A 57,671-nucleotide genomic window follows, 5' to 3' on the forward strand; every position below is an offset into this window, starting at 1 on the left:
GTGTTTCTTTCACAATACACCAAAGAATTTAAGTATAATTTATCATTGGCGACTCCTGTTATTCTAGGGATGTTGGGGCATACGGTTGTGGCATTGGTCGATAATATTATGGTAGGACAATTGGGTACGGCAGAGTTAGCAGCGGTATCACTTGGTAACAGTTTTATGTTTATTGCCATGTCTTTGGGAATTGGTTTCTCAACGGCGATTACACCGCTTATCGCAGAAGCAGACAGTGAAGGGAATTTTGATAAAGGCAAGTCTTCGTTTAAACACGGACTGTTTTTATGTACTGTTTTAGGAATCGTTTTATTTCTTTCAGTTTTTATAGCGAAACCTTTATTGCATGTAATGAAACAACCGGTTGAGGTGGTTGAAATTGCAATGCCATACCTTACCTGGGTGGCGGTGTCATTGATTCCGCTTATTATCTTTCAGGCGTTTAAGCAGTTTAGTGATGGCTTGTCAATGACGCGTTACCCTATGTACGCTACTATTTTGGCGAATGTGGTCAACGTCGTTCTCAATTATATTTTTATCTTCGGAAAGTTTGGAGCACCAGAATTAGGGGTTGTAGGTGCAGCCATTGGTACACTGGCATCCCGACTGATCATGGTGGCGTATTTATGGTATATATTATCACAAAAGACAAAATCCAGAGAATATGTGCTGCATATTAAGTTGTTTCAGTTGTCTAAAGCAATGCTGAAAAAGCTGATAAGCCTTGGTTTTCCTTCTGCTTTACAAATGTTTTTTGAAGTGGCTATTTTCACCTCTGCGATTTGGCTTTCAGGTATTTTGGGAAAAAACCCACAAGCTGCCAATCAGATAGCATTAAACCTTGCCTCTATGACGTTTATGGTTGCAATGGGTTTTAGTGTGGCTGCGATGATTCGAGTTGGTAATCAGAAAGGATTACAGCGTTTTAGGGAATTAAAGCGCATTGCAAGCTCTATCTTTTTACTCTCCACAATTTTAGCGACAGTCTTTGCTATTTTCTTTTTAATCTTTTATGAGCCTTTGCCAAAGCTATACCTCGATTATGATAATTTAGAAAACTTTCAGGATAATTTTGAAGTAGCTTCTATTGCAGCAAAACTGTTGTTGATAGCAGCTATATTTCAGATTTCAGATACCGTTCAAGTAGTCGCATTGGGCGTTTTACGAGGTATGCAGGATGTAAAAATCCCAACCGTAATTACCTTTATCGCATATTGGTTGGTAGGATTTCCTATCATGTATTATTTAAGTATGTATACCGAATATGAAAGTGCTGGCATCTGGATAGGATTACTGGCTGGACTAACGGTTTCAGGCGTATTGTTGTACATTCGGTTTTTATATCTATCGAATAAGTTGATTGTTTCTTCGGAAGCTTCCAAGGAGTGAAAAATCTTTCCGAAGCCATTTTTTTTCTGAAACTTTTGTAACTTTTTTATAGATTTCCTATCCTATAGATGTTGCTTCTTCTGAAGCTATTAATCAATCATTTAAAATAATCATACAATTATGAATGCACACGAAATAGACTATACCATTTACGGGGAAGAAATGCAATATGTAGAAATTGAATTGGATCCAAATGAAGGCGTTGTTGCCGAAGCAGGTAGCTTTATGATGATGGACAACGGAATTAAGATGGAAACCATTTTTGGCGATGGATCGGCTCAGGATAATAGTATGATGGGGAAGATCTTTGGAGCTGGGAAAAGGCTTCTTACAGGTGAAAGCCTGTTTATGACTGCCTTTTACAATACGGTGCCTGGTAAAAAGAAAGTAAGTTTTGCTTCTCCCTATCCAGGAAAGATTATAGCAATTGATCTACAGAAATTCAAAGGAAAATTTATTTGTCAGAAGGACGCATTTTTATGCGCTGCAAAAGGAGTTTCTATCGGAATTGAATTTTCAAAAAAACTAGGAAGAGGACTTTTCGGTGGCGAAGGCTTTATCATGCAGAAATTGGAAGGCGACGGAATGGCATTTGTGCATGCAGGAGGAACAACTGCTACGAAAGAGCTGGCAGCAGGAGAAACCTTAAAAATTGATACAGGATGTATTATAGGGTTTGATCATACAGTGAATTATGACATAGAATTTATTGGCGGAATTAAAAACACACTCTTTGGAGGCGAAGGGTTATTTTATGCCACCTTAACCGGACCAGGAACTGTGTTTGTGCAATCACTGCCTTTTAGCCGATTAGCAAAACGCGTTTGGAAAGCAGCCCCTCAAGGTGGTGGAAGAGATAAAGGTGAAGGCAGTATTTTAGGTGGTTTGGGAGATTTATTGGATGGGGATAACCGATTTTAACACTAATTTTTTTGACAAATCCCAATTAATTTGATTTTTTTCTGTTATCTTTAAGAAGTTAAACTAACACCTCACGCTATAGAAAAAAACTACGTAACCTAATTTTTATTACTATGCCCAGAGCGATGTATGATTATACGAAAGCTGTACTCAGTAAAGTCAGTTTTGATGTCAATTTGTTCTGTAAAGAGTTGAAAAAGGCGATGACCAGATTACTTCCTTATGAAATTGAGGAATTAAAAGTCTGGGTGGATGCTCTTATAAAACAGAACCCCCAACTCAATCAATGTTTAATTCATTTAAAATCATAAAAAAAGTCCCGTGAAAATGGGACTTTTTTAGTTTTTAGGCGAAATTATTTTTACATCTTGAAACGCAATGGCTCCGCGAACTATACCTGCAATGACATCATATAGGGCATTAATGATGTGTAATTTTAATTCACTTTTGCTGTAAATGACACTTACTTCACGTGCTGGGGAAGGTTCATTAAAATACCGTAGATTTTCTTTTTGCTTTTCGGCCAGATCTAGGGTATGTAAATAGGGTAGGAGCGTCATGCCTAGTCCTTCATTAGAAAGCTTGATGAGAGTTTCAAAACTTCCGCTTTCCAGCTGAAAGGCATCGTCTTTGTGTAGTTTAGAGGCTTTGCAAATATTCAAAACACCATCCCTAAAGCAATGACCATCCTGCAATAAAAGCATATCATCCAAATCAAGATCTTTTCCGTCTATTTTATTTTTTGAAGCGAGTCGATGATTGTTAGGAATGTATCCTACAAAGGGCTCGTAATACAAAGCTCTTTCTTTAATATTGGCATGATCAAGTGGCGTAGCAGCAATGGCAGCATCCAAGTGGCCGTCAATTATTTTTGTGATAATCTCTTCGGTAGTAAGCTCTTCAATCTTTAAATGAACTTTAGGATACCGGTTTGTAAAATTCTTTAAAAACATAGGCAGTAACGTAGGCATAATGGTCGGGATGATGCCTAAGTGAAAATCACCACCTACAAATCCTTTCTCCTGATCCACCACATCTTGCATTCGCTCGCTTTCATTCACAATATTTTTCGCCTGTGTAACTATCTTCTTACCTAAGGTAGTAAGCTCTATAGGCTTCTTACTTCGGTCAAAAATTAGAATGTCCAGCTCGTCCTCTAGTTTTTGTATTTGCATACTTAAGGTTGGCTGGGTGACAAATGTTTTTTCTGCTGCTTTTGTGAAGTTTTGATGCTCTGCTACGGCAAGTACATATTTAAGTTGTGTGATTGTCATCTTCAGTAAAATTTATAGTAAAGATACAAAACTATTGTCAAATTCTATTGTTGAATATGGTCTACTATGAAGTTTGCTTTAACCTTTAAAGAATATCAATCTAAAATACACGAAAAACATTGAAAATATTGTCTGGGGATATCGATGTCTTCAAGTCCGATAAGAGGTTCAGTAGGCCTTGGCTTATCGTTTAAAATAGTTTTAAATTTTATAGCGTAGTCCATCAAATCATCCCTTCTCTTTTTTAATTTTTTTTCAATTGTTTTGGCATCTAAATCATAAATAGGTTTAGGCCATGTACGCAAAGCATTCTCAATTACGTCGTCTGTTAAATTCTGTTGTAGAAATTTTGCTTCTCGTAAAAATGTTTCTTCAGGCGTATCTTTTAAAAAATAAGAATCAAAATCGTACAGAAGTCCTGGCAGGTAATCAATTTCCTCCTCAAATGGGCGTAATTTGGGTTCAATTGTCTTATTGGAAAGTAACGTTGGTAGAATTCCATCCAAAGTAAAAAATGCATTATCGCGGTCTGCCGCGATAGGAATACCAATCAAACTATCTCCTCTTTTTTGCATAGCCCAGCCCCATTGTTTAGCATGTCGATCCCAATCTCCTATATACAAATCTAAAAGTCTAGCTCTAACAAGTGCTGCTTCGTCAATATGAATTAAATTCCTTTTTTTATATTTTAACTCAATTAAGTCTTTAGTATCTATAATCTCTTCCACATTCGTAATTGAGGTCCAGTTTTTTTTACCTTCACTTTCGTATTCTAGAAAATACAGTTTATTCCCAAATTCTTCATTGCGTTCGTTTAGCCAATATTGTTTAGGAAGATATATTAATTTTGGGTGTGTATGCAATACATGAAGTTTTTCTGCAAGATAAGCAGCGGGTAGAGCTCCATAGGGATGTTGTGCTGATATTCCATCAATAATCAAATTTTCGATACCTATAAGTTTGGCATATTGTGGAATTAATGCCTCAGGATTTTTATTTATACTTCTTAAAGTATATACAATTCCATTGGGTGCTTTTAGTTCAAGAGATTTTGTTTGTTTGCCTCCTCCCTCTTCTATAAATGTCATCCCACCAAACAAAGTGTCCAAATACACAATCTTAGCTTTAACTGGCGCTTCCCAAGTTTTTCTATAATGTTCACCTTGCATTAGGTGTTTAATATTATTTCCGTCATATTGTGAACTAGCAGCTACAGTAACCCATTTTTTTGTAGCATACGAAATAGAATCGAAACCATTTTTGTTTATTAATAAAGAATTCTTAGGCGTTTGTGGTTGACTCCAAAAAGATAAATATGCTAAAACGATGAAGCCTACAAGTAGGATTCCAATAACTATAAAAATCTTTTTAACCACGCTGATTGAGTATTGTAGATATTAAAAATAATAAAAAGGTATAGAGTGGAGAACAAATTTTAGGTATTGCTATAAAAGATTTATGTCTTTGTAAACAGTCTATAAATAAAAAAGCCCGTACACATTGACGTTACGAGCTTTTAAAGCGGAGAAAGAGGGATTCGAACCCCCGGAGGTGTGACCCTCAACAGTTTTCAAGACTGCCGCATTCGACCACTCTGCCATTTCTCCTTGAGTGCCTCATCAGCTATTTGCTGAATGCGGGTGCAAATATAACAACCTTTTTAAAACTTCTGAAAGGAAATCTATAAAAAAAGAAAATTATTTTTACTTTAAATCCTTACTTTCTCGCAATACAAAAAGTACTTACACCAAATGGAAAAGAGACCCTCTGCAACAGCTTGTTTTCTGCGTTGATAATTTTAAATAATAAGCCATTTGCTTTTGGAATTCCTCCAAGATCCCCTGTAGTATTTTTCTTATTGCTTAGGTTACGTAGCTTGCGAGCTAAATAAACTGGTGTAAATAATAAAAAATTCCAGTAACTGGCTTTGCTTATTCTAAAACCAGCCTCTTGCATTTTACTTTTCAATTGTGATAAGGTATACCTCCTGTAATGTAGATTTACTTCGTCATGCGGACTCCACAAGCTCATAAATGCCGGGACAAATACCATGATCTGCCCACGAAGCGACACTAAGTTATACCAGTTTTGCAATGCAACTACATCATTTTTAAGATGCTCTAGGCAATCAGAAGCAATCACAACATCAAATTCTACTTCTAACGCAATTTTTTCTGCATCCATCACAAATACATGTACCAATCCGTTTGCTTTTGCATTGGCAATTGCTTTTTCACTTACATCAATTCCGTAAAGATTTTCTTTTTTAAATCCGTCTTCCAATAACTCATTCAGCAAAATTCCCGAAGAACATCCAATATCAAGAATTTTAGCATCTCGCGGTAGGCTATTTAGCAAATCTCGTATATACCTGCGCCTTGATTTAAACCAGAAATGTTCGGTTTCAATTTCATGGTATTTTTTTTCAAAATTTGCTTTCATCTGTTACCTTTTAAGGGATGGCGAATATACTTCAAATTGATTGGTTTCCTCAATCAGGTACCAATTTGCTTTCACTAACTTTAGTAGTTCATAATCCATAAAGTCTTTTTCTGAAAATTCTGTCTTCTCAATAAATACTACACTATTTTTCGCTTTTAATTCTGAAAATAAATCCTTCGCTTTATAATTGATTTCTACATCATGGGGCCAGTCGGTTCCTATTGGATTTACAGTTTTTGTGAGGTAGTGAGCCAAAGTAACAGTTGGTAGTACTGTAAAATTAGAGTATTCTGAAGCTAATTCTTTTAACTCAGTATATTTTTCATATGTTTCCTGATCACTTTTTATAGTTGTCAACTGCGGAAAGATTTCTCCCATTGAATAGGTTAATTGCTCCCTGTCTGAATCTCTATAAATGGTCTGATAGCCAATAAAAAAAGTAACTAAAAAGCCAATAATTGTGAGGCCATATACACTATAAGTGATTTTGTTTTCACTTCGGTCTTTAGTAAAATAGAGGTCATATAACCCAAATACTATAGGCAGTGAAAAAAGGATAGGAGTTTTAAATCCACCACTAATAGAAGCACTCCAGCTTAAAGACAATAATAAAAATAATAACAGGTACTTCGTATTCTTCCGAAGCATAAATAAACCATGTATTACAGCTATTATAAATAGTACTTGTAGCAGCGAACTTTTAACAACCCGAATGCTATCTTCCTGTTGGTACATGCTAATAAAAGCCGTGATAATAATAATATTCAACACGAGATATCCTAGCTTCCTTTTTCCTAAAAACAACCCCATTAACGCCATAAAGATCGCTAATGCTATATATGCGTAATTAAATTTTACAGCCAACCAGTAACTACGTACTCCGGCACTGTAAAGTGATCCTCCTTCAGTTCTTGTAAATGTTTGTTCGAGCAGTGGTGTCAACGAACCAGTTAGGGCTTTAAACCCTATGTAAAGTCCCAGCCACAATACGCCAAACAGGATATAGTATTTTAATCGGTACCAGTCTTTTGTCAGTAATAAATAGAGACCCAAAAAGAAAGGCATAAAATAGAAAGACTGTTTTGAAAAGGTCCCCAAGATCATAAAAAGTACTCCAAAAAACAACGCGAGCTTACTTGTCTTGAGCTTCAGAAAAAGAAAAATCCCAATCATCCAGAAAAAGATCCCATCAATGGTATTCCAGCCCATAGGCGGATAATTATGTATGGAAACGAGCGCACCGATGATCGCTAAATAATAGAGCGTAGTTTTAGACTCTATGCTGAAATGTTCGGTTAATAATTTTGCTCCCAAAAAGGAATAGAAAAATACCTGTATGTAAAAAAAACTACGATCCAAAACGTAGCCATACGTTTCAGAAATAAATAGAAAAATAGTGTGAAAGAACGCCGGAATGGCAGGACGGGTGTAGATAAAGTCTCTATGTGGCAACTCGCCATTATAGATATTCCAGCTGGAACCAAAAATATAGCCTGTATCGGTACCTTCCAGCCCATAGGGCATATAAAAAATGATGTACAATACACACAATCCATAGAAAAGCACCTGAAAGATCCGTGCCGTCAATGTTGTGTTAACTCGCATGTAGTTGTTTTTAAACGGAAGTCTGTACAACTTCAAATATCTGATTTTCGTCGCACTTTAAGGTTTTGGAAGGATACTTTAATAATAAAGCATAGTCGTGGGTTGCCATTAAAATGGTATTCCCGTTTTTATTGATTTGTTGCAATACTTCCATCACTTCGACACTGGTCTGCGGATCCAAATTACCGGTAGGCTCATCAGCAAGAATAAGTTCCGGATCATTTAACAAAGCTCTCGCAATGGCCACACGCTGTTGTTCTCCACCACTTAACTGATAAGGATACTTAAACGCTTTGGTTTTCATTTTTACTTTGTCCAGCACTTCATTGATCTTACTTTCCATCGCAGTCTTGTCTGTCCAACCTGTAGCAGTGAGTACAAACAACAAATTGTTATGTACCGTTCTATCATTTAATAATTTAAAATCCTGAAAAACAACTCCTAGCTTGCGACGTAAAAACGGGATATCGTTCTCTTTTAAAGTAGGCAGATCATAGCCAACAATTTCACCTTCTCCTTTTTGTAGCGGTAGATCGCCATATAAAGTCTTCATAAAACTACTCTTTCCAGTACCCGTTTTTCCAATAAGATAGACAAATTCACCTTTTTCTACAGTAACCGAAACATCACTAAGGACAAGGTTTTCACGCTGAAAAATTGAGGCATCTTTTAAATATAATACGGGTTGAGACATTAGGATTGTAGATTTACGATTGCTGAATTTGGCTTTTAAAATTCAAAAGTATTGCTATTTTTCAAGCTTTTCAATTTTTTCTGAAAGCACTTCAATTTGTTTTTGCTGTTCTATGGTATACAACGTCAATTCTTCAATTTTCTGAAGTAATAACAAAGTAAACTTTTTTAACTCCATTCCCTCGGTGGCTAATGCTTCAGCCGAAGGGATTTTGGGCAAATGATGATTTTCTTTAAGATACGTTTCCAATTCATTAAGGGATAGCATGTTATAGTTGACAGCACGTTCTGAAGTACCTGTATAATAATGCTCAAACACATAATCTGGCGCGACAGCTCCATTGAGATCGACCAATACTTCCTGCGTGTGTATCTTTCCTTTCACCGTTAATAATTCGTCGGGAGTTTTGGTACCAATTCCAACTTTTCCATTACTTTCATTGATCACGCCTACATAATTACGCTGTGCAGAACAACTGCCAAGCAAAACAATACAACATATTAACAATAAATTCTTCATAAGATGCTTCAGATTTAAAAATTGAATGCTCTAAAAATACCTAATTTTATTTTCTAAATACTTTCTGTGGGTATGTAATATAATTAAGATTAAAATTTAGCGTTAACTGTGTAACCCAACGCTTGAACATTCAGCAGTTAAAACAACAAAAAACATGCTTAAAAACCTCATGATGTTTTGCCTTTTTTTAGGTATAACTTTTTCAATTTCAGCACAACAAACAGCCGATTTCACCAATGAATTGGTCGATTATAATAAAGCAATAGAGTTGTATAAAAACAATCAGTTTCTGGCGGCGCAGAGTTTGTTTACTTCGATTAAGAATAAAGTCGATGATCTTTCAATCGAGGGGGACTGTGCGTATTATATCGCCAATTGTGCGGTACGGCTCAATCAGCAGAACGCGGATGCCCTTATGGAAAGCTTTGTAGAAGATTACCCTACAAGTATCAAACGAAATGAAGCCTACATTAACGTGGCGAATTATTATTTTGAAAATGGAAAATACGCCCAAGCGAGAAAATATTATGATAAAATAGATGAAGGCTCTATTCCGAGGTCTGAAAGAGATAAGTTCAATTTTAATAATGGCTATGCATATTTTAAAAGCAAGCAGTTCAACGAAGCAAAAAAATACTTTAATCGTGTCACCACCTCAAAAAACTATGGCTCACAGGCTAAGTATTATCTGGGTTTTATAGCGTATGAAGGTGATGATTATGAAGAAGCCAACGAACTTTTTGAAGAAGTAAAGGAAGAAGATCGCTATTCGGAAGGATTAAGTTATTATCAAGCTGATATGAACTTTAAATTGGGCAAGTTTCAGCAGGCAATCGATATGGGGAAAGAGAAATATGAAAACTCTAACCCACAGGAAAAAAGTGAACTTTCAAAGATTATTGGAGAAAGCTATTTTAATTTAGAGCAATATGCTGAAGCAATTCCTTATCTAAAAGAATACAAGGGCAAGCGTGGTAAGTGGAACAATACCGATTATTACCAATTAGGGTACGCTTACTATAAGCAAGGTAACTATTTCGAAGCTATTGGTGAATTTAATAAGATTGTAGATGGTAAAAATTCGGTTGCACAAAATGCGTATTATCATTTAGCCGAAAGTTATTTAAAGCTGGATCAAAAACAGCAGGCATTAAATGCGTTTAAGAATGCTAGTGAAATGGATTTTAGTCTCGAAATCCAAGAAGATGCGTGGTACAATTATGCAAAGCTTAGCTATGAGATAGGGAATAGTTATAAGCCAGCACCAGAGGTGTTATTGTCATTTATGGAAACCTATCCTAATAATGCCAATAATGAAGCACTAAAGGACCTACTTATTGATAGCTATATTACGTCCAAAAATTACAAGGCTGCGATTGAATTGCTAGAAAATAACAAATCGTTTGAAAATAAACTCGCCTACCAAAAAGTTGCTTTTTACCGCGGAATCGAACTCTATAATGAAGGGGATTATGCAGCTGCAATTAGCATGTTCAATAAATCACTAAAAGAACCCCGTGATGCTCAATTTACGGCTAGAACAACGTACTGGAAAGCTGAAAGTGATTACAATCTCTCCAATTTTGAGGAAGCTCTTGTAGGGTATAAACAATACCTCCAATTGCCTGAAGCTGCTTCAACACCAGAGTATAAAGACAGTAAATACAATTTAGCGTATAATCAGTTTAAATTAAAGAACTATACAGACGCCATCACCAATTTTAAAAGTTATGCGTCTTCCACCAATGCACAGGGTGCTCAAAAAACAGACGCATATTTACGTCTGGGAGATAGTTATTTTGTAACGAGTCAGTACTGGCCTGCTATGGAAAATTACAATCAGGCCATAGAATTAGGAACACCCGATGAGGATTACGCCGCCTTTCAGAAAGCAATAAGCTACGGATTTGTAGACAGAGTTGATAGTAAGATTGAAGGACTAACCAACTTTGCACTTCAGTATCCAAAATCTATCTATCGTGACGATGCATTATACGAATTAGGAAATACCTACGTAGCACAAAATAAGACAGCAGAAGCCATTAGAATGTACGACCGCCTTATTGCAGAGTCGCCTAAGAGTAGTTATGTGGCAAAAACACTGCTGAAAAAAGCACTTATTTTTGACAATTCCAACCGAAGTAACGAAGCACTTTCCATCTTTAAAAAAGTCGCCAATGATTTTCCTTCTACGCCAGAAGCCTTACAAGCAGTAGCTTCAGCAAAATTAATCTATATCGATCAGGGACGTGTGGACGAGTACGCTAACTGGGTAAATACCTTAGATTTTGTAGATGTGGCCGACGAAGAACTGGACGATGCAGCCTACCAAGCGGCAGAGCAACCGTATTTAGAGAATAATAAGAGTCAAGCGATGAAACGTTTTGGCGATTACTTACAACAGTTTCCAAATGGGCAACATGCACTGAAAGCTCATTTTTACTTAGGGCAGTTGCAGTTTGCTGACGGGAAAAAAGAAGCTGCGATTCCGCATTTTGAGTTCGTTTTAAACAAACAACGAAGTGAATTTACAGAACAGGCATTATCACGTATTTCAGAAATTTTTCTCGGAAAGAAAGATTACAGCAACGCACTTAAATACCTAAAGAGACTGGAAGTAGAAGCCGACTTCCCGCAGAATGTCATTTTTGCGCAAACTAATAGTATGAAGGCTAGCTATGAGCTAAAACAGTATGCCGAAGCGGTTGCGTATGCAGAAAAAGTGCTTCAGAATTCTAAAATTGATAACTCCATTAAAAGCGATGCGCAGATCATTATTGCACGATCTGCTATTAAAACAGGAAACGAAACAAAAGCTAAAACAGCCTATGCAGAAGTGGCTAAGATTGCAACGGGAGAACTAGCTGCTGAAGCCCTGTACTTTGATGCATATTTTAAACATACAGATGGACAGTTTGAAGCCTCTAATGTTTCAGTACAAAAACTGGCAAAAGAGTATAGCGGTTATAAATATTTTGGCGCGAAAGGATTGTTGTTGATGGCAAAGAATTTCTATGCTTTAAAAGACGCGTATCAAGCTACCTATATTTTAGAAAGTATTACCAAGAACTTTACCGATTACCCTGATATTGTAGAAGAAGCTAGAACAGAATTAACTCGTATTAAAGCTTCCGAAGCTAAGACAAATGCTTCGGTCGAAACGGGAGAAAATTAGACAACCCTTTCCGAAGAAAAAACTCAAATCACTTAACAAAAGAAACCTCGATCTATGTTCCATAACAGAGCAAATAATAAATATCAAAAAATAGTAAAACAAATTCCCCCTTTGAAGGGGACTAGGGGGATGTTCTCTCTCGTAGTTATATTTTTAACTTCAAACTTTGCATTCGCCCAAGATCCCAAAGAAGACCTGGGAACCGAAGTCGTCAATATTGTAAAACCCTATACGCCTACGATTTCAGATGCATTTAAGGTAAAACAAACGCCTGTCTTGAATGATTCGGTAATAACTAAAAAGCGTCCTGTCGTGTATAGTATCTTTTCGGTGCCTGTAGCTTCAACCTTCACACCTGCTAAGGGAAAAGCGGCTACCGTAGAAAAAGCGAAACGTATTAAACTATATGATAATTATGCCACGCTTGGCTTCGGAAATTACACCTCAATTCTGGGTGAGTTGTACAGTAATTTTGAAATCAGTCGAACAGACAACGCCGGATTTTTCTTCCGTCACAACAGTTCGCAGGGAGATATCGAGGGGGTTCGATTAGAAAATAAATATTATGACACCCGTTTGGATGGACAATATACCAGCAGACAGCGAGATGTAACTTATTATATCAATGGGGGTGTGCAACATCAATTATTTAACTGGTATGGGTTAAGTCCCTATTATAGCAATGCGATGGATGAGGTGATTAGTGGCATTGATCCACAACAAACCTATTTGAGTGGGTATGTTGGTGGAAGTATCGCACTCGAAGATTCGTTTTTTGATAAGATCACAACAGATGTAAAATTCTTAGGTGATAGCTATAATTCTTCCGAATTCAACATCAATGCAGCACCAGAGTTTACGTTTGATTTGGAGCCCATTGACTTTACATTAGATGGTGAAGTTGATTATTTGAGTGGAAGCTTTGACCAAGCCTATTATGGAGGTGAAGGACAATCCTATAGTTTTTTAAATATAGGAATAACACCATCGCTCGTATATGTTAATGATGATCTAACACTTTCCTTAGGTGTAGGCGCTTATCTTAGCTTGGATGGAGAAGAAAGTACTTCCGAACTGTTTTTGTATCCAAAAATAAACGCTTCGTATCGACTTGTAGACGAATATTTAATTGCCTATGGAGGCGTAGATGGAAGTCTCGAACAGAATTCGTACTATAATTTTAAAGAGGAAAATCCGCACGTGTCACCTACGCTAGGTATTCAGCCAACCAGTCATGTGTTTGAGGGATTTGCTGGAATCAAAGGGAAGCTGTCCAATGCGATAGGTTATAATTTAAGAGCCAGCTACGGAAAGGATGAGAACAGGGCTTTATTTTTAAGTAATCCAGCGATTGACGATATGAATATTGAAAATTATGAATACGGAAACTCCTTTGGTGTGGTGTATCACGATATAAACACCTTGGCTATTTTCGGAGAATTGAAAGTGGCGGTCTCTGAAGCTTTTTCATTAGGAATTAGCGGTACGGTGTATAGTTATGATTATATTGATGAGGTACAACCCTGGAATTTGCCAGAGTATGAAGCGACCGTATTTACTAACTTTAGCATTACCGAAAAAGTATATGGAGGTGCTTCGGTATATCTGGTTGGAGAACGTAAAGATTTGCTTAATGCTATTGGTCCATTAATAGATTTTATTCCACGAGAGGTCACCTTAGATAGTTATATAGACGCAAATGTACATTTAGGATATCGAGTAAATGACAGACTAAATATTTTCGCTAAAGGAAGTAATTTGTTGGGTGATAATTACGAGAAATGGTATAGCTATCCGGTGCAGGGTATTCAGGGATTATTAGGCGCTACTTACAAATTTGACTGGTAAACTCAAATAATTTTAATTACTAAAAAGCATTCCCACTTCGGAATGCTTTTTTTATTTTTACTGAAGCTACAATAGAGATAATCTTTTTTTTGCGGCTATCAGCTATGAAAAACCCTCTTATATCATTATTATTTATTTTTACAATTAGCATTGTGAATGCCCAAATAGTAAATATTCCAGATCCTATTTTTAAAAATGTTCTTGCCAATACTTTGTGTGTAGATTTTGATAATGATGGTGTTGCAGATCTTTCTGTAGATCTTAATGGAGATGATGAAATTCAAGTTTCAGAAGCAGAATTTGTAAATCATCTTATTCTAGATAATCAAAATATTAATAGCATTGAAGGTATTGAAGCATTTACAAACCTTCAAAACCTTAGATGTTCAAACAATAACTTGGTAGATGCCAATCTTGGTAATCTTACAAATTTAAAACAAGCTATTTTACTTTCTAATGCAATTGAAAATATTAATATTTCTAACTCATCAAATCTTGAGATTCTGGGCTTGAGTTTTAATAACATAAGCAATATTGACCTTTCAGATGCAACTAACTTAAAAATTTTAACCATTAGTAATAATCAATTAATAAACCTCAATCTTTCTAATAATTTATCTTTAGAAATGCTACAAGCATGGGGTAATAATATTACCATCTTCGACATTTCAAATCATCCTAATATCATTAGTGTTGATGTTGATGACAATAATATTACAGATGTTAATGTAGAAAATTGCTCGTCTTTGTCTGGATTTAGTCTGTCTGGAAATCCAATAAGGCAGGTTGACATGACAACAAATATTTCTTTGCTTCAATTCGTTTGTATAGACACATTGCTAGAAGGAGTGTTAGACTTATCTCAAAATATAAATCTTGAACAATTAGCAGCAGAAAATACTCAACTTTCTGCCATCGATATTAGCAATGGTAATAACGAGAATATTACTGTAATGCGATTAACAGATAGTCCAAATTTAACCTGCGTTCAAGTAGATAGGGATTTTGGAAGCGTTCCAAATTTCTGGGAGTATGACTCACAAACCTTATTTAGTGAGAACTGTAGTTTAGGAATTACCGAGGTAGCACTACAAGAAGCTGTTATACTGTATCCTAATCCAGCGAGTAATGTGGTTACTATAAAAACTGTACTTCCTATCGATAGTATAGATTTATTCGATAGTCATGGAAAAAAAATTAGTACAGAATTTGTTGAAAATAAAACGATAGATATTTCAAATCTAGCGTCTGGGGTGTATTTTTTAAAAATAATATCGGGTAATGATATACTACACAAAAAGCTATTAATAGAATAATTGATATTGAGTTATTTTCTTTTAACTAAACAATGAGACAAGCATCCTGTTTATTCCGGATGCTTTTTTTATTTTTACTGAAAACAAATCCATCCATGAGAATTCTAATTACATCCCTCATTATTTCCGTATTATTTTTATCCTGTGCACCCGAGCGTGTGCAAGCAGATCTATTGGTTAAAAATGCAAAAGTATATACGGTCAATGAAACCTTTGACATGGCAAAAGCTTTTGTAGTGAAAGATGGAAAGATTCTAGAGATAGGAAAAAAGCCAGAACTCGAACTAAAATATAATTTTGACCAAACTTTTGATGCAGAAGGAAGAGCTGTTTTTCCAGGATTGATCGACGCACATGCACATTTATTTAATTTGGGAGTCTATCTTCAGAATGTTGATTTAGTCGGCACAACAAGTTATGAGGAGGTATTAGAAAGAGTGGTAGCCTTTCAGCAGGAAAAAAATAAAGAATTTATACTAGGTCGTGGCTGGGATCAAAATGACTGGAAAACAAAAGAGTTTCCAACTAAAAAAGAACTGGATTCATTGTTTCCAAATACACCTGTTGCTTTAAAACGAATCGATGGGCATGCATACATTGTCAATACAAGAGCTCTAGAGTTGGCTGGAATTACGAAGGAAACAAAGATGGAGGGGGGAGAAGTAGAATTAATAAACAATGAACCTTCCGGGATTTTAATTGATGCACCTATGGAATTCGTGAATGCAGTGATTCCTAAAATGAGTACCGAGGACATTGAAGAGGCGTTGCTAGATGCACAGCAAGTATGTTTGGAATTAGGATTAACTACCATTAACGATGCTGGTTTATCTGAGGAAGTCATTGAGGAAATTGACAGGCTTCAGAAAAATGATAGCTTATCTATTAGGGTTTACGCGATGATTAGCAATTCGCCAGAAAACCTTGATTATTATCTAGATAAAGGTATTATCAAAACTGATCGGTTGCATGTACGTTCAGTAAAAGTATATGCAGACGGCGCTTTGGGTTCGAGAGGGGCAGCCATGCGGCAAACCTATAGCGACAAGGAGAATCATTTTGGAGCCATGGTAACTCCTATGAGTCAGCTTTCAAGTTTAGCAGAACGTATTGCGGCCGCTGGCTACCAAATGAATACACATGCCATTGGTGATTCTGCAAATGTTGCAGTTTTAAGAGCGTATAAAGAGGCTTTAAAAGATAAAAGTGATGCACGTTGGAAAGTGGAGCATGCACAAATTGTAACGCCTTCAGATTTTGAGTATTTTTCAAAGAATATCATTCCGTCGGTACAGCCAACGCATGCGACTAGCGATATGTACTGGGCAGAAGACAGAGTAGGAGCCGACCGTATCAAAGGAGCCTATGCCTATAAAACCATGTTAGATAAAGCAGGTATCATTGCTTTGGGTACCGATTTTCCTGTAGAAAAGGTAAACCCTATGTATACCTTTTATGCCGCTGTAGCCCGAAAGGATCTAGAGAATTTTCCAGAAGAGGGTTTCAGAAAAGAAGAGGCATTGAGCAGAGAAGAAACGCTAAAAGGGATGACCATCTGGGCTGCCTATTCAAATTTTGAAGAACAGGAAAAAGGAAGTATAGAAGAAGGTAAGCTAGCCGATTTTGTGGTGCTAGACAGAGATATTATGACCATTGAAGAAGACAGTATTCCTAATGTCAAAGTATACGCTACATTTATTAATGGAAAGAAGGTGTACGGTAGTAATAAGTAGCGTTAAAGTTAAAAGTTGAAAATTATTTTTTCACTATTCACTATCTTCCTCCTTTAGCTCTTAAATCTTCAATACAAAGATTAGGGTCAAATTGGGGAACGTTTGCTATTGCATTACGGTTAAAAAATGTACGCAATGCGCCCCTATCAGCGCTATTGGTTTCGAAATACATTAAGCAGTCTTCTACCACACAATGTCTTGCCTGATTAGGGTCTTCATGATTTTGATGGATATCGTCATCCTGAATATTTACCAAACCAAATAAATGCCCGAACTCATGATGTAAGGTAGTCGATTCTAAAGTTGACAGGTCAATATTTTGTGAGGCACTTATATTGCGAAGTGTACTCTCATAAAGTACGATAGATGTATTTTGATAAGCAGTACCCAAAGTTACCGAAGTAGCCGTATCATTATTGGATCTTCCATTTGCAAAAAAGATATAGACCACAATCTCATCTCCGGCCGTATATTGTGTTCTTATAGCATCTTCAATCTCTCTAATCTCGCTGGTTGTGTAAGGTGATCCTTCTTGCGGAGCAACGACAGTTTCTGTAATGGATATGCCGCCAGGCTTATTGACTCGTGTATTTAAAAAATTGACAAAATTCGTGATTGTTTCTTGTTCTGGTCTAAAGCCTTCAGAATAGGCAAACTCTACGCGAAGATTTTGATACGTATCATTCGACAATAAATCGGAAGCTGAAGTTCCAAGTGCCTTTCTGTTTTCAGCTTTAAAGTCTGCTACAGTATCATCACTTTCATCACTTTTACAAGCTGAAAATAATGTGAGTGTCGCTAAAACAAGCAGAAATTGTAACTTAGATATTTTCATATAATTAATTTTGTACATTTGACAAACTTACTTCAATAAATACTTTATGAAAGTCCGTGTCTTATTTTTAACGTTATTTTTAACGATGTATTTTTCAGTTTCTGCACAAGATTCATACCAAGAGAGTATCGCCGAATATCTTACTCTTAATGGAACAACTCAAAAATATGAAGGAGAGTATGCTAAAATGTTTGTTCTTTTGAAAAAGCATTTTTCCAAATCAGATATTTCTGAAGCTACATGGACCTCCTTGCAAACCAATAAGAAACAAAGTATAAAGGAGATTCAGACAAAACTAGCCGTTTCTTATAAAGAACATTTTTCTGAAAAAGACATCCAAAAGATGACTGCCTTTTATAAAACAGATGCTGGAAAGCAATTAGCTACTCACCCAACCAAGCTTTCACCTGAACAAAACCAAGCAGTGGCCGAGTTGCATGAAAGTGGTTTTGGTAAAAAAAATGAAAAGAAACAACAAGAAGTAATGAAGGCTGTTAATAGAATTGCTTCCAATTGGAGTCGTGATTTATACTTAGAAAAAGTGAATGCTCTAAAGGCAAAAGGGTTTGTTCCAGATTATGAAATAACTGAAACTAATAAAACAATCGGCAAAGGTAAGAATGCTCAGGCTTCTCTAATAAAATCTCAAAATTAAATCCGTTTTCTTTACAAATTCTAGCAAACAAATTTTGATCTAGGTATAGCCATGGAAACTCTTGGGTCCTTTTACCATTATAATGCATGGTAAAATCAAGCTCACCATAATATCGATCTGATGGCACCCAAATGCTTCCATCGTCATTCTCATCATACATATAGGAAATATCACTGGAGTCAATGTATATACTTCCCTTTGGCGTTAGCAAACTTTTTAAATGTTGAAGGTATCGGGGTACCAATGCTACTTTCTTGAAAATTCCCGTTCCATTCATTAAAACCAAAATAGTGTCGAAGGACGATTCTGAATATGCTAAGATATCAGTTAGTAGTACTTTTTTTACACCTCTTTTTTTGGCAACCTCAACAGCGCCTGGGGATGTGTCGATAGCTGTAACATCCAAACCCTTTTCTTGGAGATAAAGCGCATGACTTCCAGATCCGCAGCCAATATCAAGTACCTTTCCTCTTGCCAGGTTTAATGCTTTTTGCTCCACTTTGGGCATTTCTTTATAGCTTCGGAAAAGATACGGCAGCGGAAATTCATCTTTTTCACTGATATTGGTTTCAGTAATAATATCCTCAGTATAATTTCCATGGTAAAAGTCCAGTAAGGCCTTTCCGAAGAGATCTTCCATATTATTTCCCAATCGATAATAAGTTTGCGAATAACCTATAGGCTCCAGGTACACCGGCGGGGAGTTCTCTAAAGAAACTTAATCCGGTATAGATATAATGACCTTTCCCGTAGTTTGCAATTAGTAACGAACCAGTACTTTCTGAAGCTCCAGTGTCGTTCATTCCTAGTATAGGAGTAAAATTTTTGTCCCATTCATTTGGAAAATAGAGTCCGCGCTCTTGCACCCAGTTTTCGAAATCTGTCTTGGTAATTTTATTGGGAGAATTTAAAACAGGATGCTGTGGATCAAGCAAGCGTACTTCGGAAAATTCATCGGTTACGCGATCTCTTGAAAGTTTGATAGCGTAAGGTGCAAAATTTTCCGTGACCAAACGGTGGGAGGTATTATACTGAAGCAAAAGAGTGCCGCCATTTTCTACATATTTATTTAAATCGGTTTGTTTAAAAGCGAGCTCAGGCACCGTATTATAGGCTCTAATCCCAATTACGATTGCATCATACTTCTTTAAATTTTCGGCTTTGATATCTTGGGGTGCAATCGTAGTTACAGTATATCCAATTTGTTTTAAACTTTCAGGAATAGCATCACCCGCACCCTCGATATAACCAATGTGCTGACCTTTTTTCTCAATAGTTATTCGGGCTACTTTGGCTTCCGAAGGTAATAGCACATTCTGAAAAGGGATATGGTCATAGTCTATCTGAATGAGTTCTTTGGTATAATAACGATCACCCACTTGAACCTGAGGTTTTAAATAGCCTTCACTGGTATTTTTGGGTGGTGTCACTGTAAATATCAAAGTTTTCTCTTCGCCCGTGTTGGGTAGCTCAAATGTATGTTGCGCAGGAGAAACTGTCCAGCCTTGTGGATGATTTAATTGAACAGTACCACTTACCTTTTCTCTTCCTGCTCGAATAATCACAGGTATTTGTTTGGATTTTTCGGTTGAGAAGATGAGTACTTTTTCGGGTATTGAAGAAGTTACTTCAGGTAAAATCTCAAAAGGACGATACACTTCACCATCGACTGGATCATTAAATTTATAAACTACGTCACGTTTAATTGACATAGGCGTATTGCCAATTTTTATAGTAAAAACTACCTGCTCTGGAGCAGGAGTTTCTGGCAAACCAATCAGTTCTCTAGGAGCTTTGTACATTCCTAACGTTCCTTTTTCATTTAACCAATACGGTGTCGAGGGATTGTTTTTTTCTGAAGAGATCTGAACCTCAAAGTTTTCAACTTCGTTACTTTTTAACGTTTTTCTTTCGGAAATTAAAGATCTTCCAGTACCCGTTTCAATAGATTCAAGTACGACTTGGTTTGTGCCACGGTTAATGACTTCCAGCGTCGCTTTATAGCTTCCGTTGGGATTGATGCTATTTGTTTCTGAAACTGCCTCAAGAAAAATACCGCCGCAATCTAAAATAAATTGTTCTAGTTCTTTCAGTTTTATAGTTCGCCAGTGGCTGTCTTTACTTGCTTTCAGTAAAGAATAGGCTTCCACTAATTTGGGAACCATAACAGACGGGTCTTTGAAATTAAAATTGGCTTCCAGCTGATCTAAAATTTTTCCTATCGCAGCGCCACCTTCCAGTCTAGACCATGTGGTGTTGATTCCGCTAAAAAGATCAGTTTTATCTTCGGGGAAATCCCCTTTTAAAAATTCAAGATATTCGGTTTGAGAACCACGAGAACCTGTGCTTCCAAATCCCTGTGATTTATGCATACTTCGGCTTAAGGATGCTATTTCACCATTGGATAGTCCTAATGACGGATAGTAATTCCCTGTTTCGACTTCTACCAAATTTGTTTTATCTGCTTTTTCAAAGGCTTCTCTTCCTCCATAAAACCACCAGGAAGTATTAAAAAATAATCGCTTTGGTTGCCAGCTATTAAATTCGTTTGCTGTTTCAGGATAATGAGAGGCGTCACCAACGAGATCAAATGCCTCAAAACTTAACATGGCAGAAGAGGTGTGGTGTCCATGGGTAGAACCTGGATCTCTATGATTAAACCTATTTACAATCACGTCGGGCTTAAACTTTCTAATGGCTCTCACCACATCGCCTAAAACCTCTTCCTTGTTCCAAATTGCAAGGGTTTCGTCTGGATGTTTTGAGTATCCAAAATCATTAGCACGTGTAAATAACTGTTGTCCCCCATCGGTTTTACGTGCAGCCACCAATTCTTGTGTTCTAATAACTCCTAATAGTTCTCGAATTTCCGGACCTATTAAATTCTGTCCCCCATCACCACGAGTAAGCGAAAGGTAGGCAGTTCTGGCATGTACATCATTTGCCAAAAACGAAATTAAACGAGTGTTTTCATCATCGGGATGGGCTGCGATATATAATGCAGATCCTAAGAAGTTTAACTTCTGGAGGGTATGATATAATTCTGAAGCGGTTGGTTTTTGAGGTCGTTGTGCAGAAAGTATAGGAATGAAAAAAAGAAATAGAAATCCAGTACTCAAGAATTTTTTCATGGTATTTTTTTAATAAGTGTAGTACCCAAAGATACCCAAAATAGAAAATGTGGTTAGTCTATTGGGTGTTCTTTAACATTCTCATCCAGTAATTCTTCTTCGGCTAAAAAATCGGCAATTTCTTCTGGTTTGATCACAGAAACTCCTTTTTGAAGTAGCATACTATTGGGGTAAGCGATAATATCTCCCTTTTGAGTACGCAGTATTATTTGAAATGCTTTGATGTCTTCAATAATTCCTTCATAATCAAATTCTTTGTCGTGTATCGTAATATAGTCTCCAATTTTATAGGGAAACGTAAAAAACATAATTACACCGCTTGTAATATTACTCAAGATGGACCATTGTGCAAAAAAACCAACACCGATTACCGCAAAAACCGAAGACAAAACCCATCCAAGATCTTTAAATTCTACTCCCCAGATTAGGATTAATAAAAGTATGACCATAAAAATGGTAGCAAACTCTATATATTTAATAATAAGCCCTGTTCTATGTTCCACTTTTTCAGATTTTCGTGCAAAACGTCGTACGAGCTTGATACAGAACCACCTTAAAATAAGAATGATGATTACTGATGCTGCTGTTTGAATGATATGCAACAGGTTTGCTTCTAACATAGATTTAAAAAGAATTTTGTCTTTTTATTTTTTGATTATTTTTTTTGTCACTTTACCGAAGCTTCCTTCAAAATTCACAAAAAGAACTCCGTCCGCATACGCTTCCATAGAAATTTCTATGGTATTTTCTGAAGCTACATCCAAAGTGAAAGAATTTAGTTGTTGACCCAGTACATTTGTGATCGTTATGTTTATGGTTTTTGAAATTGACTTAAAAGAGAATAGAACCGTATCTGAAGTGGGATTAGGGTATGGTCCTACAATATTATTTTCGCTGCTATCATTAATTCCCAAGGTACGAACATCTATGGTCCAGTATCCTTCAGGAGCAACGATAGGCCTTGTTAGTGTTTTTCCAGAATTTGCGGTAGCTTCTATATAATATTCAATAGAAGTAGTAGAAGAGGGAATCGAGAAATCTGTCGTCCAATTGGAATCACTTTCCAAAGTCATTGACGTTTGACTAAAATCTGAAGTACCTTCTTCACGCCAATACATCGTGGCACTTGCAATACCAGAATTATGTTTAATCATCGCATCTACAGCTACGGTTGCTCCGCTATCTGCTTGTGCGATGGGTTGGTGCACAATCCATAGAGGGTCTGATACTCCAATCGTGTGCGTGATACAGTGGATGGCTCCAACGAGGCTAATCAAATTTTCGTCAGGATTGTCGACATCAATGCCCACGATATTATAACCAGGCATCATCTCTTCCCATTTCGCAATGGCAGGAGCATCTACTTCTGGTCTGTACAACGGAATTAAAATCGTTTTGTTAACAAAAATGGCATTGGCATAATTTCTATAAGAACCACCATTGTCTGGATAATTTCCACCTACGCTTGGAGGTGAAGGGATTCTTTTAATTTTATAAGGAGTTCCAAAAGGACTCTGAAAATTTTGTAAAATATAATCAATATTAGCTTCAATCTGAGGACCATCTGCAACACCTTGAGGATATTCGGCAACCAAAAGTGTTTCCTCATCCAGCAACTTCATGTGCATATCAATATGATTGATTACATCAAAGGGTAGAGGAGTCATTTTAATATAATTGTCAATTCCCATATAGGCTTGCATGATATCATCGATCTGTTCTTCGGTTTTGGCACTTACTCCATAAGGATTACCAGGTTCATTTTCTTCTAAAATTAATTCGCTGGCAAAAGCGTTTCCGAGGCCATCACTCATAAAATTTCCTCCCGTATTAACCAAGTCGTTAGTTCCAGAGTTTGTTATGTAAATTGGAATGCCCTCAAGATTTGAATGTGCCGAAGGAATTATATCATCATTGGGTCTAGGGCGGTTATAGATCCAATCTACTAAGGCTCGTTCCCCTACATCGTTAGTGTAAACTGTATTACCGCCATAGTCTCTTATCCATAATGTGTCCCAGTTTTCATCCATGAAAGTAACATTTGTTAGATCCACACCATTAGATGTTAAGTAAGAAGCTACCGAAGATTCATTTTGTGTAGTAATAATTACTTTGCATTCTTCTACCGCTGCAGCCACGATTTGTCGCAGTATATTCGGAAAGTTTGGTTCCCAGGTTACCACTAGAAATTCCACTTCTTCCCATTCTGCCATGGTGCGCACTTCTTCGGCAGGCGGATCTGTAAGAATACTTCTGTTAAATTGGTAATTAGAGAGATCCCTTTTTTCAGCATCAGTTGTGTAATGAGGAACTGGCTGCTGACCAAATCCAGCCATTGTGATGGTTAAGAGGCAGCTAATTAATAAGTGTGATTTGGTAACTATTTTCATTAATAGGAATTTAAAGTGTAAATATATTTATTTTAATTCCAAACTATCTCTAAGTGTTCTGTCTTTATTCTTATTCTGCTCCCAATACGCAGCCTCGATCCTACGCAAACGAACAGCACTTGTTTTTAAACTTGTACTATCCAAACTTTGAGATGCGTTTGTTTCTTCCCACTTTTCGATTTCAAATGGAAATGTACTATTAAAGTAAATGATTAGGCTTCGTTGTATTTCTGGATATTCAATACTGTAGCTGGTCAGGGAGTCCCGTTGCTGAAGCTTAGCATATCCTTTATAAGCCATGGCTTCTTTATGACGTAACCTTAAAAACTCGAAAGATGGTATCATAGAAACATCTCCAGTAGGCAATTCCTCAGGATTAATTCGAATACGATTCCACAATTCGTCTTCCAACCAAGTTTTCTCCAAAGTAGTTTCAAAATCACCTTCAGATGCAAAATACGAATGACCCGTTAGCTCAAATTCACTTCGACTATTTAGTTGAAGATACGTTTGGCCGCACCATTCCTGAACCGAATTTGTCACTTTAAGCGCATGTTCTTCAGTAGGTATAGGGCTGAAAGTACTTGTCATAATTGAATACGGATAGATACCCGTTACAAATTTTTTCACTGCATTTAGTTTTAATACTGGAATATTCTCTTCTGAAGCTTGGTCTGCTTTTACCTGTGCTTTGGGGATAAAATCTTCGGTAACAAAAATAGTTACAGCGGTACCTTCACGCAATTCTCCATATCGTTCCTGAGTTAACTGATAGGAAGTTATTTCGGCAGTACCATCATACCAATAATCCTTAAATTGTTTAGAAAGACTACGTTGCTTTTGATTGCTTGAAGAGCCTTCCGGATTGCTAGACGGAATTAAGTTTTTTTCTGAAGTATCACAACTCATCAAAAATAAAAAGGCGAGAAAAAGCGTAGCGACTGTAGTTTCAGTTCTCATGTTCTTAATGATTTTCAGTAAAATTACAATATTATCAGGTATCGGCAATTTCCAGCAGCGTTTTATATACTAATCTCGTAGGCAATCCCATTACATTAAAATAGCAACCCTCCAACTTTTCAATACCAATGTACCCAATCCAATCCTGAATACCATAGCTTCCTGCTTTATCAAAAGGGGTATACTGGTCAAGATAGTATTCAATTTCTTGTATAGAAAGTTCTTTAAACCATACCTTCGTTGTGTCATGTATTGTTTTCTGAAAGTTTTTTGAAGTAAAACAAACCGAAGTAAATACTTCATGCATCGAACCACTTAAATTCTGCAACATCGCGATGGCATCTTCCCGATCTTTGGGTTTACCTATAGCTTTTTCATCTTTCCAAACAATAGTATCACTGGTCACCAAAATGTCATTTTCTTTTAACCCTGTAAATACCGAAGCTTTTAACTGCGCCAAATAGTCTGTGATTTCTGTTCTTGTTAAATGTTCTGGAAAAACTTCTTCTACCTCTTTTACGTGTACAGTAAAATCAAGGTTGAGCTCTTTAAAAAAATGATGGCGTCTTGGAGAGCCAGAAGCGAGAATAACAGTATGATTTTGTAACCTTTCTTTAAGCATAGTTTGTAAGTAAAAACTTCTGAAAGTAAATTGAAATCACTCCCAATAACATAATAATTTTTAAAAGTAATGATAAGAATGTATAGTCATTATGATGCTCTGCACTCCAGGCTTTGATCACAAAAAACAGAAGGGGTGCTACAAGAGCGAATAAAAAATAGAGCACGACAACCTGTGAGGTATACAAGTAAAGGTACATATATACAAGAATACCAGCGATAGCTACAATTCCTAAAATAAAAACTGCTGTGATGGTCCTTTTTCTGCCAATAGCAATAGCGAGTGTATTTCGATTGCCCTTTCGGTCTCCATTGATATCCTGGAGATCTTTGACAATTTCACGGATAAAATTTATATAAAAAGCAAATAGTGCGTAGTGGAGGATGATTTGTGTGCCATGCAACTGACTTTCAGAAGGAGCCAAAATAATAGCGGGAAATATATCAAATAAAATGACAATCAATAAACTTAGCGCAACGAGGAAAGAAATGATGATATTTCCAAGTAATAATTTTGATTTTAATTGAGAGGCATACATGTAAAGCAGGCCAGCGACTCCAATAAAAATAGCAGCTAATCCAGGTTTTCCAACCGAGTTTGCCACATAAAAGCCGGCGATCACTCCAAGAAATGTTAGAAAGATGTAATATACATTTGCGGCTTTTTCAGATATAAACTTTCCTATAATCACTTTTTTTGGCTTGTTGATGATGTCAATTTCCACATCATACAAATCATTGATCACATTACCTCCTGCAGCAATCAATACCGTTGCAAGAATCAACACTGAAAAATTAAAAGCGGAGAGCGCTGTTTCAATATTCAGGAACTCAAATAAACCAAATTTTACTATCAGCATCATACATGCAATTAGTACTAAGTTGATAGGTCGTAGTAATTTTAGGTAGTTCAGCATTTAATCATAAGTTGCACTGGCAGCAGAAGAAATCCAATTTCCCTGTACTTTTAACACCTGCTCGATCACATCTCGCACGCAGCCTTTCCCCCCTTTTTTATGGGATACATAAGAGCTTACCGCTTTTATTTCGGGAACGGCATCTTGTGGAGCAGATGGAAGACCAACGAGTTGCATTACGTCCAGATCTGGGATGTCATCACCCATATACAACACATTTTCAAGTTTTAGGTCTTTTTGTTGGCAGTATGCATGTAACGTTTCCGTTTTTTTATGAGCACCCAAATGGATGTCTTTAATTCCGAGCCCAGAGAGCCTTATGCGCACTCCTTCATTACTCCCTCCAGAAATAATACAAACGTTGTACCCTTTATCTACAGCAGTTTTAAGTGCAAATCCGTCTTTAGTGTGCATTGTTCGATACATTTCACCTTCGGTAGTAATGCTAATGGTACCGTCTGTAAGCACGCCGTCTACATCAAAAACAAATGTCGTTATATGTTGTAAGTATTCTTTATAGCTTTTCATTAGCGATAGCTTGTGTTAGGGTTTTGTAAAGTTGTTGATAAGGCGTTTCTTCCAGCAAATGTAAATGTTTTTCGATAGTTTTAGTATCATTTCGTTTTGCAGGACCTGTTTGTGCTTCTGAAGGTGATAACGTTTCAATTTTAGTGGCAGTTTCTAAAATGAGCGGTTTTAATAAATTAAAATCAATATTCTTTTTTCTTAGTAGTGTTTCTGAAACACCGTACAAATGATTTACAAAATTGTTAACGAATACTGCCGAAAGATGTAAAGTGGCGCGTTCTTTAGAAGATATAGCTACAATAGTCTTAGCAATTGAATTTCCTAAACGCTTTAGCAGTTCTAAATCTGTGGGAGCTTCGGCTTCCAGACAAAGAGGAATCGTTTTAAAATCGACATCTTTACTTTTTGAAAAGGTTTGTAAAGGCCAGAGTACTCCTCTTCGGTTGTTTTCTGAAAGTTCCGTTATCGATACTCCGCCTGAAGTATGGATCACCAGCTTATTTTTAACAGGAATTGCTTCAGAAAAAGAGGCAATTGCATTATCCGGAATACCAATAATATAGACATCGGCTTCTTTTAATTCTGAAAGGGTTGTCGTGGTAGGAATGTCTTTCAGAAAAGAAACAGAATCCATTTTTGACCGATTGTAAACCTGAATTACTGCAACATCTTTAGCGCCGACAAAAGCCTTGCAAAGGTGGTAGTTTACATTTCCGAAGCCTAAAAAACAAACACGAATCATTCTGCTAAAATACACATTGCGTATGGGATTTCATAAGAAACAAAAACCAAAATAATAAGTATGATTTTAAAGCGATTGGGATACAATAATTAACAGTTGTTTTGCGTATTTTTGCACCAAAATTTGAACTCATGCAAAAGAAGCTTGCCGACATTCTCTTTTCTACCCGATTAACTGCCGTTTTATTTATTGTTTTTGCTGTTGCCATGGGCATTGGTACGTTTATGGATGCCTCTTCAGAAACATCACCTACCCCTTATTCCAGAGAGCTTATTTACAATGCCTGGTGGTTTGAAGCAATTATGGGCATGTTTGTGATCAATTTTGTAGGGAATATTTTCAGATTTAGATTGTACAAAAAAGAAAAGTGGGCAACATTAACATTGCACCTTTCTTTTATACTTATTTTGGTGGGTGCTTTTGTCACAAGATATATTGGGTATGAAGGGGTATTGCATATTAGAGAAGGAGCTACTGAAAATACCATGCTTTCTGAACATGCCTATCTTACAGTTTTTATAGATGGAGATTATAAAGTGGATGGGGTAGCTATGCGCAGAAATTTAAAACCGAAGCGTCTAAGACTTTCTGAAAGATTGGATAATAGTTTCACCATTGATACCGATTATAACAATCAGCCAGTTACGATTTCATATAAGAATTTTATAAAAAATGCCAAAGAAGGCTTGATTGAAAACGATGCAGGCGAGCAGTATTTAAAGATCGTGGAAGCTGGAGAGGGAGACCGTCACGATCATTTATTGAAAGTAGGGGAGGTAGCCAATATTCACAATGTGTTATTTGCATTAAATAAACCTACCGAAGGTGCTATTAATATTACCTATAATCAAGAAGAAAACACGTACGATATTTCCACTCCTTTTGAAGGAACTTTTATGCGAATGGCAGACCAGTTTGAAGGTGGAGTAGTAAAAGACAGTGTTCAACCCTTAATGCTGCGATCGTTATACCAAATGGCGGGCATGGCCTTTGTGATTCCAGACCCTGTAGTGTACGGTGCGCAAGGCATTATTAAAGGAGATGCTGCCGAAAAGACCAATCAGGATGCCCTTGTAGTCAATATCACTTCTAATGGAGAAACCAAATCGGTTGAACTATTGGGAGGAAAAGGCTCTTTGCCAGATCCCAAACTTACCGAAATTGGAGGGTTAAAAGTTTACGCAACCTATGGTTCTCAACCTATCGAACTTCCCTTTAGCATTACTTTAAATGATTTTATTGCTGAAAAATATCCAGGTACAGAGCGTGGGTTTAAATCATTTAAGAGTAAGGTAACTGTGGTAGACGGCGATAAGTTGGACGATGAAGAGATTTTTATGAATAATGTTTTAGACAGAGATGGATACCGATTTTTTCAGTCAGGTTTCGATCCTGATGAAAAAGGGACGATACTGGCGGTAAATCATGATTTCTGGGGGACTTGGATTACATATATAGGATATTTCTTATTGTATTTTGGATTGATGGCTATATTATTTGATCGTCATACGAGATTCGCCTCTCTCAAAAAAATGCTCGATAAGATTAAGAAAAAGAAAGCGCAACTAACTTTATTGATAACGATACTGATTTCATTTTCAGGTTTTGCTCAGGACGCTCATGAAGAACACACTAATATTCCGCAGCAACATTCAAAAGCAACAAAAGCTCAGTTAGACTCTTTAATCATAGCGAATGCAGTAAGTAAAGAACATGCGGCAAAATTTGGGAAACTGGTAATTCAGGATGATGGGAGGATGAAGCCTGTAAACACGTTTGCTTCGGAATTGCTTCGGAAAATTAGCAGAAAGAACAGTTATGAAGGATTAGATGCCAATCAAGTATTTATTTCAATGACCGAGTTTCCAAGATTTTGGGTAGAAACTCCGATTATTGCTGTAAAGTGGCAAAACGATAGTTTACGGAATATTTTGGGAGTTGAAAAAGATGCCAGCAGAATTGCCATGTTAGACCTTTTTGACGAGCGCGGTAATAATAAGCTGGAACCATATTTGGAGGAAGCAACCAATACCAATACGCCTACTCAAATCCAGAAAGACATCGTAAAGACCTATGAAAATGTGTATTTGTTGAATCAGGCATTAACAGGGGGTATTTTAAAGATCTTTCCGTTACCAAATAATGATAATAATAAATGGGTTTCCTATCCAGAATTAAATGAAGCAAATTTTACGGGAATGGACTCGACGGTAACTAGGACCATTTTACCAGTATATTTTCAGACTGTAAATGAAGCTCGACAAACTGGAGATTATACACAGGCAGAGGATATTTTAAATGGAATCACCAACTTTCAGAAAAAATATGGAAGTGAAGTGTTGCCTTCAGAAAATAAGGTGAACGCAGAGATTCTTTATAATAAAGTAGATATTTTTAATAAACTCTACCGGTATTTTGCAATGATTGGAATCTTAATGTTTGTATTTATTATCATTCAAATATTTAAGGAAGGTAAAGTGGTTAATACATTGGTCACTATTTGTAAGTATATAATCTGGGTATTTTTTGGTTTAATGACCCTTGGGTTGGCATTGCGATGGTACGTAAGTGGTCATGCGCCTTGGAGTGATGCGTATGAGTCGATTATTTATGTCGCCTGGGCAACAGTTTTCTTTGGGTTGGCTTTTGGAAGAAAAAGTAATTTAACGATCGCCTCAACCGCTTTTGTTGCTGCAATTATTCTTTGGGTTGCTAACCAGAACTGGTTAGACCCTTCTATTGCTAATTTACAGCCAGTTTTAGATAGTTATTGGCTTATGATACACGTTGCTGTAATAGTCGCAAGTTATGGTCCGTTTACCTTGGGGATGATTTTAGGGGCAACATCATTATTACTCATGCTTTTAACTACTAAGAGCAATTACAAAAAAATGGATCTGAACATTAAGGAAATTACTGTCATTATAGAAATGGCACTTACCGTAGGTCTTGTCATGCTTACCATTGGAAACTTTTTAGGAGGCCAATGGGCGAACGAGAGTTGGGGACGATATTGGGGATGGGACCCTAAAGAAACGTGGGCGCTGATTAGCATTATGGTATATGCATTTGTGATTCATATGCGACTTGTTCCAGGACTAAGAGGCAAATGGATTTTTAATGTCATGGCAATTGCTGCTTATGCGTCGATCATGATGACTTATTTTGGAGTGAACTTTTATTTAACAGGATTACATTCGTATGCCAGTGGAGATGTACCGGTAACTCCTTCATTCGTATATTACTTATTGGTTTTCTTTGCCGTGTTAGCTACCCTAGCATTTTTTAGGTATCGAAAGTTTTATGTAAAGAAAAGTTGAAGTGAGGACTTGGTATAGAACCGAAGTAAACGCTAAAAAGCTCCAATTTCTATTTTGAAATTGAAGCTTTTTAGGATCAATTTTATATTACTTACAGCTAGTTATAAATATAATCCGGCTGATCTTCTAGCATTCTGTGGTCTTCCTGAATTTGTTCCCCTACTTCCAGTTTCTGGTAGAGTTCTTTCGTAAGTTCTTCCACATCAGTTTCAGTCATCTTAAGTTTACGGGCAATTTTAGCGTTAGGTTTTCCTTCAGAAATATACTGAAGCAACTTAATTTCCAGCCCATCAAGATCATAATGCATAATCAGGTTTTCTAAATACACGTCTTCCATGAGACGCTCGACATTCTTACGATTCATAATTTCTTGTCTTTTCATAAATATTCTCATTTCGGTTAGACGTAATTCATTTTCTTCTTTAATTTCTTTCATTCGATACATAATGGCATAGGTTAAGAGTAGCATTTGGATAAATCCGGCTACTTTTAAATGTAGTATTTCCGTACTTAGGAAAGATATTCCGAAGCGTTGCAATACAAAAAAATCGAATAGAAACAGTAACGGAATAGCACTGGCAATAACATAGAATTTAGCATAATTCTTTTTGCTGAAAAGTTTGACACCCATCACAAAATAGGTCCCAATTACTCCAAAGGAAACAGTATTTGCAAGTGCCACAAGCAGCGTATCTTCGGTTATGGTTGCTAACAATAAGGTCATGCTTGAAATGCCTAGCATTCCCACCATGACCAGCCTTAATTTTGGGAGCATTTCGCAAAGTCTTAAGTAGTGAGAGCTAAATAAAAAGGTAGCCCCGGCGACTAATGTTAATAAAGCTGAAAGTACATAGGTAGTTTCAATAGTATTCTCTAAAAATAAAGATTGAAACAAGCCATCACCCACAAAAAACAGTATTGAAAATGAAGCGATAGCTAGTGAGAAATGTAGAAATAGTTTTTCATTAAATAATATAAAGCACACCAGATTTAATAATGCAATCATTACTGAAAATCCATAGAACATTCCTTGCAAAAATGAAGTTCTTTGTAAAAAGGAAGCTTCATGTGTTGCATAATTCGCTGAAAAACTTTCCATAGTTCCAGAAAAAGAAGACGTTTGTTTGTAAGAAAATTCTTTAACAACATTTTTTTGAGAACTTTCAGACGCATCCAAAGAACTTTGGTTACTCGCATCAAAAGGCTTCTCTTTTTTTGAATTTACTATAAGAGTTCTGAGGACTAACTCAGGTGTGTCTGAAGTTGAAGTTGCCTTTATTTTAGCTACTTCGGCAGTGTTTTTAAAACTGTAGTTTTTTGAGTAGCCGTACAGACTAGTCAAGAATAAAGTTAAAAAAAGACACAATGCTAGGGGCAAAGATTGTGTTTTCATAAGTATCTTTCATTATATTTGGGAAGACCAATATACATAAAAATTACACTTAATCTAATTTATTTGCACTTAAACGATAAATTTAACATTTAAAAAAACCATCTGTGAACAGATGGTTTTTTAATAATTCAATCATTTAGTATGGTTATCTTCCTACCATATCTTCAGGTTTTACCCATGCATCAAACTCTTCAGCCGTAAGGTATCCTAAGTTAACAGCTTCTTCCCGTAAGGTAGTACCATTTTCGTGGGCTGTATTGGCAATTTCTGCTGCTTTGTAGTATCCTATTTTTGTATTTAAGGCAGTGACCAGCATTAATGAATTGTTGACAAGTTTTTTGATCACTTCGGTATTAGGTTGGATTCCTTCGGCACAGTGTTCCTCAAAAGAGACACACGCATCGCCAAGTAATTCTGCAGATTCTAAAAAGTTGGCAGCCATTACTGGTTTAAATACATTAAGTTCAAAATGTCCTTGCATTCCTCCCACTGCAATGGCCATATCATTCCCAATCACTTGTGCGCAAACCATAGTAAGTGCTTCACATTGTGTAGGGTTTACTTTTCCGGGCATAATAGAAGAACCAGGTTCATTAGCTGGAATTGTAATTTCTCCAATTCCACTACGGGGGCCACTGGCAAGCATTCTAATATCATGAGCAATTTTGTTTAATGAAACAGCCAACTGTTTTAAGGCACCGTGTGATTCGACGATTGCATCATGGGCAGCTAAAGCTTCAAATTTGTTATGTGCCGTAATAAAAGGTAGTCCTGTAAATTGTGCAATATAATCTGCCACTTTTGGGGCATACCCCTTTGGAGTATTAATTCCGGTTCCTACAGCAGTTCCTCCCAAAGCGATTTCGGCAAGGTGCGGCAGGGTGTTTTTCAAGGCTGCAAGTCCGTGCTCCAGCTGTGAGGCATACCCACTAAATTCCTGCCCTAATGTTAAAGGAGTAGCATCCATTAAATGGGTACGTCCTATTTTTACTACTTTATCAAATGCTTTCGCCTTTGCATCAAGAGTTTTATGTAGTTGTTCAACTCCAGGGATCGTAACTTCCACTAATTTTTTATAGGCTGCAATATGCATTCCTGTGGGAAAAGTATCATTAGACGATTGTGATTTGTTTACATCGTCATTTGGTTGCAATGTTTTGTCACCTTCACCAATTTTCTTACCAGCAAGTTGGTGTGCGCGGTTGGCAATTACTTCATTCACATTCATATTGCTTTGTGTACCACTTCCAGTTTGCCAGATAACCAGCGGAAACTCTGTATCGTGTTTTCCTGCAATAATTTCGTCACAAACTTTTCCTATAAGATCTCTTTTTTCTTCAGAAAGAACACCTAACTCACAATTGGTGTACGCTGCAGCTTTTTTAAGATAAGCAAACCCGTATACGATCTCAAGGGGCATACTTGCAGGCTTCCCAATTTTAAAATTATTCCTTGAACGTTCTGTTTGTGCTCCCCAGAGTTTATTGGCAGGTACTTTTACCTCGCCCATGGTATCTTTTTCTATTCTGAAATCCATTATGAGTATCTAATTAATTAACCCTACAAAAATAAATCTTTCTTACCGAAGCACGAAAAATGAAGCACACTGTTTATTAGTTTGTGAATAAGTTGACGTATTTTTTGATTTGAAGTTTCTTTTCTGAAAAAATCATTTTATCTTTGTCGTCATTAAACACGCTATATTATGTTTGAATTTGATCAGTATCTAGGATTTTTGGCATTTTTAACCATTCTAACCATTGGTTTCTGGTTAATGATATTCTTAATATCATTCATCCCATACTGGATAGGTGGTGCATTATATGAAAACTGGAAATTAAAGCGTGAAGCCAAAAAGGCCGAAAAAGAAGCAAATTAATACGATACCTTATTATAACTATAAATAAAAAGGAAGCTACGCAGCTTCCTTTTTATTTTTCTATTCTGTTCTCATCGAATGCCGAAGGCAATAGCTTTGGGATAAATTTTACTAATAAGGGTAATAACACAGTACCTCCTGGCAAAAGGAAAATAGTTAAAGAAGGGATTGTTTTACAAATATCAAGGAGTTGCTCTTTTACTTTTTTCTTTTCTTCTTCGCTAAGATCTTGTACAGTAGATAATGATAGTAGCTTAACAAGCTCACCACTTTCTAGTAACTCTTGTATTAATCGATTCTTATTCCGTAAAATTAATAGCTTCACAGTGGCAACAGATTGCTTGTAAAAGCGTTTTACAGGATTGGTATGAGTAAAAAGTTTTATTTTTTTTGCAGAAGCTTCAGTAAAGGTTTTTATATCCAGTATGGCTTCATACAAGGAAGTTTCTGGTAAGGAGAGCTCTTGGGTTAAGTTTTGTAAATACTCAAATTCCTGAATATCCATTTCATAATCGTCCCAAACCGCAATACAACAAAGGTCTAGTAAATAATTCTTTTCTTCAGTTGATTTTTCTGAAAGATTTTCCGAAGAAAAAACATTTGACATTATTGTTAAATTTTCTGAGGCATATTCTGTAGAGGCCTCAAACAATTCAATTAATAATAGGTCATATTTCTTTTTCTTTTCTTTGGCTTTAAGTGCTTTAAAACAAAGATGGATAGCTACACTTTCAAAATTTGATACATATTCCTTAATGCCTTGAGGGGTTTCTAACCATTTGGAAAAAGCCAATACGTCTACAAATAAAAATGCGTAGGTAAGTAGTGCGCTATTATTTGCTTTTAAAATACCATTGCTTTCCTGCAATCGTGCAGCAATTATTTTTTCTAGATTCTGACTCTCAGATTTTGAGAAACTTAATTTAGAAAAGAAACCCTTTTTATCACGGTCAAGAGATTTATAGAATTCGTATATTTTTCGTAATGCTTGAGTTGAACTTTCTGTTGGATTATGCGAGTAGTATATATATAGAAGTGAATGTAGTAAATTTATCTTGGTTATTTCTTCTTTGGTAAGTTGTAATGAATTCTTAGATAGTTCACTAAGAGTCTCGGTTGTGTTTCCATAAATAAAACCTGTCTTTTTTAATTTTAAATAGAATACAGATGCAGGAAGATTGGCTTCTTCAATAATAACCTTGTCAAGTAAATTTAAAAACTTTGGTATCCAGCCTGCTGCAGAGGGGTTCATATAATTAACGTTATTTAACGAGTTGCAAAGGTAATTAACAATAGCTTACCATGTGCATAATTTACATTAACATAAGATTAACGCACCTCACAAAACCAACAATGTACATTTGAACGTAAATAATACCGAACAATTAAATAAACATAAAAAATCAATTATGAAAAAAACAAAAATTTTTGCCGCTATAATAGGTGGATTGGGAGTAGCAGTACTTTCATTTTTCTTGGTGGCAGCCGATCACATTGACTCGCCTTCAGTTGCGGGTACGACTACAGATATTGCAGATCTGTATGCTTTTCAGGGAACTAACCCAAATAACACTGTATTAATAGCCACTTTACAAGGGCCTTTAATGCCAGGAGATCAAACAAACAATGCTCAATTTGACGAAAATGTTATGATTGAGTTTAACATTGATAGGACTGGAGATTTTGTTGAAGATTTAGTGATACAAGCAGTACGAAGAGGAGACTCAATGTACTTTTGGGGACCTACACCTCCATTACAAACTGGATTGTCTAGTGAAGTTGCAGTGGATACTCCAAGATCAAGTGTAGCAATTTCAGGCAGCACAGTACAAACTAGTACAAATAGTGATACTGGAATTAGTTATTTTGCAGGACCACGTAGAGATGCTTTCTTTTTTGACTTTAACAGATTTAATGCTATTGTATCAGGAAGTGTTGCGCCAGAGGGATTTTTACCTCCTTCACAAGCAAGTGACTTTTTTGAAAACTTAAATGTCTTAGCAATTGTAGTAGAAGTTCCAAATGCCCTGTTGGGTGAAGCACCACCTCACGTAGCTGCTGCTGTTGGAATTGATGGTTTGCCAAATTCGTATAATGTTTGGGTATCAGCTAAAAGAAGACAATAATAGAAACTAACTAGATAAAATATAAAAAAATGAAAACATATAAATTAAAATTAGTATTTGTCGCTATCTGTGCCTCACTATTCTTTGTGGCTTGTGACGACGATGACAACGGAAATGTAATTATTTTGGAAACCTGCGATGATGGTATCCAAAACGGAGATGAACAAGGAGTTGACTGTGGAGGTTCAGCATGTGCACCCTGTGGAGAAATGTTAGATTTCTCTGGAACATACACACAGGAAGATCATATGGGTCGTCCAGGAATCAATACCGTATTTAGTGGTAGTGATGAAGTGAAAAACAACTTTAATGTAAGTGTAACTAGTGATAGAGCTTCTTTTCAACCAACATTTCAGGCTACTTTAGAATTCTATCATGATGTGTATGCAGATGCATTAATGATTCCTAGAGAGGATTTAGATTATGAAGCTAACATTTTAGGTCTTGATGCAGCTACTTTTACAACAGTATTAGCTCAATTTGATGCATTACAAGTAGCTCAGAATGGAGCAACAGTATATTTTGATCCTAATACAGGTTTAGCCTTAACAGGAAGAAGATTACAAGACGATGTAATTGACGTATCTCTTACACTTATGTTTGGTGGAATGAGTGGAACTCGTTTTGACGGAAACAACGGAACACCACAATTAACAAGTGATGGTGTTGGATCTGGAGATCGTGACTTTACATTGCCCTTCCCTTATTTGGAGACTCCAAATTAATAGGATGATTTAATAAAATTAAAGAAAAGGGCAAGCGATTGCTCTTTTCTTGGTTTAAATAACTATATAAAAACGTAACATGAAAAAAATATTCTTATTAACTATTATCATTGGTTTATTTTCAAGTTGCTCTGAAAAAAATGAGAAATTTGCAATGAATGCAACCGATTATGATGCCTATTTATCAGAAAATTCTCAAAGCCTGAAATCAGCTACTGAAGCGAAAGAGTTTTGGTCAAAAAGACTTGATGCTGATACTACCGGAGTAGGAGATATTGCTCCCTTAGCAAGTGCTTACACATCTCTTTTTTCTACTACTGGTACTATTGAAAATTTAAAAATTGCTGAAGGGCTCACTAAAAAAGGGTTACAGATTTCAGCTAATAATAAAGACGGATTTGCCAGAGCTTTGGCATTAAATTATATTTCACAACATCGGTTTAAAGAAGCAAAGCAAGTGCTAGAAGAGAGTTATGCAAATGTTTCTCTTAAACGAGATACTGAATTGATGCTTTTTGACGTAAGTATGGAATTAGGAGAATATGAAGCTGCTAAGAATTATTTGGATAAAGTAAAGAAGCCTGGGGATTATAACTATTTAATCCGTTTATCAAAATGGAGTGATTACAGAGGTGATTTAGATGCTGCGATAAAATATATGGAAGAAGCAAAAGACATAGCAGTGGCCAGTGGAAATAATGCTTTAAAAATATGGACTTATAGTAATTTAGGGGATTATTACGGACATGCAGGACGCATTAAGGATTCTTATACACAATATCTAAAAACATTAGCATTGCAGCCTGATAACTATTATGTAAAAAAACAATTAGCTTGGATGGCCTATGCCTGGGAGAATAATTCTAAAGAAGCCAACCGAATATTAGACTCAATTTCTGCCCATCATAAAATTCCAGATTATTATCTTCTGAAAGCAGAAATAGCTGCATTTAACGACAATCCTTCCGAAGCAAAAAAATATACAGATCAATTTACTGAAGCTGTCGAAAATCAACCAGATTATGGCGCTATGTATAATGCTTATTTAATTGAAATCTATGCTGAAGATAAACCTGAAAAAGCATTGGCTTTGGCTGAAAATGAGATTTCTAATAGAGCCACTCCAGAAACGTATCATTTATTAGCATATGCTCAGTTAAAAGCGGGTCATAAAGAAAAGGCTTTACAAACAATTGAAACACATGTAGAGGGGAAAACATACGAACCTATGGCACAATTTCACAGTGCCTTGGTATATAAGGCCAATGGTAAAACTGAAGAAGCACATAGGTTAAAAGAAGAATTATTGAGTGCTGGCTATGAATTAGGACCTGTTATCATAAAAGATGTTAAAACTCTATAAAAGTAAAAACCATAGGAGTCACTATTTCGTAAATAGTATTGAAAGGTTGGTTATCTATCATTAAGATAGGTATTCAAAAATCGGTCAAACCGATTTTTTCAGAGTTTTTTTGTTAGTTGACGCCCGGTGAGGACCGGGCGTTTTTTTATGCTATTTATTTTAGGGCAATTAAAAAGCCACGATACAATCGTGGCTTTTTAATATATATTATATTCATTTCTTCTTATTGTCCAGTAACGCCTCCTAAGATATATAATTGACTTAAGGTAGGTGTTTTGCTACCGCCTTCAGGTTCTAAAGTAATTCCAATGGCTTCAGGATTTGGGAAATTTTTAAATTCGTAGATATCATTCCCAATCAACTCTGCATCGCTAAGTAAACCCATACTTGTTGGTGTAAGCGGCTCTACAATTAGAGACCAAACCTGATATACTTTTCCTCTAGGAGCTTTAGGAAGCCCTTTCGCATCGATGTAGGCAACGTTGGCATCATTATTTAGATACGCTTTTGCATAGGCTTCAGGAGCTACTGCCTGATTTCCAGGTAAGGTATAGGATTTTAACTCTTTCGTTCTAAGAACCTCAAGTACCTGATTCGTTTCAGCTAGCTGAGAATTAGTTGATTCTATCTGCTGTTGAAGTATTTCATTTTCAGCTTCAGTATTAACAATTGAATCCTGTAAATCGTTATTTTGAGTTAACATCCAGAAAATTCCAGCTATAGCAAGTATTGCCGCTGCCCATCCTGTAATTGCTGCCCAATTTGTAGTTTTATAATCTGTTACCCCTATTTGTTTTACTTTAGATATACTAGCTAAAATATAAGACCATACCATGGCAGGAATAGGGGGAGCTACAGCTTCAGCAAGTGAAATTAAGGAATGTTCGATTCTTTCTACTTCCTGCTGCAGCTCATTAGATGTCTGTAATGCGGTTTCTACTTCCTCAATTTCATCCTGTGGCAGTGCTCCTGTAACATACAGTTCTAAGATTCCAGATTCTATGATTTCGTTTGTATTCATTCTTTCTTATCCAAGGACCATTGTCCTTAAACTATTTATGCAATTTCTATTCCGTGTTTTTAATGTTCCAAGTGGCATTTCTAATTCTTTAGCTGCATCAACTTGTGTGTATCCTTTAAAATAGAGATAATCAATAATTTTAATACAGACAGGTTTTAGAGCCTTTACAAATTTTTCAATACCAATAGCATTTACTTTCTTGTTTAAGCTATCACTTGACGACAATATATCTACGAAGTTTGTGGTAGAAAGGTTTTTTCTTTGGTTCTTAAATGCTTTAGAACGGGTATGATCGATGGCAGTATTTCTAGCGATATTTAATATCCATGTAAAAAAACGACCTTTATTGACATCATAGGATTTTGAATTATCCCAAATTTTTACAAAAACATCCTGAAGCACCTCCTGTGCCACATCATTGTCTAATACAATACTATATATAATACCGTGTATTGCTTCAGAATACATGGTGTATAAGGTTGAAAAAGAAGCTTCATTTCCTTGTTGCATATCAAGGATAAGCTCATTGGGCTGTCTCATGAGGTTTGTTTGTTACGGCTCTAAGTTACTAATATTTAAATCAGAAACAATAGTACTAAAATAAATACTCAAAAGAAAGTATTTTTAACTTCCTTCAAAATCACCCTCATCATCACCTGTATCTCTTTGTGGACGTTGTCTTTGTTTTTTCTGGTTAAATCTGTAGGTAAAAGATACCTGTATTTGTCTTTCTCTCCATTGAAACTCACTTTCACTTCTAAAAGTTTCAGTTTCTGTTAATGACATTCGCTTTCGAGAGTTAAATAAATCACTTACATTTAAACCAATTGTGCCATTGTCATCCATAATGTCTTTGCTAAAAGCTAGATTTACAGAAAGCAAACCTTCGGTTTCAGTTTGAGCATTATTACTTGGTCCACGGTAAAAAGCATTTGTCTGCCAATCTATTTTTGCAGGCAAGGTAACTTTTGCACTTCCACGTGCAAACCAACTATCATTGGTTGTTCCGTAATCTATACCATTAAAAGATCCTTCAGATTTAAAATTAAAGTAGTTAAAGCTTCCGTTAAGGCGTAGCCATTTTAAAGGGTTATATAATACGCCAGCCTCAAAACCATAACGTTCGTTGGAAGATAAATTAATTGGGATAGTTCTAATAATTGGAATTCCATTAGAAGTAACTTCCCCAGTATCTTCTTGAATTCTTTCAAAAGAATCAGTCTCTCTTTGGAAATAAATTGAAGATGTTAATGTTAATTTATCCCACCTTTTTAAGTATCCTAAATCAAATGCATTTGAAAAAGCTGGATTAAGATTTGGGTTTCCCTGAAAAACATTCGCTTCAGAAGATCGTGAAGGGAACGGATTGATAAAAAATCCTCTTGGGCGATTTATTCTACGATTATAGCCTAGTGTAATATTCTCACGTTCTGCTATTTCATAAATAAGGTTTACTGTTGGGAAAAGCCCAAAGAAATTATTATCAAAATTAATAACTAAAGCTTCATCTGTAGTATTGTCAAGATTTTCCGCTTTTACATTTCCTTGCAATCTTGTGTTCTCTGCCCGTAGTCCAAGTAAGAAAGAAAAATCACCAAATTTGTTTCCATATTGGGTATATGCTGCATACACATCTTCATTGTATGTAAAAACATTTGAAAGACTATCATTTCTTACAAAACTTCCATTCACTATAAATTGTTCTTGTAGTTCAAAATCAGTAATAGTTTCTTCAAGATTTATTCTGAATCCGGCTTCAAATTGAGCATTTTCTCCAATAGGTCGAACATAATCTGCTTGCAATAAGTATTCTGTTTGGTCTTCGAGCGTTCTCACAATTTCTGAAGGCAATACGTCTTGAGTTGGAAACGTATTATTTTCGGTAATTAAATTATTTTGTATTTCATCACTTACATCAAATTGGAAATCTGCTGACAATACATGACCACTATCATCAAAATTATTTGTGTAATTTACTGATAATTGATAGTTGGTATCTTCTTCTGTTTCTACTTCAGTTCGGTTTCTAGATTCTATCCTATTATTATTTCCATCAAAGTCATTTGTAAGGTTTACTGTAGTATCTTCATCGTCTCCTAAACGCAAAAAACCAGAAGCTGTTATAGATGAGTTTTCAGATAAATAATACTCTATCCCTAAGTTAGTGTTGAATCCTCTATTTAATCTTTGATAATCTCTACTCTCCCTTGATATTAAGCCAACTTGGTTAGGTATGATATTTCCTTCGTCATCTCTAGCAAAGAAAGTATTTTCAAAAAAAGCATTCCCAGGAGAATCATTATAACGAATCCCAGTTGTATTAAAAATATTGAATTTATCGGTTCTTAAGTTTATATTTCCTGTGACTCCGCTGGTAATTGGGACTCCAGCATTTACAACAATAGAACCATTTAAACCTAACGTTTTTTCTTTTTTCAAAATGATATTTAAAATACCAGCGGTACCCTCAGCATCATATCTTGCCGAAGGCGATGTAATTACTTCAACTCGATCAATCGATTCTGCTGGTAATTGACGTAAGGCATCTGTAGATCCAAAGCCTGCAATAGCAGAAGGCTTTCCATTGATAAGAATACGAACATTTTGATTACCACGTAGTGCAATCGCACCATCTACATCTACTGTAACCGATGGAACGTTATTAAGTGCATCACTTACTGTAGCACCACTAGTAGTTAGATCTTTACCAATATTGTAGATTTTTTTATCAAGCCTAACTTGAACCTCTGTCGTTTCTGCACGCACTACAACCTCATCTAGTGCACCTGCATCCAAAGCTAACATTACATCTGGGAGGGTTGTATCTCGTGTTAAATTTTGATTGCTTAATGTTTTTGATTTAAATGAAATAAAATCAAATTGCACATTGTAAGTGCCTGCAGGAACTTCGATGCTATATTTTCCGTTAACATCGGTTATACCTCCTGTAACAATGTTATTATTTGTGTCCAGAAACGAAATAGTTGCATATTCTAAAGGCGTATTAACACCTTCTTCAATGACAGCTCCTTTTACAGTTATAGTTTGAGATTGTTGCCCTTGAGCAAAGATTTGAGTAGTCGCTACGAATAGTAGCGCGATAAAAATTTGTTTCATTTTTTGGTTTTGCAGTTGGACTGCGAAAATAGAAACGGGTTTAAGCTGGTTTAGCCAAAGTTTTGTTAATAAACCTTAACAGAAGGTTAATGGAAAAAACCTTATAGAATATCCAGTACGTTTTCTGGAGGTCTACCCAATACTGCTTTCCCATTTTTTATCACAATAGGACGTTCAATTAGCTTTGGGTATTTAACCATCGTTGCAATAAGTTCATCATTATTTAACTGTTTATTTTTAAACTGCTCCTTCCAGATAGATTCCCCTGTTCTCACCAGATCAATGGGCGCTATTTGTAGCATTTTTATAACTTCTGAAAGTTCTTTAATTGTAGGAGTATCATCAAGATATTTAATAATCTCTATATTTTCATTCTTATCTTCCAGTAAAGCCAATGTTTGTCTGGATTTACTGCAACGCGGATTATGATATATTTTAGTCATTGCTTACTTTTATGTAAAGGTAAAACAGTTTATTTTGCTTCCTGCTTCCTGCTTCCTGCTTCTTGCTACCTAATCCTTGACCTTTTCAGATTCATTTAAGAGAATTGGGTTTCCGTAGCCTAGCTCCTTCATACGCTCAAATTGAGTGGCCTTATCTCCAACTACCAACCAGATCATTTTATCAGGATTCAGATATTTTTCTGAAAGTGTTTTAATTTCTTCAACCGTCATATTTTTTACAATCTCCTCACGTTTTTTGATATAATCTTTAGATAACCCATTTTCACTTATATCTTCCAATAACCCAAGTTTGGCTCCAAAGGTTTCAAAGGCTCGTGCATTACTTTTAAGTAGAAATGATTTAGTGGTTTCTAGATCTTCTTGTGTAAAGTCTTTTCCGTAGTTACTCATAATGTCTTTAATCGCTTGAGTCGACTCTAATGTAACATTACTTCGTACACCACTTGAAATGGTAAAATCTCCTGTTCTTTCATTTGCATCAAAACGGGAACGGATTCCATAGGTATATCCTTTTCCTTCTCTCAATTCTTGAGTCAATTTTGAGGCAAATCCGCCGCCACCTAACTTATAGTTCATTACCACAGCAGGATAATAATCTGCGTCTTTGACTGTAAGCGCAGGATATCCAATTTGTAAAACCGATTGTTTTGCATTAGGCACATCATAAAAATATACATTGGATTGTTTTGGAGCTTTCGCTACAGGAGCAGGAGGAATGGTTACTTTTTTCGCTTCCCATGCTTCTGAAAGTCCGTCAAGAGAATTCACTATAGTACTTTTAGGTAACGCACCTACTACATTCATCACAGCGACAGATGGTGAAATATTTTGATTGTAATACGCTTTTAGATCTTCTATTGTCATCGCATTTACTGAAGCTATTGTCCCTAACACATTTTTAGATTGGATGCTTTCTTTTCCGTAGAGCAATTCATTATAGGCCAAGTTTGCCACTGCATTCGGGTTCGCCTGCTGTTGTTGTAAATCACTTTTAATACTTTCTTTTACCAGCTCAAACTCGTTTGCATCCCAACGTGGCTGTAATAGCATTTCTTCCACAAGAGCGAGTGCCTTGTCGTAATTTTTAGCCAGAGTGTTTACAGCAATAACTGTTTCATCTTTGGTTGCATACACATTAATTCTTGCTCCTAATTGCTGTATGGCTTGTTCTAATTCTTCGGTAGTTTTATTTGCTGTTCCTTTACTAAGCATTGCCGCCATAAAATTGGCAGCTCCTAAATGTTCTGGATCTTCCACTAATTGTCCACCTTTAATTGAAATCGTAAATTGTACTAGAGGTACCTCGTTATTTTCAATTCCGTATATCTTTAAGCCGTTCGCTAACGTTTCTTCATAAATTTCTGGAACAGTAATTTCTGGTGCTACTCCATAAGGAGGCTCTGAGCTTCGGTCAAAGGTAGAAGGTGTTTTTTCATATTCGGCTGTAATTGAAGCATCAAATTCCTCTTCGGCTCCAGCGATGATTTCCTCTTCTACCACTTCAGCTTTGGTGGCGCCTTCAACAGCTAAAGTAATTTCACCTTTAGGAACAAAACTTGTGATAATATGATTTTGGTCTTTAATATAGGTAGTATAGACACGCATGACATCCTCGGTAGTAACATTTAGAATGTTATTGATATCATCACTTATAAATCCTGGATCATCTGCAAAAATATTGTATTGTGCTAACTGAAATCCTTTCCCTAGTACACTTGATAGACTATTGTAAAATCCAGTTTCCTGCCCAGCTTTGATTCGTTCTAAGTCTTTTTCTGATATTCCTTCTGCTTCAAACGTTGTAAATGCTTCTTCAATTGCTTCAGCAACTACATCTAAGTCAGTACCCGGAAACGCCCGAACACTTACTGCAAATTCTCCTGCGAGTTCACTTCCAAAGTTATACATTGTAACATTAGAAGTTACTTTCTTATCATCAACTAGTATTTTATTGAAAGGTGCTTTCTTTCCTTCCGAAAGGTATTCAGACAACACGTCCAAGGCATAGCTGTCTTTTTTATATTGAGGAACTGTAGGCCAGGTCATCGTTAATTCTGGTAAGCGTGCAAAATTATCTTCGTGGTATAAATTTTTTGTTTCTGAAAGCGTCACTGGCTGTGCTTCTAAAGGAGTTATCTCATCACCCCTTTTAATTTCATCAAAATATTTTTTAACCCAACTTTTAGCCTGCGCTGGCTCAAAATCACCTGAAATCACTAGGGTGACATTATTAGGAACATACCACTTGTTAAAAAACTCTTTTACATCGGCTAGAGTCGCATTTTGCAGATCTTCAAGCGAACCAATGACCTGCCAGTTATACGGATGATCTTTTGGGTATAAGGCTTTTCCAATCACATAGCTAGTATGCCCATACGGACGGTTATCGACGCCTTGTCTTTTTTCATTTTTTACTACTTGCTTTTCCTTCGCTAATACGGGTTCTGTAACTGTATTGATAAACCAACCAAGTTTATCTGCTTCTGCCCAGATCATCTTTTCTAGTGCGTCTTTTGGAACTGTCTGAAAGTAATTAGTACGATCTCTGGACGTAGAACCATTGGCACCAGAACCACCAATTCGTGCACTCATCTGATCCAGTCCTCCTTTTCCTAAGTTTTCACTTTCCAGAAACAACAAATGTTCAAATAAGTGAGCAAAACCAGTGCGACCTTCTTTCTCTCTGGCAGAACCCACATGAGCTGTCAACGCTACAGCAACCACAGGATCTGATTTGTCTACGTGAAATACCACATCGAGGCCGTTGTCGAGTTCAAATTTCTCGTAATCAACACTAAAATCGGTTGAAGAGGATGCTTCGGTTTCTTTGTTTTCTTTTTTACAAGCGGAAAGGCTTATTACTAAAAAAGCGAGTAAAATTTGGTTGAGGTGTTTCATGGTGTGTGATTGTTTCTACAAAGGTAATTCTTTCAGTTCTAAATTGTAATCATATTGTAAATCTTCGTGTAGCCCGTCTATTTTTTTCTGAATAAAAATCAGTTGACGCTCATAAAGATTGACAAGTGTTGTATTATATTTGATCGACGGACTGAAATTTTTTAGCTCCTCACAAAAATAGAGTAGGAGTTCTACCTCGGTTTCTTTACTATTGCTATACCGAATGTATTTTTTGGTTTCTCTCAAAATTTTTCGAACACTTTTCTTTATATAGTAAAAGGTATTGGTGTTGATTTCTGAAAACCGTTCACTCATTTCTTCTTTTAAAGTGGCTACAAAACGTGCTTCATTTTCAGAATCAAAAAGCAAATAAGTAAGCAATTCTTTATTCTCTTTTTTAAAACGTGCTAGCCTCAAGGTTAATTGCAATAACTCATCGGTCGATCTGTGTTTGAGCTCTTTTTTAAGTTGTGCAACAGTGGCTGGTTTCATACAATGTATTCTATAACTTCAAAAATAGCATTTCAATTGTGAATTTTAGTAATAACTAATTGAAATCTATTAAATAGCTTGATATGAATTTTGCACTCAAAAATGTACCTTTGTTTCAGAAATTAAAAATAAAAAGAATGCCAGGATTTGAAGTATTTGGAGCCGAAGAGCGCAAGCAAGTAAATGACGTATTAGAAACAGGGGTATTGATGCGTTACGGTTTTGAAGGGATGCGCAACAACCATTTTAAGGCAAAAGAATTTGAGGTGGCATTTGCAGAGCGAATGCAATCAAAATATTGCCAGTTGGTTTCCAGCGGGACCTCCGCTTTGACCATTGCACTTGCAGCTGCGGGTATTGGAGCGGGGGATGAGGTGATTATGCCCACTTTTACCTTTGTAGCAAGTTTTGAATCTATTATGATGTTGGGAGCTGTTCCGGTTTTGGTCGATATAGACGATACCTTAACCTTAGATCCTAGTGCTGTGGAAGCTGCAATTACTTCCAAAACAAAATGTGTTATGCCAGTACATATGTGCGGATCGATGGCCGATTTGAAAGCGCTTAAAACCATTTGTGACAAACATGATTTGTTGCTATTGGAAGATGCCTGCCAGGCAATTGGCGGAACTTTTGAAGGGAAACCTTTGGGAAGTTATGGCGATCTGGGTTGTTTTTCGTTTGATTATGTGAAAACGATCACCTGCGGCGAAGGTGGTGGAATTATTACCAATAATAAACAATATGCAATCAATGCAGATCAATTTCAGGATCATGGGCATGACCATATTGGAAACGACCGCGGTGCAGAAACGCATCCAACATTGGGGTACAATTTTAGAATTTCTGAACTGAATGCAGCAGTAGGATTGGCTCAGTTAGATAAGTTGGATAGTATTTTAAGTGTACAGAAAGAAAACTATATGATTCTTCGGAAAGCACTAGCGCAGATTGAAGGAGTCACTTTCCGAAGGGTACCAGAAGGTGGTGTAGAGAATTATTCTTTTTTAAATTTCTATTTACCAACCGAAGCCCTCGCAAAAGCAGCCCATAAAGCTATGATTAAAGTCGGTGTAGATGTTTGTTTTTATTGGTATACCAACAATTGGCATTATATCAATGGATGGGAACACCTGCGAAACTTGAAATCGATGGGAAATTTACCTCTGGAGATCAAAACTCAGATGCAAGACCTAAATGCAACTGATTTTAGTAAAAGTGATGCATGGATGAGCAGAACGATTTCGTCGCTTGTAAAAATAGGCTGGACCCACAAAGAAGTGGAAACGCGTGCCGCTAAAATGGCGGAAGCAATCCGATCGGTTCTAGCTTAATAGGTAACGTATTCGGTAATTTCTAAACCGTAGCCAATCATACCTGGCCGCTGAGTCTGTGCGCTATTACTCAGCAATTTGATTTTATGAATATCTAGGTCATGTAATATCTGAGCGCCAATACCAAAGTCTTTACTATCCAAATTGATACGTGGTGCCTTAACGACTTCGTCTTCCTTTTGTGCCTCTTTTAATTCTGAAAGTCTGTTTAGAATATTGAGTGATTCAGATTGCTGATTGATAAATACAATAGCTCCTTTACCTTCATTATTGATGGCATTGAACATATCATCCAGTTTCTTTTCGGCATCATTGGTTAACGTGCCTAATATATCGTTGTTTATGAGTGTAGAATTTACTCGAACCATGACTGGTTCATTAGTTTTCCAATCTCCTTTGGTAAGTGCAATATGTACCTGATTGTTTGTTGTTTGTTTGTATGCACGAAGTCTGTACGAACCAAACTTTGTATTCATTTTAAAATCTTGTTCTTTGGTAATAAGGGAATCGTGTTGCATTCTGTAAGCAACAAGATCTTCAATAGAGATTAATTTTAAATCAAATTTCTGAGCCACTTCAACCAGTTGAGGTAAACGCGCCATAGTTCCATCTTCGTTTAGGATTTCGACAAGAATACCTGTAGGGTCGAAACCTGCAAGACGCGCCAGATCGATTGCAGCTTCAGTATGACCAGTTCTGCGTAAAACCCCACCTTCTTTTGCACGCAACGGAAATATATGGCCTGGACGCCCCAAGTCACTTGGTTTGGTGTCTTTGTTGACCAATGCTTTAATTGTTTTAGCTCTGTCATGTACAGAGATTCCTGTGGTGCAGCCATGTCCAATCAAGTCCACCGAAACTGTAAATTGCGTATGATGTAAAACGGTGTTATTCTCGACCATCATGGTAAGATCTAGATCTTTGCAGCGTTCTTCGGTAAGTGGCGCACAAATCAGCCCGCGCCCATGTGTAGCCATAAAGTTGATCATCTCTGGGGTGACCATTTCGGCTGCGGCAATAAAATCACCTTCATTTTCTCGACTTTCATCATCAACCACAATGACGACCTTGCCTTTTCGTATATCAGCAATGGCTTCATCTATGGTATTTAATTTGATTTTGTGAGTTTTTTCAGTAGTGATCATAACGCAAATTTGATGGTGCAAAGGTACGTAAACTGTAAGAAATTAAATAATAATAAAAGTTAGTTTACAACCGCTAATTCTTCTTTCAAATTCTTTTTGACACTAAAGTGTAGAAAGATATAGATCGCAGGTCCTAATACTAAGAAAAGAATCCAAACGCTTACATCCTGTTCTTTTCCAATGATTTTTTTAAATTTACTATGTGCTATAAGAGCTCTAATCACAAATGTGTAAAAAAGAAGTATACTCCCCACCTGGAGGATGTCTGAAGTAGTTTTTAAGACATCAGACAACTCCATTTTTACATTATTAAAATAGATCATCCCGGCTAATGCAAGAATAGAAATGATGTAAAATGATAAGGCTTTTTTAGAATTGCTGCTGAAACTATGTAGTGCATTACTGGCATTTGTGTAAGTGATATTTTCAAAGTCACCACTAAATTTCAATTGTTCTTCTGTATATCCCTTAGCTTTTAGTTCACGCAAAGCACCTCGTTTCATGTCTTCTGAATAGTTGTACTGCCTGTAATTTTTTACTATATCTTTTAGCTGGTGCTCAGATTTGGTACTCAGTGTAGCTTTTTCTTGTTGTGTAAGCAGGATTGGGGCTTCTTCAGTTTCTATAGCCACTATTTTCTTTTTGCCGAAAATTCTTCCAATGCGTTGCGTGAAACTATCAATATCAAAAACACCTTGGTCTGTTGTGGCGCGATACGTGAGCCAAATACCTAATGGCAGCATAATAATTGTACTTATCCAAGTGGCTATGAAGGGAGATATAGTACCATCTTCTGCGCTGTTTTTAGCAAAAATTCCAATAAAGTGGTACGTTAAAAATAAAACGATGGCAATGACCATAGGTAATCCCATGCCACCTTTACGAATAATGGCCCCTAGCGGTGCACCTACAAAAAAAAGAATAATGCATGCTACTCCTAAAGCAAATTTCTCGTGAAGTGCAATTTCATATTTATTAATGCGTTTGGTTTTTCGCTGAAATTCTTTCTTTTTACCTTCAATGGATTGTATAGAACCTCTTACATTGTTAAGTGACATTTGTATGATTTCAGCTTGTCTTTTTTCGGGATAAATGGATGTAATATTTCCTATATTTTTTGGAGCTTCTACCTTTTTAACCACAGAAGTGTTGAATTTTGAAATTCCGCTTCGGTAATACATATTATCGTGAAATGCTATGAGGTCTTTTCCGTAGCTATCACCTAAGGAATCAATTTCGACCAATAGTTCATTTACTTTGAACATATTCTGGTTGCTATACTCATTATCCTTATCTAGATCCTGCTTATTGAGCTCAGTAAGATCGATATTGATTGTTAACTCCTCAAAATAACTTTTTGCAAAGGGTTTTCGTCTTTGTTTTTTAAAATCGGTTGATTGAATTTCATCGTAGTAATTTCCATCTCTAAGAATTAAGGACAGTGTGTTGCTACCTTCTTCACTGGTAAGTTCGCCAGTTTCTGAAACCATGACCGTATAATTACCTGCACGTTGTTCTGGATCTTTTTTATGAATGATTACTTCCTTTAAAAATTCATCATTATCCCCGTATTTTTCAGCTACTTTTATATTTATATCTCCTACTTCAGTAAACTGCCCTTCTGCAATGACCATGGACGGACTAAATTGCTGAATATTCCGTCGTAGATTTTGCCATTTATATTCAGAATAAGGAATTACATTGTTGGCAAAATAAAAAGCAACGATTGCTAGTAAAAAGATAAAAACCATTAAACTTCGCATGGCACGTTGCAGTGAAATTCCTGTAGATTTCATGGCTGCGAATTCGTATTTTTCAGCAAAATTTCCAAAAACCATTAGCGATGTAACCAAAATACTTAACGGAAGTACCAAGGGCATGATTTTAGGGGAATACAACCATAAAAATTTTAAGACGAGTAGGGCATCTAGGTCTTTTCCAGCAAGTTCTGAAATATAGAGCCATACTGCCTGAAGTACGAAAATGAACATTAAAATAATGAAGACGCTAAAAAACGTCTTCAAAAAACTCATTAATATGTACTTGTCCAGTATTTTCAACGGAACGTAATTTACATTTTATTTATGTAATAACCGTCTTTCTTATATTTAGCCTCATCAAAAACAAATAGTGTTTTTGAGAGCGGCTCATTGGTTTTAAAACTATTGACGGTTGTGGTATATTTTGTTCCTTTAGAATCTACTTGTATTAGGTTGTAGATATGTTTTGTTTGTGCGTCGATACCTAACAAATAGGATTTAAACTCTGCATTGCTATCAATAGGAATCAATTTTACATATTGTATTTTTCTACCTCTAACGTTCTGGAGAATATCCATTTTGTATGTATACCCCTTTTCATAAAAGCTCATCATCTTTGAGGGAGTAATTGTTTTATCGTTGTTTGGATCGTAGGCTTCAATAGTGACTTCTTCGTCTACAGGACTAATTCTGTATATTTTCTTTCCATCAAACATTTCGGTACCACCGTTCATATTTAACTTATACTTGTTTCCAGAGATAACTACATCGCCACGGGTTTCTTGCGAAATTCCTTCTTTGGCATTATCAAGCTTTACTTTAAAATCGATAGAAAAGTTGTCATAACTCTTCACTTTTGCCGAAACTTCATTTAGCAATTTTTTTGCCTCTTGAGCTTGCGCAAACGATAGGGTTGCTATGGCAATACAAAATACTACTAACTTCTTCATTTTATTCGTTATTTAATAATTGGTTTAATGCTTCTATAGTTGGGACTAAAACCTGTCTGGCCTTACTGCCTTCAAAGGGTCCTACTACACCAGCAGCTTCTAGTTGGTCTATTATTCTACCTGCTCTGTTGTAGCCCAGTTTTAATTTGCGTTGTAACAATGAGGCAGAACCTTGTTGTGCTATGACTAAAACTTCTGCGGCATCCCGAAACAGCGCATCTCTTTCATCCACATTATTATCAAGAGTTGTGCCACCTTCTTCACTTACATACTCTGGCAGAAGGTGTGCATCGGGATATGCTTTTTGAGAGCCAATATAGTCTGTAATATCGGCCACCTCGGGCGTATCAACAAAGGCACATTGTAAACGGGTGAGATCATTACCTTGGGTGTACAGCATGTCTCCACGACCTATCAACTGATCTGCACCCGAGTTATCTAAAATAGTACGAGAATCGATTTTGCTGGTTACTCTAAACGCAATTCGAGCAGGGAAGTTTGCTTTTATAATCCCTGTAATTACATTAACCGAGGGTCGCTGCGTGGCGACAATCAAGTGAATTCCAATGGCACGAGCCAATTGAGCCAGTCTAGCAATGGGAGTTTCTACTTCTTTACCCGCTGTCATGATTAAGTCTGCAAACTCGTCAATTACCAAAACAATGTAAGGTAAGAAGCGGTGGCCGTCATTCGGATTTAACTTTCGGTTTTTAAATTTAACATTGTATTCCTTGATATTACGAACCATCGCATCTTTGAGCAGATCGTACCGTGCATCCATTTCAATACAGAGTGAGTTTAAAGTGTTTATTACCTTATTGGTGTCTGTAATAATTGCCTCTTCGGTGTCTGGGAGCTTCGCTAGATAATGACGTTCAATTTTATTGAACAATGTTAATTCTACTTTCTTAGGATCGACCAATACAAATTTTACCTCGGCAGGGTGTTTTTTGTAAAGTAGCGAAGTAAGAATTGCATTCAATCCAACCGATTTTCCTTGACCGGTAGCACCAGCCATTAACAGGTGAGGCATTTTTGCTAGATCGGCCACGAAGGTTTCGTTACTAATGGTTTTTCCGAAGGCAATAGGCAATTCCATTTCTGCATTCTGAAACTTGGGCGACGCAATGACCGAACGCATCGAAACAATCTTTGGATTCTTGTTGGGTACTTCTATACCAATGGTTCCTCGACCAGGAATAGGCGCTATGATACGGATACCTAAAGCTGATAGTGACAACGCAATATCATCTTCAAGATTTTTAATCTTAGAGATTCGTATCCCTGCTTCCGGTACAATTTCATACAAAGTCACAGTAGGACCGACTGTAGCCTTGATATTACTAATTCCAATTTTATAGTTGCTAAGGGTATCTACAATGCGGTTTTTGTTTTCTTCTAGCTCTTCCTGATTAATAGTAATCCCTTGTCCGGCCGTATAATCTTTCAACAATTCAATAGATGGGAACTTAAAATTACTCAGCTCTAAAGTGGGATCAAATTGTCCAAAATCTTCGACCAGTTTCTTGCTCATGGTATCCACTTCATCTTCCTCTTTTATCTGCTCGACTTCCATGGCAACAGCATCTTCAGAAGCAATAACTTCTTGAACATCTGATTTTAACACAGGTTCTTCGACTGTTTTTTCGATTGTTAATTCTGAAGGTGTATTCTCTTCGGAAACTAAGGTAGCCACCACATCTTTTTCGTAATCGGTTTGTGAGACCGTATCTTCTTCCGAAGAAAAATCGGAAGCTACGTCTTTCTTAACGCTTTTAAAATATGCTGAAACTTTATCTGGAGTGACATTGAGCCTAAGTACTAGATATACAATCGCTAAAAAAACCATGACACAAATGGTACCTATAAGTCCAAGATAATCCTGTAGATAATCATTTGTTTCATATCCAATGACACCACTAAGAAGGGAAGAAGTTTCGCTAAAAAAACCAAAGAAAACAGAAAGCCAGATCATGACAAGAATTCCCCAGAACCAAAACCGTTTCAGTTGTTTTTTAGCGTAATCGAAAAATAGGTAGGCACCTGTTAAGGTAATTAATACGGCTAAAATAAAAGCACTAACTCCAAAACCTTCATAGATAAAAAAGTTCCCTACGTGGCTTCCAAATTTATTGAGCCAGTTTTCGGCTGGTGCATCACGATTATTGAGAATTCCTAGTTCGCTTTGATCTGCTTGCCATGTGAAGAAATATGAAATAAAAGAAAAAAGCAACATGACGCCAAGTAGCATAAACAGACTTCCTAGCAACACTTTTTGTTGTTTTGAAAGGACAAACAAACGTTTTGTACGTGGTGTTTTTTTCTTGGAGGTTGTCTTTTTCTTTTTGGCCATTTAGCAGATCGCTCTTGTATAACAAAAATACATAAAAAGGTAACGTCTCAAAGCATTAATAATTTTAAAACTTTGGGATATAAATAAGGCATCCAATAATTGTAGCTGCAATGGCAGCAAAGAAAACAGCTCCAGCAGCCACATCTTTAATATAGCCTATTTTACTATGGAAATCGGGATGTACAAAATTGACAATTTCTTCGGCGGCTGTATTTAAGCCTTCGATACTCATTACAAGTCCTATGGCAAATATCTGAAAGATCCATTCTGTCGTAGAAATTTCAAAATAAAACCCTGCAAAGGTCATGATAATTGAAATTACGGCTTGTACTTGGATACTGGCTTCATTTCTAATGAGTTTCCATGCACCAACGATCGCATATTTACAGCCTTTTATTCGTTTTCCTAAATAGGTTTCCCACATTAACAAAGGGTTTTTAGAGCCGCGTCATAATTAGGTTCTTGTCCTATTTCCGGGACTTGTTCTGAATACAGTACTTTATTATTTTCATCTAAGACCAATACCACTCTTGAATGCAAGCCTTCAAAGCCACTAGAGGTAAGTGTGAGTCCGTAGTCTTTTCCAAAACTTCCATCTCTAAAATCACTTAGCAATACCGCATTTTCTATATTCTCTGCTGCACAAAAACGCGCTTGTGCAAACGGAAGGTCTTTCGAAATGCATAAAACTTTTGTATTCTCCAGATCGGAAGCTTCCTGATTAAACTTTCTAGCCGATTGAGCACAGACATTCGTATCGACACTAGGAAAGATATTTAAAATTTTTCTGTGACCTTCGTAATCGCTCAGTGATTTTGAAGAAAGATCTTTGGCGACCAATGTAAAATTAGGTGCTATAGTTCCTACTTGTGGGATTGTTCCTAGAGTTTCGGCAGGAGAACCGCCTAGTGTAATTTTTGCCATAATCATTTCCTGCGAAGACAGGGATCTTTTTAAATTAGTTTCAATTGTTCTACTGAAAAGTTGATTTTTCAGAAAAAATAAAGTATAAAATTAAGCATTCAGGCTGAAACCAATTCGTAAAATTTTCAGAAAAAAGAAATCCTCATCGACAGACAAGGATTTACTAAAGGTTTTGTTGTTTATTCTATGCTACTTTTTTTCAGTAAGCATTCTTATTTTTATTCTGAATGCCGCAAAGAGTAAGGTCATAAATGGACTTAACCAGTTAAATATCGCATAAAAGAAATATTCGGCGACACCTACGCCTAGCACACCACTTTGGTAAGCCCCGCAGGTATTCCATGGGATTAAAACAGAAGTTACCGTTCCACTGTCTTCCAAAGTTCTGGAAAGATTTTCTGGAGCAAGACCTCTGTCCTGATACGCCTTTTTAAACATTTTTCCTGGAATCACGATCGCGAGATACTGGTCGCTGGCAATAGTGTTTAACCCTAAACAACTGATGACGGTGCTAGCAAAAAGTCCAAAAATAGAAGTTGCCATTTTTAATAGTTCTTTAGTGATTCTTGCGAGTGCACCAATGCCATCCATGATTCCGCCAAAAACCATGGCACAGATAATTAAAAAGATAGTCCAGAGCATTCCCAGCATTCCACCTGCGGAAAATAAATCATTTAATTTTTCATTTTCAGTAACAATCGCTGTATCTGTAAAAATAGAATTCGTTATGGCTGAAAGATTGGAGGAAGCGATCTCGGCTAACACTTCAGACTGAAAAATCACAGCAACTAGTGCTGCGGAAAGGACTCCGGCAGCTAAAGCTATTAGGGGTTTAGTTTTAAACAGAATGAGAGCTATTACTATTACAGGGACGATAAAAAGCCAAGGAGTTGTATTAAAGGTTGCATTTATTGTTGTCAAGAGTCCACTAACATCTGCATCACCTGTTACATCTACGGTGGCACTAATAATTCCGAAGACAATTAGAGCAATTATAATGGTAGGCACTGTTGTATACGCCATATATTTTATGTGGGTAAAAAGATCGGTTCCAGCCATGGCAGGAGCGAGATTAGTTGTATCACTTAGAGGTGACATTTTATCTCCAAAATACGCTCCAGAAATCACGGCTCCAGCGATCATTCCTGGATTGATGCCCAAGGCAGTTCCAATTCCAACCAAAGCGATGCCTACCGTAGCAGAAGTAGTCCATGAGCTTCCAGTAGCTACCGAAATAATAGCGGCGATTATGACCGATGCTGGTAAAAATATCTCAGGGCTTAATACCTGTAACCCATAATAAACCATCGCTGGTATCACACCACTTATCAGCCACGTTCCAGCTAAGGCTCCTACAAGTAATAAAATAAGAATAGGGACAAAGACACTTTTTAGGTTTTCCCATACTTCAAACAACATGGTTTCAAGAGACACTTTATTAAAAAAGCCAACGATAGCAGCTACAAGACCGCCTAATAATAAAATATACTGATTAGAATATTCCCCCAACCATTCTCCATCCTTAAAAAAAATGTTATAAGCTAGTAAACCCATTAAAATCACCACAGGAATCAAAGCTTCCCAGATATTAAGTTCTTTATTAGCTACAATTCGTTGTTTTTCAATATCTATTTCAGAAAGGTTGTCGTTTTCTTGCATGAATGAATTTGTTTAAGAGTTGTAATGTTACGATTTTACTGAAAAGTGTGCAAATCTCATTTTTATAGCTAGCTAAATTATTATATAGGAAAACATTGATTTTTTGAGCCTCTATGATTTCATAGAGGCATTTCCAATTTAAGCTATCTAGTTTTACAATTCCTAAATCATAATTGAGCTTACCTACTTTGCTTTTTTAAAAAGGAAGTATGAAACTTTTAATTTTAATTTTTTGCTTTATTTCAACTTTGGTTTCTGCACAAGTTGGTATTGGTACAATCAATCCAGATCCTTCTACAATACTTCATATAGAATCTGACGACAAAGGAATTTTAATTCCCAATGTTTCTCTTTCGTCAATTTTAGCAACACAATTGGATGGAACCAATACCGCTGTGGAGGGGTTGTTAATTTATAATACGAATCCTTCTACAACAGGAGGAGATGGTACGGGATACTATTACTATACCTCTAGTAATAGATGGGAAAAGATTATGACTCCATCTTCTGAAATTGGGTTAGCTCCTATAGGTAGTATTATTGCTTGGCATGGTTCTTTAGCTGGGGTAGGAGCTTTGCCAGATGGGTGGCAATTATGTGATGGCTCTCTCATTACCGATTCAAATAGTCCAATAGTAAATAGTTCGACTCCAAATCTAAACGGAAACACTACATCAAATTCAGGAGATTCATCAAGTGGAAGATTTTTAAGGGGTTCAAACGTAAGTGGTCAATTTCAGAATGACCAAACTAACAATTTATTTAGAATTTTTGGTAGTGGGTTATCAAGTTCTAATAGTATTGTGACTTTAGATCAAACGGGCACAATAGGATATATCTCTACAGATAATTCGACAGGAGGGGACAGTTATGGGTTTCAATTGAGGGGAGTTGAAACGAGAGTAACCAATATGTCGGTAATCTGGATCATTAGAATAAAATAGTGATTCGTTAAAAATTAAATGATGATAAGCAAACTTCTTGTACTTTTCTTATTTGTAAATCTTTCTCATTTGTATTGTCAAGTAATTATTAATGATACATCAACAAGTG

Annotated in this window: 48 protein-coding genes and 1 tRNA gene (1 of these 49 running past the window's edge); 16 read left to right on the top strand and 33 right to left on the bottom strand. The window is 36.4% G+C overall.

The features are described from left to right. From ACFQO1_RS12020 to ACFQO1_RS12030, 3 genes are all read left to right on the top strand, one after another. A complete protein-coding gene (locus ACFQO1_RS12020; protein WP_380218386.1) occupies nt 1-1,389 on the top strand; it encodes an MATE family efflux transporter in 1,389 nt (462 codons plus the stop codon). Between the two features lie 120 nt (nt 1,390-1,509). Further along, complete coding sequence (locus tag ACFQO1_RS12025) at nt 1,510-2,310, top strand: TIGR00266 family protein (RefSeq protein ID WP_380218387.1); 801 nt, start codon at nt 1,510-1,512, stop codon at nt 2,308-2,310. Between the two features lie 113 nt (nt 2,311-2,423). Continuing rightward, the gene (locus ACFQO1_RS12030; RefSeq protein WP_380218388.1) at nt 2,424-2,621 is read left to right on the top strand and encodes a hypothetical protein; all 198 of its coding nucleotides are present in this window, start codon (nt 2,424-2,426) and stop codon (nt 2,619-2,621) included. 27 nt (nt 2,622-2,648) lie between these two features. Here ACFQO1_RS12030 and ACFQO1_RS12035 read toward each other — a convergent pair whose 3' ends face one another. From ACFQO1_RS12035 to ACFQO1_RS12065, 7 genes are all read right to left on the bottom strand, one after another. After that, nucleotides 2,649-3,584, bottom strand: a complete 936-nt coding sequence (locus tag ACFQO1_RS12035; protein WP_380218389.1) for a LysR family transcriptional regulator — start codon at nt 3,582-3,584, stop codon at nt 2,649-2,651. 95 nt (nt 3,585-3,679) lie between these two features. Next, nucleotides 3,680-4,960 (bottom strand): hypothetical protein, encoded by a 1,281-nt coding sequence (locus tag ACFQO1_RS12040; RefSeq protein ID WP_380218390.1) that lies wholly within the window; start codon nt 4,958-4,960, stop codon nt 3,680-3,682. Nucleotides 4,961-5,106: 146 nt separating this feature from the next. After that, nucleotides 5,107-5,191: transfer RNA gene (locus ACFQO1_RS12045), tRNA-Ser, on the bottom strand. Nucleotides 5,192-5,300: 109 nt separating this feature from the next. Next, a complete protein-coding gene (locus ACFQO1_RS12050; RefSeq protein ID WP_380218392.1) occupies nt 5,301-6,026 on the bottom strand; it encodes a class I SAM-dependent methyltransferase in 726 nt (241 codons plus the stop codon). 3 nt (nt 6,027-6,029) lie between these two features. Beyond that, entirely contained in the window at nt 6,030-7,631 is a 1,602-nt protein-coding gene (locus ACFQO1_RS12055; RefSeq protein WP_380218393.1) for a hypothetical protein, read from the bottom strand. Between the two features lie 10 nt (nt 7,632-7,641). After that, a complete protein-coding gene (locus ACFQO1_RS12060; RefSeq protein ID WP_380218394.1) occupies nt 7,642-8,325 on the bottom strand; it encodes a cell division ATP-binding protein FtsE in 684 nt (227 codons plus the stop codon). Nucleotides 8,326-8,379: 54 nt separating this feature from the next. Continuing rightward, complete coding sequence (locus ACFQO1_RS12065; protein WP_380218396.1) at nt 8,380-8,844, bottom strand: hypothetical protein; 465 nt, start codon at nt 8,842-8,844, stop codon at nt 8,380-8,382. 154 nt (nt 8,845-8,998) lie between these two features. Here ACFQO1_RS12065 and ACFQO1_RS12070 point away from each other — a divergent pair, with 154 nt between their 5' ends. The 4 genes from ACFQO1_RS12070 to ACFQO1_RS12085 all read left to right on the top strand — a co-directional run bounded on the left by ACFQO1_RS12070 (nt 8,999) and on the right by ACFQO1_RS12085 (nt 16,916). Further along, nucleotides 8,999-12,019 (top strand): tetratricopeptide repeat protein, encoded by a 3,021-nt coding sequence (locus ACFQO1_RS12070; protein ID WP_380218397.1) that lies wholly within the window; start codon nt 8,999-9,001, stop codon nt 12,017-12,019. 111 nt (nt 12,020-12,130) lie between these two features. Further along, nucleotides 12,131-13,867, top strand: coding sequence for a TonB-dependent receptor (locus ACFQO1_RS12075; protein ID WP_380218398.1), 1,737 nt, complete (start codon nt 12,131-12,133; stop codon nt 13,865-13,867). Between the two features lie 104 nt (nt 13,868-13,971). Then, entirely contained in the window at nt 13,972-15,183 is a 1,212-nt protein-coding gene (locus ACFQO1_RS12080; protein ID WP_380218399.1) for a T9SS type A sorting domain-containing protein, read from the top strand. 95 nt (nt 15,184-15,278) lie between these two features. Continuing rightward, nucleotides 15,279-16,916, top strand: a complete 1,638-nt coding sequence (locus ACFQO1_RS12085; protein ID WP_380218400.1) for an amidohydrolase — start codon at nt 15,279-15,281, stop codon at nt 16,914-16,916. Nucleotides 16,917-16,956: 40 nt separating this feature from the next. Here ACFQO1_RS12085 and ACFQO1_RS12090 read toward each other — a convergent pair whose 3' ends face one another. Then, complete coding sequence (locus tag ACFQO1_RS12090) at nt 16,957-17,751, bottom strand: membrane metalloprotease (protein WP_380218401.1); 795 nt, start codon at nt 17,749-17,751, stop codon at nt 16,957-16,959. Nucleotides 17,752-17,797: 46 nt separating this feature from the next. On the opposite strand from ACFQO1_RS12090, the gene ACFQO1_RS12095 reads away from it, so the two are divergent. Then, nucleotides 17,798-18,406: a DUF2059 domain-containing protein gene (locus ACFQO1_RS12095; protein ID WP_380218403.1), complete on the top strand. Its 609-nt coding sequence runs from the start codon at nt 17,798-17,800 to the stop codon at nt 18,404-18,406. On the opposite strand, the gene ACFQO1_RS12100 is transcribed toward ACFQO1_RS12095, so the two are convergent. From ACFQO1_RS12100 to ACFQO1_RS12140, 9 genes are read right to left on the bottom strand one after another with little or no spacing between them, the layout of a single operon-like run. Next, nucleotides 18,345-19,046, bottom strand: a complete 702-nt coding sequence (locus tag ACFQO1_RS12100) for a class I SAM-dependent methyltransferase (RefSeq protein WP_380218404.1) — start codon at nt 19,044-19,046, stop codon at nt 18,345-18,347. The genes ACFQO1_RS12095 and ACFQO1_RS12100 overlap by 62 nt on opposite strands. 1 nt (nt 19,047) lies before the next feature. Further along, nucleotides 19,048-21,537, bottom strand: a complete 2,490-nt coding sequence (locus ACFQO1_RS12105) for a PIG-L family deacetylase (protein ID WP_380218405.1) — start codon at nt 21,535-21,537, stop codon at nt 19,048-19,050. A 53-nt stretch (nt 21,538-21,590) separates the two neighbouring features. After that, entirely contained in the window at nt 21,591-22,157 is a 567-nt protein-coding gene (locus ACFQO1_RS12110; RefSeq protein WP_380218406.1) for a mechanosensitive ion channel domain-containing protein, read from the bottom strand. Between the two features lie 24 nt (nt 22,158-22,181). Beyond that, on the bottom strand, nt 22,182-23,927 hold the full coding sequence (locus ACFQO1_RS12115) for an agmatine deiminase family protein (protein WP_380218407.1): 1,746 nt from the start codon (nt 23,925-23,927) through the stop codon (nt 22,182-22,184). A 27-nt stretch (nt 23,928-23,954) separates the two neighbouring features. Next, nucleotides 23,955-24,887 carry a septum formation inhibitor Maf gene (locus ACFQO1_RS12120; protein ID WP_380218408.1) on the bottom strand — a complete coding sequence of 311 codons (933 nt, stop codon included), beginning with the start codon at nt 24,885-24,887 and terminating at the stop codon, nt 23,955-23,957. A 34-nt stretch (nt 24,888-24,921) separates the two neighbouring features. Continuing rightward, the gene (locus tag ACFQO1_RS12125; RefSeq protein WP_380218409.1) at nt 24,922-25,509 is read right to left on the bottom strand and encodes a Maf family nucleotide pyrophosphatase; all 588 of its coding nucleotides are present in this window, start codon (nt 25,507-25,509) and stop codon (nt 24,922-24,924) included. Beyond that, nucleotides 25,502-26,371, bottom strand: coding sequence for a geranylgeranylglycerol-phosphate geranylgeranyltransferase (locus ACFQO1_RS12130; RefSeq protein WP_380218410.1), 870 nt, complete (start codon nt 26,369-26,371; stop codon nt 25,502-25,504). Before ACFQO1_RS12130 ends, ACFQO1_RS12125 begins: the two co-directional genes overlap by 8 nt. A 54-nt stretch (nt 26,372-26,425) precedes the next feature. Continuing rightward, nucleotides 26,426-26,953 carry a KdsC family phosphatase gene (locus ACFQO1_RS12135; protein ID WP_380218411.1) on the bottom strand — a complete coding sequence of 176 codons (528 nt, stop codon included), beginning with the start codon at nt 26,951-26,953 and terminating at the stop codon, nt 26,426-26,428. Further along, nucleotides 26,940-27,695 (bottom strand): Rossmann-like and DUF2520 domain-containing protein, encoded by a 756-nt coding sequence (locus tag ACFQO1_RS12140; RefSeq protein ID WP_380218412.1) that lies wholly within the window; start codon nt 27,693-27,695, stop codon nt 26,940-26,942. Before ACFQO1_RS12140 ends, ACFQO1_RS12135 begins: the two co-directional genes overlap by 14 nt. A 131-nt stretch (nt 27,696-27,826) precedes the next feature. Between ACFQO1_RS12140 and ccsA the strand changes: the two genes are divergently transcribed. After that, nucleotides 27,827-31,015: a cytochrome c biogenesis protein CcsA gene (ccsA, locus tag ACFQO1_RS12145; RefSeq protein ID WP_380218413.1), complete on the top strand. Its 3,189-nt coding sequence runs from the start codon at nt 27,827-27,829 to the stop codon at nt 31,013-31,015. Nucleotides 31,016-31,112: 97 nt separating this feature from the next. Here ccsA and ACFQO1_RS12150 read toward each other — a convergent pair whose 3' ends face one another. Then, the gene (locus ACFQO1_RS12150) at nt 31,113-32,408 is read right to left on the bottom strand and encodes a 7TM diverse intracellular signaling domain-containing protein (protein WP_380218414.1); all 1,296 of its coding nucleotides are present in this window, start codon (nt 32,406-32,408) and stop codon (nt 31,113-31,115) included. A 145-nt stretch (nt 32,409-32,553) separates the two neighbouring features. After that, a complete protein-coding gene (fumC, locus tag ACFQO1_RS12155) occupies nt 32,554-33,945 on the bottom strand; it encodes a class II fumarate hydratase (protein ID WP_380218416.1) in 1,392 nt (463 codons plus the stop codon). Between the two features lie 168 nt (nt 33,946-34,113). On the opposite strand from fumC, the gene ACFQO1_RS12160 reads away from it, so the two are divergent. Then, complete coding sequence (locus ACFQO1_RS12160) at nt 34,114-34,287, top strand: hypothetical protein (protein WP_380218417.1); 174 nt, start codon at nt 34,114-34,116, stop codon at nt 34,285-34,287. Nucleotides 34,288-34,339: 52 nt separating this feature from the next. Here ACFQO1_RS12160 and ACFQO1_RS12165 read toward each other — a convergent pair whose 3' ends face one another. Continuing rightward, on the bottom strand, nt 34,340-35,539 hold the full coding sequence (locus ACFQO1_RS12165) for an LETM1-related biofilm-associated protein (protein ID WP_380218418.1): 1,200 nt from the start codon (nt 35,537-35,539) through the stop codon (nt 34,340-34,342). 157 nt (nt 35,540-35,696) lie between these two features. Between ACFQO1_RS12165 and ACFQO1_RS12170 the strand changes: the two genes are divergently transcribed. From ACFQO1_RS12170 to ACFQO1_RS12180, 3 genes are all read left to right on the top strand, one after another. Then, on the top strand, nt 35,697-36,413 hold the full coding sequence (locus ACFQO1_RS12170) for a DUF4331 family protein (RefSeq protein WP_380218419.1): 717 nt from the start codon (nt 35,697-35,699) through the stop codon (nt 36,411-36,413). A gap of 29 nt (nt 36,414-36,442) precedes the next feature. After that, entirely contained in the window at nt 36,443-37,138 is a 696-nt protein-coding gene (locus ACFQO1_RS12175; protein ID WP_380218420.1) for a DUF4331 family protein, read from the top strand. Between the two features lie 79 nt (nt 37,139-37,217). After that, on the top strand, nt 37,218-38,501 hold the full coding sequence (locus ACFQO1_RS12180; protein WP_380218421.1) for a tetratricopeptide repeat protein: 1,284 nt from the start codon (nt 37,218-37,220) through the stop codon (nt 38,499-38,501). A gap of 223 nt (nt 38,502-38,724) precedes the next feature. Here the strand turns inward: ACFQO1_RS12180 and ACFQO1_RS12185 are convergent, their stop codons facing one another. From ACFQO1_RS12185 to ACFQO1_RS12210, 6 genes are all read right to left on the bottom strand, one after another. Then, on the bottom strand, nt 38,725-39,522 hold the full coding sequence (locus tag ACFQO1_RS12185; RefSeq protein ID WP_380218422.1) for an anti-sigma factor: 798 nt from the start codon (nt 39,520-39,522) through the stop codon (nt 38,725-38,727). Between the two features lie 6 nt (nt 39,523-39,528). Then, nucleotides 39,529-40,062, bottom strand: coding sequence for an RNA polymerase sigma factor (locus ACFQO1_RS12190; protein WP_380218423.1), 534 nt, complete (start codon nt 40,060-40,062; stop codon nt 39,529-39,531). Nucleotides 40,063-40,146: 84 nt separating this feature from the next. After that, nucleotides 40,147-42,639: a TonB-dependent receptor gene (locus tag ACFQO1_RS12195; protein ID WP_380218424.1), complete on the bottom strand. Its 2,493-nt coding sequence runs from the start codon at nt 42,637-42,639 to the stop codon at nt 40,147-40,149. A gap of 101 nt (nt 42,640-42,740) precedes the next feature. Beyond that, nucleotides 42,741-43,082, bottom strand: coding sequence for an arsenate reductase (glutaredoxin) (gene arsC, locus ACFQO1_RS12200; RefSeq protein ID WP_380218425.1), 342 nt, complete (start codon nt 43,080-43,082; stop codon nt 42,741-42,743). A 69-nt stretch (nt 43,083-43,151) separates the two neighbouring features. Further along, nucleotides 43,152-46,001: a M16 family metallopeptidase gene (locus ACFQO1_RS12205; RefSeq protein WP_380218426.1), complete on the bottom strand. Its 2,850-nt coding sequence runs from the start codon at nt 45,999-46,001 to the stop codon at nt 43,152-43,154. A gap of 15 nt (nt 46,002-46,016) precedes the next feature. Beyond that, a complete protein-coding gene (locus ACFQO1_RS12210; protein ID WP_380218427.1) occupies nt 46,017-46,493 on the bottom strand; it encodes a hypothetical protein in 477 nt (158 codons plus the stop codon). A 137-nt stretch (nt 46,494-46,630) separates the two neighbouring features. Between ACFQO1_RS12210 and ACFQO1_RS12215 the strand changes: the two genes are divergently transcribed. Further along, nucleotides 46,631-47,827: a DegT/DnrJ/EryC1/StrS family aminotransferase gene (locus tag ACFQO1_RS12215; protein ID WP_380218445.1), complete on the top strand. Its 1,197-nt coding sequence runs from the start codon at nt 46,631-46,633 to the stop codon at nt 47,825-47,827. Here the strand turns inward: ACFQO1_RS12215 and ribB are convergent. From ribB to nhaC, 7 genes are all read right to left on the bottom strand, one after another. After that, the gene (gene ribB, locus ACFQO1_RS12220; RefSeq protein WP_380218428.1) at nt 47,824-48,972 is read right to left on the bottom strand and encodes a 3,4-dihydroxy-2-butanone-4-phosphate synthase; all 1,149 of its coding nucleotides are present in this window, start codon (nt 48,970-48,972) and stop codon (nt 47,824-47,826) included. The genes ACFQO1_RS12215 and ribB overlap by 4 nt on opposite strands. A gap of 59 nt (nt 48,973-49,031) precedes the next feature. Continuing rightward, on the bottom strand, nt 49,032-50,963 hold the full coding sequence (locus ACFQO1_RS12225) for an LptF/LptG family permease (RefSeq protein WP_417448711.1): 1,932 nt from the start codon (nt 50,961-50,963) through the stop codon (nt 49,032-49,034). Nucleotides 50,964-51,043: 80 nt separating this feature from the next. Then, the gene (gene lolA1 / locus ACFQO1_RS12230; RefSeq protein WP_380218430.1) at nt 51,044-51,682 is read right to left on the bottom strand and encodes an outer membrane lipoprotein periplasmic chaperone LolA1; all 639 of its coding nucleotides are present in this window, start codon (nt 51,680-51,682) and stop codon (nt 51,044-51,046) included. A gap of 1 nt (nt 51,683) precedes the next feature. Continuing rightward, entirely contained in the window at nt 51,684-54,035 is a 2,352-nt protein-coding gene (locus ACFQO1_RS12235; protein WP_380218431.1) for a DNA translocase FtsK, read from the bottom strand. 64 nt (nt 54,036-54,099) lie between these two features. Beyond that, nucleotides 54,100-54,459, bottom strand: a complete 360-nt coding sequence (locus ACFQO1_RS12240) for a diacylglycerol kinase (protein WP_380218432.1) — start codon at nt 54,457-54,459, stop codon at nt 54,100-54,102. Beyond that, entirely contained in the window at nt 54,459-54,959 is a 501-nt protein-coding gene (gene tpx / locus ACFQO1_RS12245) for a thiol peroxidase (protein ID WP_380218433.1), read from the bottom strand. The genes ACFQO1_RS12240 and tpx overlap by 1 nt, the downstream gene beginning before the upstream one ends. Nucleotides 54,960-55,148: 189 nt before the next feature. Continuing rightward, nucleotides 55,149-56,618: a Na+/H+ antiporter NhaC gene (gene nhaC / locus ACFQO1_RS12250; protein ID WP_380218434.1), complete on the bottom strand. Its 1,470-nt coding sequence runs from the start codon at nt 56,616-56,618 to the stop codon at nt 55,149-55,151. Nucleotides 56,619-56,827: 209 nt separating this feature from the next. Between nhaC and ACFQO1_RS12255 the strand changes: the two genes are divergently transcribed. Together ACFQO1_RS12255 and ACFQO1_RS12260 are read left to right on the top strand one after the other, a co-directional pair. After that, nucleotides 56,828-57,562: a hypothetical protein gene (locus ACFQO1_RS12255; RefSeq protein ID WP_380218435.1), complete on the top strand. Its 735-nt coding sequence runs from the start codon at nt 56,828-56,830 to the stop codon at nt 57,560-57,562. Between the two features lie 18 nt (nt 57,563-57,580). After that, nucleotides 57,581-57,671, top strand: the beginning of a protein-coding gene (locus ACFQO1_RS12260; protein ID WP_380218436.1) for a hypothetical protein. 671 nt of this gene lie beyond the right edge of the window; the window shows 91 of its 762 coding nt (coding positions 1-91); its start codon is at nt 57,581-57,583; its stop codon lies off the right edge, out of view.

The sequence above is a fragment of the Jejudonia soesokkakensis genome (assembly GCF_042664795.1).
GTDB lineage: Bacteria > Bacteroidota > Bacteroidia > Flavobacteriales > Flavobacteriaceae > Jejudonia > Jejudonia soesokkakensis.

Coding starts and splice junctions, on each gene's coding strand:
- ACFQO1_RS12120 (WP_380218408.1), bottom strand. CDS start 24,887: ATGAGAACTGAAACTACAGTCGCTACGCTTTTTCTCGCCTTTTTATTT.
- ACFQO1_RS12160 (WP_380218417.1), top strand. CDS start 34,114: ATGTTTGAATTTGATCAGTATCTAGGATTTTTGGCATTTTTAACCATT.
- ACFQO1_RS12095 (WP_380218403.1), top strand. CDS start 17,798: ATGAAAGTCCGTGTCTTATTTTTAACGTTATTTTTAACGATGTATTTT.
- ACFQO1_RS12170 (WP_380218419.1), top strand. CDS start 35,697: ATGAAAAAAACAAAAATTTTTGCCGCTATAATAGGTGGATTGGGAGTA.
- tpx (WP_380218433.1), bottom strand. CDS start 54,959: ATGGCAAAAATTACACTAGGCGGTTCTCCTGCCGAAACTCTAGGAACA.
- ACFQO1_RS12100 (WP_380218404.1), bottom strand. CDS start 19,046: ATGGAAGATCTCTTCGGAAAGGCCTTACTGGACTTTTACCATGGAAAT.
- ACFQO1_RS12210 (WP_380218427.1), bottom strand. CDS start 46,493: ATGAAACCAGCCACTGTTGCACAACTTAAAAAAGAGCTCAAACACAGA.
- ACFQO1_RS12190 (WP_380218423.1), bottom strand. CDS start 40,062: ATGAGACAGCCCAATGAGCTTATCCTTGATATGCAACAAGGAAATGAA.
- ACFQO1_RS12150 (WP_380218414.1), bottom strand. CDS start 32,408: ATGAAAACACAATCTTTGCCCCTAGCATTGTGTCTTTTTTTAACTTTA.
- ACFQO1_RS12050 (WP_380218392.1), bottom strand. CDS start 6,026: ATGAAAGCAAATTTTGAAAAAAAATACCATGAAATTGAAACCGAACAT.
- ACFQO1_RS12060 (WP_380218394.1), bottom strand. CDS start 8,325: ATGTCTCAACCCGTATTATATTTAAAAGATGCCTCAATTTTTCAGCGT.
- ACFQO1_RS12135 (WP_380218411.1), bottom strand. CDS start 26,953: ATGAAAAGCTATAAAGAATACTTACAACATATAACGACATTTGTTTTT.
- lolA1 (WP_380218430.1), bottom strand. CDS start 51,682: ATGAAGAAGTTAGTAGTATTTTGTATTGCCATAGCAACCCTATCGTTT.
- ACFQO1_RS12070 (WP_380218397.1), top strand. CDS start 8,999: ATGCTTAAAAACCTCATGATGTTTTGCCTTTTTTTAGGTATAACTTTT.
- ACFQO1_RS12165 (WP_380218418.1), bottom strand. CDS start 35,539: ATGAACCCCTCTGCAGCAGGCTGGATACCAAAGTTTTTAAATTTACTT.
- ACFQO1_RS12025 (WP_380218387.1), top strand. CDS start 1,510: ATGAATGCACACGAAATAGACTATACCATTTACGGGGAAGAAATGCAA.
- arsC (WP_380218425.1), bottom strand. CDS start 43,082: ATGACTAAAATATATCATAATCCGCGTTGCAGTAAATCCAGACAAACA.
- ACFQO1_RS12115 (WP_380218407.1), bottom strand. CDS start 23,927: ATGAAAATAGTTACCAAATCACACTTATTAATTAGCTGCCTCTTAACC.
- nhaC (WP_380218434.1), bottom strand. CDS start 56,618: ATGCAAGAAAACGACAACCTTTCTGAAATAGATATTGAAAAACAACGA.
- ACFQO1_RS12255 (WP_380218435.1), top strand. CDS start 56,828: ATGAAACTTTTAATTTTAATTTTTTGCTTTATTTCAACTTTGGTTTCT.
- ACFQO1_RS12055 (WP_380218393.1), bottom strand. CDS start 7,631: ATGCGAGTTAACACAACATTGACGGCACGGATCTTTCAGGTGCTTTTC.
- ACFQO1_RS12195 (WP_380218424.1), bottom strand. CDS start 42,639: ATGAAACAAATTTTTATCGCGCTACTATTCGTAGCGACTACTCAAATC.
- ACFQO1_RS12185 (WP_380218422.1), bottom strand. CDS start 39,522: ATGAATACAAACGAAATCATAGAATCTGGAATCTTAGAACTGTATGTT.
- ACFQO1_RS12105 (WP_380218405.1), bottom strand. CDS start 21,537: ATGAAAAAATTCTTGAGTACTGGATTTCTATTTCTTTTTTTCATTCCT.
- ACFQO1_RS12235 (WP_380218431.1), bottom strand. CDS start 54,035: ATGGCCAAAAAGAAAAAGACAACCTCCAAGAAAAAAACACCACGTACA.
- ACFQO1_RS12130 (WP_380218410.1), bottom strand. CDS start 26,371: ATGATGCTGATAGTAAAATTTGGTTTATTTGAGTTCCTGAATATTGAA.
- ACFQO1_RS12175 (WP_380218420.1), top strand. CDS start 36,443: ATGAAAACATATAAATTAAAATTAGTATTTGTCGCTATCTGTGCCTCA.
- ACFQO1_RS12080 (WP_380218399.1), top strand. CDS start 13,972: ATGAAAAACCCTCTTATATCATTATTATTTATTTTTACAATTAGCATT.
- ACFQO1_RS12240 (WP_380218432.1), bottom strand. CDS start 54,459: ATGTGGGAAACCTATTTAGGAAAACGAATAAAAGGCTGTAAATATGCG.
- ACFQO1_RS12215 (WP_380218445.1), top strand. CDS start 46,631: ATGCCAGGATTTGAAGTATTTGGAGCCGAAGAGCGCAAGCAAGTAAAT.
- ACFQO1_RS12140 (WP_380218412.1), bottom strand. CDS start 27,695: ATGATTCGTGTTTGTTTTTTAGGCTTCGGAAATGTAAACTACCACCTT.
- ACFQO1_RS12085 (WP_380218400.1), top strand. CDS start 15,279: ATGAGAATTCTAATTACATCCCTCATTATTTCCGTATTATTTTTATCC.
- ribB (WP_380218428.1), bottom strand. CDS start 48,972: ATGATCACTACTGAAAAAACTCACAAAATCAAATTAAATACCATAGAT.
- ACFQO1_RS12225 (WP_417448711.1), bottom strand. CDS start 50,963: ATGTTCATTTTCGTACTTCAGGCAGTATGGCTCTATATTTCAGAACTT.
- ACFQO1_RS12110 (WP_380218406.1), bottom strand. CDS start 22,157: ATGTTAGAAGCAAACCTGTTGCATATCATTCAAACAGCAGCATCAGTA.
- ACFQO1_RS12180 (WP_380218421.1), top strand. CDS start 37,218: ATGAAAAAAATATTCTTATTAACTATTATCATTGGTTTATTTTCAAGT.
- ccsA (WP_380218413.1), top strand. CDS start 27,827: ATGCAAAAGAAGCTTGCCGACATTCTCTTTTCTACCCGATTAACTGCC.
- ACFQO1_RS12205 (WP_380218426.1), bottom strand. CDS start 46,001: ATGAAACACCTCAACCAAATTTTACTCGCTTTTTTAGTAATAAGCCTT.
- ACFQO1_RS12090 (WP_380218401.1), bottom strand. CDS start 17,751: ATGAAAATATCTAAGTTACAATTTCTGCTTGTTTTAGCGACACTCACA.
- fumC (WP_380218416.1), bottom strand. CDS start 33,945: ATGGATTTCAGAATAGAAAAAGATACCATGGGCGAGGTAAAAGTACCT.
- ACFQO1_RS12030 (WP_380218388.1), top strand. CDS start 2,424: ATGCCCAGAGCGATGTATGATTATACGAAAGCTGTACTCAGTAAAGTC.
- ACFQO1_RS12125 (WP_380218409.1), bottom strand. CDS start 25,509: ATGCTTAAAGAAAGGTTACAAAATCATACTGTTATTCTCGCTTCTGGC.
- ACFQO1_RS12035 (WP_380218389.1), bottom strand. CDS start 3,584: ATGACAATCACACAACTTAAATATGTACTTGCCGTAGCAGAGCATCAA.
- ACFQO1_RS12065 (WP_380218396.1), bottom strand. CDS start 8,844: ATGAAGAATTTATTGTTAATATGTTGTATTGTTTTGCTTGGCAGTTGT.